The following is a 49,708-nucleotide window of genomic DNA, read 5'->3' as shown; positions in this document are numbered from 1 at the left end:
CGCAACCAACGCGCCAAACCCAAAACCGCATTCGCCACGGGATCCAAGATCCGCCACCCGGATTACCCGTTCAAGGCTGCATGACGGGGCACTAGAGTCCTTCTTTAGTCAGACGGCGAGCGCCGTGCTCGGCCCGCTGCCATCTTGATCACGGGGCGCATGGCGTCGAACTTCGCACGCTGGTGTCCATGTGGTGGCCGCTGCCCCGCTGAGAGGTGCGGCCTCACTTCAGGGTGTTCGGTGGGAGGTGCGGTTTTCCGCACTCCGGGCGGTTGAGGTAGGCCTGCTGAGGTCGGCGGTTGACCTCATGGTCCGGGCCGTGGTGAGTTCATAGCGTCTTCGGCATGATCCGTTTGTGTCAGGTGTCGATGCACATTGGCCTGTTGGCCCAGGAGTCTGATCCGTCCCAGGGCGGTCTGGTCGGGTTGGTGACCGATCTGATGGAGCGGCTCGGTGCCCCCGGGGCCGGCTTGGCGGTCGCGTTGGAGAATCTGTTTCCGCCGATCCCGAGCGAGGTGATCCTGCCGCTGGCGGGGTTCACCGCCAGTCAGGGCAAGATGAACCTGTTCGCCGCGATCATTTGGACCACCGTTGGTTCGGTGGTGGGCGCGGTGGCGCTGTACTTCGTCGGCGTCGCGCTCGGGCGGGACCGGGTCCGCGCAATCGCGGCGCGGCTGCCGCTGGTGAGGCTGAGCGACATTGACCGGACGGAGGCGTGGTTCGCCCGGCACGGGGTGAAGACGGTCTTCTTCGGTCGGATGATTCCGATTTTCCGCAGCCTGATCTCCATTCCAGCCGGTGTGGAGCGAATGCGGCTCGCCACGTTTCTGCTCTACACCACGCTGGGCAGTCTGATCTGGAACACCGTGTTCGTGATGGCTGGCTACCTGCTCGGGGAGAACTGGCATGCCGTCGAGTCGTATGTCGGGACGTTCCAGAACCTCGTCATCGCGGTCTGCGCGCTCGCTGTGGGGTACTTCGTCGTTTCCCGCGTGATCAATGTGCGCCGGCGGCGGTCGGCGACGGAGAACGACCTGGCACCGAACAAGCCCGAGCCGTACAGGTCGGGCACACGCGCCGAGCCGTACGGGCGCTCCGGGGCCGACAAGTCGGACCCGGCCGTACGCGGCACCGTGTACGGAACCCCGCGCCGATCGGCGGAGAGCCGATGACGCCGGGCCTCGATAACCGCGCACCGGCAGGGCGCCGCCGTCGGCATGCAGTTCGCGCGCCGTTTACCATGCGGGCCGGCCGATGGAGCGCCAACCATCCCTGGCTCGCGATCACGGTCTGGCTGTGTTTCGTGGCGGCCAGCCTGGTCGGCGGCAGCCTGGTCGGCACGGTGAAGGCCACCACGCAGGACAGCCTGCACGGAGAACTGGCCCGCGCGGACCGCATCGAGCAGGCCGGCGCGTTCCCGGAGGCCCCGGCGGCGGAGAGTGTCCTGATCACGGCGCGGACCGGCGATCTCGATCTCCAACAGGCTCAGGCTGTGGCGGCCGACCTGTTGGCGCGGATGCGCGCGCTGCCCGAGGTGGCGAAGGTCGCTGACCCGGTCACCTCGCCCAACCGCGACGCGGTGCTGGTCGAGGTCGAGATGACCGGCTTGGCGGACGACGCCGACGCGCGGGTCGGACCGCTGCTGGAGGCCACGACTCAGGTCCAGCAGCGGTACCCCGGCCTGCGGGTGGAGCAGGTGGGGTCGGCGTCCTTGGCGAAGGCGCTGACCGAGACGCTGGCGGCGGATTTCGTCAAGGCGGAGCTGATCAGCGTGCCGGTCGCGCTGGTGATCCTGCTGTTCAGCTTCGGCGCGTTGATCGCCGCCGGAGTGCCCGTCGTGCTGGCGTTGTCAGCCGTGGCCGGTGCCATGGGGCTGGCCCAGTTCGCCTCGCATATCTTCCCGGCCGGGGAACTGGTCAGCAGCATCATCCTGCTGATCGGCATGGCCGTCGGCGTCGACTATTCGCTGTTCTATTTGCGCCGCGAGCGGGAGGAACGAGCCCGCGGGCGCGACCATCGCAGCGCGATCAAGATCGCAGCTGCCACCTCGGGGCACGCGGTACTGGTCTCCGGCGTCGCCGTCATGGTCGCCATGGCCAGCCTGTTCCTGGTCAGCGACAACACGTTCAGCTCGATGGCAACCGGCGCCATCCTGGTCGTCGCGGTGGCGGTGATCGGATCCCTCACCGTCCTACCCGCGATCCTGGTCACCCTCGGGCGTTGGGTGGACCGGCCACGAGTGCCCTTCCTCGGTCGACGAATCCAGCGGGCGGAGCATAGCCGCTTCTGGGTGGCGGTCCTGCGACCAGCGCTACGCGCGCCGCTGGCGACGTTCGTACTCTCTGTCGGAGCACTGGTTATCGTCGCCGTCCCGGCATTGGAAATGAACCTCAAGCGGCCGACCGCCACCGACCTGCCCCGCTCGATCCCGATCCTGCGCACCTACGATCGTCTCGCCCTAGCGTTTCCGAGCAACAAGCTGGGTACCAGCCACCTCATCGCGATCCGCACTGATGTCGCCGACGGACCGGCGGTAGAGCGAGAACTCGCCAAGCTGTCCACGCAGATCAAGGGGGATAGCCGGTTCGCCCGAGATCGCCCCCCGACCGTGCGCAGGTCCGCCGACGGTACCGTCTTCCTGGCCACCGTCCACGTGGCGGGCGCCAGCGACAGCAGCGAGGCGACCCAGTCGCTGCGCCGGCTGCGCAGCGAACTGCTGCCGCAGACGGTCGGCACGGTCCCGGATACGCAGTGGGCGGTGGCCGGCCGTACCGCGAGCGATGCCGACTTCCGCGACCGAATGGCGGGGGCGCTGCCGCTGGTTGTCACGTTCGTGTTCGGCATGACCTTCCTGGTCATGCTCGTCACGTTCCGATCGCTGGTGGTGGCGTTGACCTCGATCCTGCTCAACACGATCTCCGTGGCCGCCTCGTACGGGCTGCTGGTACTGGTGTTTCAGCACACCTGGGCGGAGGACCTGCTCGGGTTCACCTCCAACGGCGCGATCGTGTCGTGGCTGCCGCTGATGTTGTTCGTCATCCTCTTCGGGCTCTCGATGGACTACCACGTGTTCGTCGTGAGCCGCATCCGCGAGGCGGTTCAGCGCGGCGTACCGACCCGGCAGGCAATCGAGCAGGGCATCGTCTCGTCAGCGTCCACGGTCAGCAGCGCCGCGATCATCATGGTCGCCGTCTTCGGCATCTTCGCCACCCTGTCGATCGTCGAGTTCAAACAACTCGGCGTGGGGCTGGCCGCTGCGATCCTGATCGACGCCACCATCATCCGCGCGGTCGTCCTGCCGTCCCTCATGCGGCTGCTCGGCGAAGCGAACTGGTGGGCCCCGCGAATCCTCGCCGACCGTCGTAAAACCGATGTCACACAGCGCGGCAGCGACGCCGACACGCAGGTCATCATGGCTGCCGGTGACCGGTAGCTAGGTTGGGTGGGCGGCGGGGCACGCGTGCTCGTGATCGGCCGCCATCGGTCCGAGACGTCATGAGCTGTGGAGGGACGGCCAGGTGGCAGAACGCGCGACGCACGGCCGGCGGTCGTGGATGGGCGCCATGGTCCGGTGGAGCCGACCGGTGGCGGGCGTGGCGGTCGGCGTCCTCACCGCTGCGGCCGAGTTGCTGTTCCTGCTCCTCGCCGGGCTCGTCGTGATCGCGGTCTCGCCAGCGCCAGCCGCTCGCCGACGCATCGGCACCACCACCGTCCGGTACGCCCGACGCATCGGCGAGTGGGAGCGGCAACGCCTGGCCGTCACCGCCTCGGAACCAACCCCGCCACCGGTTCGGGCGACCGGACCGCGTGTGCTCGGCTATCTCGCCGCCCGGCTCCTACCGGCGGCGCTCGGCGTGATCACCGCCGGCCTGCTCGTGGTCGGCGCGGTGCTTGCCGCCATCGTGGTGCGCTCCTTCGTGGCGGGCACCATGACCATGGCCGGCTTCCTGCTGCAGGGGCTCATCGGGGCAGCCCTGCTGGTCGTGAATCTGCAGGCGATAGCCAGCGTGGCCACGCTGGACCGGTGGCTGGCCCGCAGCCTGCTCGAATCCAACACGCGCCAGGCGTTGGAGCGGCGGATCAGCGAACTGGCCGTCAGCCGGGCCGGCGTCATCGCCGCGGTCGACGCGGAGCGCCAGCGCATCGAGCGCGACCTCCACGACGGGCTGCAGCAACACCTCGTCGCACTCGGCGTGCTGCTCGGGCGGGCGCGACGCAGCCGCGACCCCGACAAGGCGCGCGAACTTCTCGTGCAGGCGCACGAGGACGTCCAGCGCGCCGTCGACGACCTGCGGGACGTGGCCTGGCGGGTTTACCCCTCCGCGCTCGACCACACCAACCTGGATGAGGTGCTGAGCATGGTGGCGCAACGATCGGCGACACCCGTCAAAATCAGCTACAAAGTACCGGTCCGGCCCGCCCGACCGATCGAGACCGTGCTGTACTTCGTCGCCTGCGAAGCGATCACCAATGCCACCAAACACGCCCGAGCTACCCTGATCACCATCGAGATCGAGGCGCGGGGTACAAGAATCGAGATGCACGTGCGCGACGACGGCGTCGGCGGCGCCGACCCACACGGCAGCGGCCTACAGGGGCTCGCTCGCCGGGTCACCGCCCTCGACGGACAGTTCGACCTGCAGAGCCCAGCCGGCGGCCCCACGACAATCCGGGCGGAGCTGCCATGCGTGTAGTCCTCGCCGAAGACTCCACCCTGCTGCGCGAAGGGCTGGCCCGCCTCCTCGCCGACGAGGGACACCAGGTGGTGGCCGCCGTCGCGGACGCCGACCAGCTCGTCACCGCCGTCGACCAGCACCACCCCGACGTCGTCATCACCGACGTCCGCATGCCGCCCACCAACACCGACGACGGACTGCGGGCCGCGCTGGAGATCCGCGGCCGCTGGCCCCATATCGCCATACTCGTCCTCTCCCAGTACGTCGAAAAGCGCTACGCCGCCAAACTCCTCGCCGACCGGTCCGAAGGCGTCGGCTACGTCCTGAAGGACCGCGTCGCCCAGGTCGAAGACTTCCTCGACGCCCTCGACCGCGTCGCCGCCGGTGCAACGGCGCTCGACCCCGAGGTCGTCCGGCAACTCTTGTCCGCCACCAGTCACACCGACCCGCTCAACCGCCTCACCCCTCGCGAGCGCGACGTGCTGCACCACATGGCCCAGGGACACACCAACGCCGCGATCGCCGAACGCCTACATGTGTCGCAGAGCGCGGTCGAGAAACACATCAACACCATCTTCGACAAGCTCGACCTGTCCCACGTGACCGGTTACAGCCGCCGGGTCTTGGCGATCCTGCACTACCTCGGCTCCTAGCCGCTCAGGATCGCCTGCCGATACCGGAAGGCCGGAAGTAGAGAGAGGTCGTGGCTTACCTGTAGCAGCGTAATGGCCTCCGAGCCGGCGTCGGCTTCTCGGCAGTTTCGAACGGCAGCCCAGCGGCATCGAGTCACGCTGCGTGATGTGCGGATCGCGGCATGTGCGGACTGTCATGACCATGCTCGCTGGGTGCGGCGCCATCGCTGGGGGGTGATGCCGTAGCGGTCGCGGAAGCGGCGGACGAGATATGTGGCGTCGCGCAGGCCGGTTCGGGCGGCCACGGCGTCGAGCGACAGGTCGGTCTCGCGCAGCATTCGCCGGACCTCGGTCATGCGCCGTTCGGTGATCCATTCAAGCAGGGGGCGGCCAGTGCGCCGGCGGAGCACGGTCGTGAGGTGCCCCGGGGTGTAGCCGAGCGTGCGGGCGACATCGGCGGCGGAGACCGGTTCGCGGAACGTTGCCTCGATCTCGGCGAAGACCCGCTCGACGAGTGGGTCCGGCGTGGCCGGAGCGCTGGGTGCCAGTCGCGCGGCCGCGACCAGAAGCCGGGTGAGCAGTGCGGCGACGGCCTCGCGGGCGCCGAGACGGCCTGGGGCGGCGAGTTCCTCGGCCAGGTCCGCCAGCCACGCCGACCAGTTCGCCTGGTCGGGCTCTGCGATCCGACCGTGCCCCGCGCTGAAGGCGAACAGGGCGAGGAGGGGATGGTGTGCCCAGGCCAGTGGGGAGACCGAGGTCAGGGCGGGGACGGCGTCCGGTGTGAACGCGACCGACCAGGCACGGCCGCGGGCGAACTCGGCCGCGGCCGCGACGCCGATGACCTGCCCGGGCGATACAGCGTGGACCTCGCCAGCGCGCATCGGCCGTTCGGCGCCGTCGACGGTGAACGAGCCCATGCCCTCCTCGACATAGACCAGGACGAAGAAGTCGTGGGCGTGCCGGTGGTCCGGCGGGAGGCTGGGGTGGGCAGCTTCGGTGTCGAAGCGGGTCACCGAGACAGGAGGCAGGCCGGGGCGCTGCCGGTAGCGGTAGACCGGCGTCCCGTCGGGCCGTACCGTGCGCAGCCTCGACGGGACGCCAGGCGAGTCACTGACCGAAGAATGTCCCATGGTTCCCACGTTAAATCCTGCTTGGCAACCGCAGAATATCCAAGACTTGGAGGTGATGACACCGGGTCCGTCAGGGGCCCGCGAGGCAGACCCGCCACCGCGCGCACAGGAGGCATCCATGGCACCTTCGACCCACGTCCGCATCCTCGACCAGCGAACTCCGGAGGATCGGGACCGCCCGTTCCTGCCGGGCGCGGGAAAGACCTGGCTTCTCCCGTTCTACGACGCTTTCACCCGGGTGGCCGGCGTCCGCGCACTGCACGAACGTGCTGTCGAGCTCGCCGGCATCGAGCCCGGCCAGACGGTGGCCGACGTCGGCTGTGGCACGGGCAACCTGTCGTTCGCCGTGCTCGCGGCCCAGCCGAGCGCGCGGGTGACCGGCCTCGACCCCGACGCAGACGCCCTGCGCAGGGCAGCGCGCAAGGCGCGCCGCCGCAGCGTGGCCCTTACCCTCGTCCAGGGATATGCCGACCGGATCCCCGCCGAGGACGCCTCGCTCGACCATGTGGTCTCGTCGTTGGCCCTGCACCACGTCGATGACGACGGTCGGATCGCGTTCGCGCGCGACGCGCTGCGTGCTCTCCGGCCGGGAGGAAGGGTTACCGTTGTCGACTTCGGCGGCCCAGCATCCAACGTCGAGCACGCCGGGCACCCAACACACCGCCATGGCCACAGCCCTGTCCACGCCCTCCGGCACCTGACCCGCCTCATGCGTTCCCGGGTGGCGCACAGCCCGGTCGTGGCCCGCAACCACGGCGACGGCATCGTCAGGCTCCTGGCCGACGCCGGGTTCGGCGACGCCCGGGAGGTCGCGCACGCCGACCACAAGTTCGGCCGGGTCACCTTCGTACAGGCCACTCACCCTTGAACTGAACCTGACGGGGGTGTCGACAGACCCCACCACGCCACGCAACGGCAACAGTCCCAACGCCACAGGCCCGTACCGCCACCAGCATCCGCTCATCGGCTACGTCCGGGCGCCGCGGACGACTGTGACGCTGCGTAGGTCCGCTCTACGGCTATGAGCGTGCACCGGATCTGCGCGTCGCCCTCTCATGCAGCCCATGAGCTGGACCGACAGGTCCAACCTCGACCCGAACGGCAGGGACGTCCAGGTTGAGCGCGCCACGGAGGCCAAGCGTCGCCGCGGCAGTATCTAAGGATCCCGCCGGTCAGCTTTCTGGCGGCGCTCTCGCGCACGGTGGTTCAGGCTACGAGCAGGCGCAGACCGAGCTCTGCCGTGTCGAGGGCGACGATGTCGCGGTTGCGTTCGGCCCACCGGCCTGAGGAAAGATCTTCGCGGAGTGTGCTGACTGCCCGTTGCTCAGCCTGCGGTCCGACTCTGGTCCATACCGAAACCGCGCGGCGTACGTGTTCGTCCAGGTACGCCTCAGGCCGGCGCCAGTATGCCTCGAAGAAGCCGTCAGCGCAGTCCCACGGGACGAGCACCGGCTCTGCGCGTCCTCCGATCGCACGGGTTAGGTCGGCCAAGGACGGCCAGCCGACGAGGAGGTCTGCGAACTCAGGTAAGTAGTCGCGGGTGAGCCAGAACCGCTGACGCCAGTCGGTGCCAGCGGCGTCGTAGGTGAACACCACCACGCGGCGGGCCACACGCCGCATCTCACGCAGCCCGGCAACCGGGTCCGGCCAGTGATGGACGGTGCTGACCGCCATCGCGGCGTCAAAGGACTGGTCCTCGAACGGCAGGCTCTCCGCCGCTGCGGCCACGCACGGCGCCGCGCCCACGGGACGTTGCGCCCGCATGACCGCCGACGGTTCTACCGCCGTGACCTCGCGGTCGGGTGGTTCGTAGGAGCCAGTGCCAGCCCCGACGTTCAGCACCGTTCGTGCGTCCCCCAGCGCATCCCAGATGCGCGCGGCGATCCGTGGCTCGGTGCGCCGCGTCGCTGGGTAAGCGGATCCGATGGCGTCGTACAACTGCGCGCCGAACACTTTCAGTTGCTCCTCTGGCGTCGTCCTGATTCCCATTGCTCGTGCCTCCAGTTCCCTGTCTATGGCCGTCACCATGGCAGCAGCGCGGTCGCGCTGGTCCATCAGCAGGCCGCGCAGCCGGCACAGGTGCGCGACTGCGTCGGTGGCCGGGTCGTCAACCAGATCCGCGATCTCCCGCAATCCGAAGCCGAGCCGCCGGTAGGCGAGCACCTCCCGGAGTCGCTCCACATCGCCCGCGGAGTAGGCCCGGTGCCCAGCCACGGTCCGCGTGGACGGCTCCAGGAGGCCGATCTCGTCATAGTGATGCAGTGTGCGGACGCTGACGCCGGCCAACTCCGCCACACGCCCCACGGTCAGGTGCTCCTCCACGCCACCGACTATGTGGCATGACGCCGCGTGAGGAGCAAGCCATTCGCTGCCGGCTTGATCGAGTTTCCGCTCATCGGTAGTTCAGGTTGCCCGCTCGACCCAGTGGCCAGCTACGGACCGTGACCGCTCTTGGTCGATCAGCACGCACGGACTGCGGCAGATGAACGCACCGACGCCTTGCTTCCGGAATGCTTCGGAATAGGGTTACCCCATGAGGCCGAGCGAAGTCCGGGTCGCGGTCCGCAAATTCGACGGGAGCCTGCACAGGCATCACGCCATGCGTCGTCTCGGGGAGGACGAGCACGGGGTCTGGCTAGGAAGTCCAGTCGGAACGGTCTACCATCGCGGCGACGAAGGCCCTATCTATGCCACGGCCGAGCCTCGGGTCATGCTCATTCCGCCACAAGCATGGTGGACAGCGCTGTACTGCGCCGCGCCCGCGGAATGCGAGCTCTACTGCGACATCACCACACCGTCCACCTGGCCGAACCCGGCCGAGGTCACGATGGTCGACCTGGACCTCGACGTCTGGCGGACCCGGCCGAACGGAGTCGTCGAACTTCTCGACCAGGACGAATTCGCCGCGCGCCAACGGCAATACGGGTATCCTCCGCCTGTCGTTAGGCGGGCAGAAGAAACGGCTGACTGGCTAATGTGTGCTGTCGCGGATCGAGTGGAACCATTCGGCAATGCCTACGAGCATTGGCTCGGCAAAGTCTGAAGCCACTCGTCGAACTTGCGGTCTTCCGGTTGCTGCCAACGCTCAGCTAAACATGTGCTCATGGGCAGAGAACGCGCTCAACTCGACATGTCCGGACGTTCCTCCGGACGCAAGCGGTCACGATCCGTAACGCTCGGATCGCGGCTACCCGTGCGATGGAGCGACGGCGTGAAGCTCTTGGGCGGTGAGCTCACGCTCGCCTGTCGCCCCGACCGAGCCGCGTCTGCGTACGACGCCGCCACCGTGCGTCTACCGCCCGACCAATCAGCACGGCGGAGACCACGCCCGGTCCGCAGTGGACCAGCAGCACACCGGCCAGGGTGGGACCACCCCAGTCGGCGCGATAGCCGGCCGGATCGCTGAGGTCGATCACGAACGGCTCGGCGAGCGCCCGTGCGATGAGATAGAGACCGAACACCGTGCCGAGCACGACAAAAGCCTTCTTCATGAACGCGACGGTAGGAAAGCATGGTCCGGCACCGCGTCAACCCTCGGTAGCATCGCCCGATAGCTCCGAAGTACGACTCTTCGAAGTTAAGCGGGGTTGAGGTGCCCGCGGTGGCGTCGGGTGGTGGCAGTACGCGTGCATAGCCGCTGGCTCTCGGGTTTGCGGAAGCCGTAGGCGTCGCGGGCGATCGTCTTGATGACGCGGTTGGTGCCTTCTGAGCCGGCGTTGGTAATCCCCGTGCGCAGGAACGCGTGGATCTGCGGCCACCAGGCCTCGATCGTGGTGGCGAGGCGGTGGAGTTCGGGCAGGTCGGAGGCGGCGCAGCGGACGTAGAAGCGGTGCAGCAGCCGTGTTCGCGGTCGGGTTGGGTGCGGGCAGCGGCGAGCAGGTCGAGCAGGTCCTCTTTCGCGTTCCATGCGGTCAGGATCGGGGCGCCGATGGCCGTGGGCAGGGCGTCGAGGGTGTCGACCGGGCGGTCGACGTGACAGCCGTGCATGCGGGCGGCGGAGCGGGTCAGCCGGTTGCGGAGTCGCCATTCGGGACCGCCGCCTCGGCCGCGGCGTCCTCGTTCGGTGAGGGTGGTTTGGCGACGGACCTCGGTGACGGCCCGGTTGGCCAGTTGCGCGACGTGGAAGTGGTCGACCACCAGCACCGCGTGCGGCAGCGCGTGCCGGGATCGCTGACGACCGGCGTCCCGGAAAAGTTGTTAAAAGAAATCCGGGAGGCGGTGTCGGATCGGGGCGGTGGTGTTCGTAGCAGGGGTGAGGCCGCCCACGAGGGGCGGCGCCAAGGTAAGGAACCGAGATCATAAAGCTGACGACCATGACTCAGGTCACCATCGATGGAGTGATGCAGGGAAACGGCGGCGCGTCGGATGAGGACCGCAGGAACGGATTCGAGCGCGGCGGATGGGCCCTGGGCAAGGGCGACAACGAGACCCACGCGTTCATCAACCAGACCTACCAGCGCGCCGACGCGTTCCTGCTCGGCCGGCGGACCTACGAGCTGTTCGCCAGTTCGTGGGGGTCCGGGACGGAACAGGATGTCCCTGGCTGGGAGCCCGTCATGCGGGCGTTGAACACACGGCCCAAGTACGTGGCATCGACCACACTCGCCGATCCGGCGTGGTCGGGCACCACCGTCCTGTCCGACGACCTGGCGACCGCCATCGCGGACCTGAAGGCCAAGCCGGGGGGTGAGCTGCAGGTGCACGGCAGCGGCACCCTGATCCGGTGGCTGCTGGAGAACGATCTGGTCGACGAGATGACTCTGATTGTCGTTCCCGTGGTTCTCGGCCAGGGCACGCGGTTGTTCCCGGACGCCGGCCCGGATCTTGCGCTCGACCTGGTCGAGTCGCGCGTCGACTCGAAGGGCGTAACGATCCAGGTCTACCGGCCGGCCGGGCGCCCGCAGTACGCAACGGCTTGAAGTCCCTGACCGGTACACCACACTGCCTTCACGCCACAGGAGATGATCTTCAGATGCAGTACCTGATTTCCGTGATCGACGACGGCACCGGCCCGGCCACCCCGCAGGAGGACGCCGCCATCGACGCGTTCAACGACCGGCTCCAGGCCGAGGGGCACTGGGTCTTCGCCGGCGGCCTCGCCTCGCCCAACACGGCCACCGTCATCGACAACCGCGACGGGCAGGCGCTGTTCACCGACGGGCCCTTCCTGGAGTCCAAGGAGTACCTCGCCGGCTTCTGGATCATCGAGGCACCCGACCTGGACGTGGCGCTCAAGCTCGCCGCTGAGGGGTCGAAGGCCTGCAACCGGAAGATCGAGGTGCGGCCGTTCCTGTCCGCGTGATCGACGTCCGGGAGGCGATCACCCGGGCCCACCACGAGGAGTGGGCCCGGGTGGTCGCCGCCCTGACCAAGCGCTTCGGTGACCTCGACATCGCCGAGGAAGCGGCCGCCGAGGCGTTCGCGACCGCCGTCGAGCGATGGCCGGCCGACGGCGTACCCCCCAATCCCGGCGCCTGGCTGACCACCACCGCCAACCGCAAGGCCATCGACCGGATCCGGCGCGAGAACAAGCGCGACGACAAGCAGAAGGAGGCGCAGATGGTGTACGACGACGACCCGCCCGAGCCTCTCGGCACCATCGACGACGACCGGCTCCGGCTGATCTTCACCTGCTGTCACCCGGCGCTGGCGATGGAAGCCCGCGTGGCGTTGACGCTGCGCATGCTCGGCGGTCTGACCGTGCCCGAGATCGCCCGCGCCTTCCTGGTGGCCGAGAGTGCCATGGGGCAGCGGATCACCCGCGCGAAGGCCAAGATCAAAGCGGCTCGCATTCCCTATCGCGTGCCGTCCGCCGAGGATCTCCCAGCCCGGGTCTCCGGCGTGCTCGCCGTCCTCTACCTCGTGTTCAACGAGGGCTACCTGGCCAGCGGCCCCGACACCGATCCCCTACGTCACGACCTGACCGCCGAGGCGATCCGGCTCACCCGCCTGATCCGTGCCCTCCTGCCACACGACGGCGAGGTGGCCGGGCTGCTGGCGCTGATGCTCCTCATCGAGGCCCGCCGCCCCGCCCGGGTCTCGGCCAGCGGCGAACTGGTCGCCCTCGACGAGCAGGACCGCAGGGCCTGGGACGCGGCGCTGATCACCGAGGGTCACCGGCTGGTCCGCGAGCGCCTCGCCGCTGCCGCCGCCGGGGTCGCTCCGGGCAGCTACCAGATCCTCGCCGCGATCAACGCCGTACACACCTCCGCCCGCGACATGCGCGACACCGACTGGTCGCAGGTCCTCGCCCTCTACGACCAGCTCGTCCGCCTCGACCCCTCCCCGATCGTCACCCTCAACCGGGCCATCGCAGTCGCCGAGCTCGACGGCCCGCAGGTGGCACTGGCGGCCGTCGACCGGCTTGAGCACAAGTTGGCCGGCTACCACGCCTACCACGCCACCCGCGCCGACCTGCTGTGCCGGCTGGGTCGCAGCCAGGAGTCACGCGCGGCCTACGACAGAGCCATCGACCTGGCCGGCAACACCGCCGAGACCGCCTACCTGACGCGCCGCCGCAACCAGTTGGGGTAGCCGGGACCCCGATCGAAACCCCGCGCAGCGGCGGCCGAACCCGGGGTGCCCTGCCGACGCATTCGGCAACCTATCGCGCCAGCGGCGGGCCTCTCGCTTCGTCCGAGCTTCGAACGCCAGGTCGCGACTACACATTTCGCGACGCCGAGCGCGCCGACGATGCCCTGGTAACGGCCGACGGCACCGCCCAAAGAACGCTCGCGGCTAACCGGCCGGGCTCTGAACGGGATCAACGGTCCGTCGACATCGACGAAGATCAAGGGGCTGTTGGCAAGGCCGGCCATCACGCTGGAACCGTATCGTGGGCCCATCCGGGCTGAGCCAGCGTGCGCGCACTCTCCGGGGAAGGACCGGCTGTTCGCTGCACGCACCTCTCGCAACACACGGGGACGCCCGGTCAGCGGCAGATGCGGAGGTTGGATCTCCACAGACCGTCGGATGCTGTTGGTATGTTCCCCCACTGATGGATGCTGGATCAAGTTTGGGGGCGCTTGTGGCTGAGCCTGAGGTGGCGCTGCGACCGGTCAACGACTCCGACCTCGACGCGCTGTTCGAACAGATGCGGGATCCCGAGTCGGTCCGGATGGCGGCTTTTACCGCCAAGGATCCCGATGATCGCACCGCTTTCGATGCCCACATGGCGAAGGTGAGGACATCACCCGATGCCACAAACCGCGTTATCACGCTCGGTGGACGGCTCGTCGGCAGTATCGCCAGCTTCGTAATCGACGGCGACACCGAAGTTACCTACTGGATCGACAGATCGTTCTGGGGACAGCGCATCGCTTCCCGAGCGCTGGCCCTCCTCCTGCAATCGGTTCACGTCCGGCCCTTGTTCGCCCGCGTCGCGAGTGACAACGTGGGATCGCTGAAGGTGCTGCAGAGAGCAGGATTCGCGATCATAGGCACGGAGACATCCTTCGCCAACGGGCGAAACGCTGAGATCGAGGAAACGATCCTGCGCCTCGATGAGCCCGCAACCGCGCCATTCGATGCGCCGAGCGGGAAGAAGCAGACGCATTGATCTCGGCAGTTCAGGGTGCCCGCTCGACCCAGTGGCCAGCTACCGACCGTGACCGCTCTTGATCGATGAGCACGTACGGACTGCGGCAGATCAGGATGTCTGCAGTGGTCGGCGGTGACGGCAAGGCCCAAAGTCGGATCGGCACCCGCACTGCTGGCATGATCGTGGCCATGTGGTTGGAGACGCGGTGAAGGCTACGTCAACTCCTGGAGTCGTGCCGGCACACGGCTCGCTGGCTGTCTATCCCGGTACGTTCGATCCGTTCACCCCGGGGCACCGCGACCTGGTGGCCCGCGCCCGGGTGATGTTCGACCAGATCATCGTGTTGCTGGCGGTGAACGCCGACAAGCAACCAACCGCCGAGGCCACGACCAGGGCCGCACGCGTGCGCGACGCCATGCCGGCAGCCTGGGGCAATGTCGAGGTGGACACCTGGACCGGCCTGACCACCGCCTACTGCCTACGCCGCGGCGCCACGGTCATCGTCCGCGGCCTACGTACCGCCGCGGACTTTCGCCACGAGTACCAGCTCGCTGCGATGAACGAGCAACTCGGCATTCAGACTGTCTGGATGCCGACCCGTCCGCAGCTGGCCGCCACTTCGTCCACGGTCGCACGCGCATACCGCTCGGCACAGTCGGCCCGCCCGTCCCTGAACGCTGCAGAATGACCCCAAGGGGCAACTGGAACGGTCGCAACGCCTCAAGGTGGGATGCACCCTTCTCGGCAGTTCCGGGCGCCTGCCGGCGTGCCGTCCACGCTCACGCTACGTGACGCTCGGATCGCGGCAGATCAGTGCGTTTGTGCTACGAACGGCAACCCCACGGGCCCGCGCTGTTCGTGATCAGTAGGGGCGATAGACAAAAACCGCCCAGAGAAGTGGGGCGGCGGCCAACGGCGCCACGGATAAGGCGAGGATCCGCATCCAGGCCGGCAGGCTGACCCTGAAGGCCACGACAGCGGCCACCGCGGCGTAGCCGCCCGACAGCAACGCGGTCGGAAGCACGGCCAACGGCTCGGGCCCGCAGTCCGACTTGTCCTGCACGAACGGGGGCGCGCAGGCCTCCGACGGAGCCATCGACACGACAAGTTCAATGCCCGAGCAACACATGATCGGCAGTAGCGGGATCGCCAACAGCACGAGTGCGACGGTCGCGCCAACGCTGGTGCGACCCTGCGGCGTCGCCCCGCGCTCATGCCTGGCTGCTCCGCCCGTGCTCCTACGGTCGATCACCGTCATCCCCGTGGGCTATTTTCTTGTCACGCTGGACCACTGGGATCCAGCCTCGACGCCCGCCGTCACAGTGCGGTCAACATGACATGGAAGTTGAGTAACGACGACCAGGGATCGACGCTGCACAACGCGCGATCAGCGGAAAATGAGTATGCGATCAGCGGCGGCATCAGCTCTCGTCAGCGGCCGGTGGATAGACGAAGTGCTTATCGGAGTCCTTGACGAACAGTCGCCAGCATTCGATCGGCCCCGACACCGCAGGAAACACCTCGATCCGCAGGTCGTCAGCGGCGGCCAAGTGGAACGCGCCGTCGTCACGAAGGTGTGCCTCACGCACCGGCAGACCGTCGCCAAGCATTTCCGTCAATAGCCTGGCCGTTCGATCGAACTGCGTCTCGTACCGGTCAAACGCAAGAGTGCGGTCCAAGTGAGCCTTGAGCGGGTACAGGTAGTCGGTCGAGCCCAGCAGAACCTTCGAGTGCCGCACAACCCGAAACGGGCACTGCACGTGCAGCCGCACTTCGTCGTCGCCGCGTGTGAAGCCGACCTCGACCATGTTGAGCGTGCGCCCGACGTTCACGAACCGGGTCCCGCACAGGTCTGCGATCGCCGCCACCAGCTCAGTCTGTGAAACCATCACACTCCCTCATTCAGCCCGCCCATGCTCGCACCCATCGACTGAGCGCTGGCCCTTGCCAGCATGAAGAAACCACGATGATCCAACGTCCTCAATTCGGCAGTTCAGGATGCCCGCTCGACTCAACAGCCCCCTACCGACCGTGACCGCTCTTGATCGGTCAGCACGCACCGACGGCGGCAGAAGCGCGCACCCGCCCATAAGCGCGGGCTCAAAAGACGGCCGGAAAGTTAGGAACGAGTGGTCTGCGATGCGGTTCGGCTGAAACGGCGTCTACCGGGCGTTCGAGGGGCGCGACGCGGCGCCGTCAAGGTGGAGAGCCAGAGCCGTCACTCATATCCCATGGCCGGGATGACCTTGCCGAGTGCTTCTTCGATGAACTCGCGGGTTTCGTCGTCGAATTGGTTGTTGCGGTTCGTCAGCTTGTGCGACTGAAACGTTGAAGGGGTGGCGAAGTCGTCGACGTCGAGCCGTTCGAACAGGGCGCGGCGCTGCCCGGGCCAGTCGGCGGCGAGATCTTCTGCTTGCACCTCGATGTATCGCCTGCCCGTCAGGTCGGCCGTGTTCTTCCAGGTGAGCCATCGGTGGTAGACCGGCTTGAGGTAGGCGAGCGCGCCGTCGACGGTGGGCGGTGCCCATGGCTGGGCCAGGTGGGATGCGAGCACGGAGACCGGGTGACGCTTGATGTGCACGATGGTCGCTTCGGGGACCAGTTCCCAGAGGAACTCCATGTACAGCAGGTTGAACGGGGTCTTCTCGCACCAGGTCGGCTTGCCCGCGTCGGCGGCTGCTCCGCCGAACATGGTGTCGATCAGGCCCCGCAAGATTCCGAGCAGTTCGCCCCGGTCGCTGAAATACCTGGGAAGTACCCGCCGGCGGCTCAGCGGCTCGAACGGCCCGGCAGGCCGGTCGGCGTTCGCGAAGCCTTCCGCGGGCGCAGGTTCGTCGTATGTGTACGCGATCAACTGCGGCCAGAGCTGTTGCACCGCGTCCCGGTAGCGCCGCTCGTCGACCAGCTCGGGAACGGTTTTGCCGCGATCGTCGCGCCGGCCGGGCACTCGTACGGTGAGGAAGTCGCTCAGCCGGTGCAGGGCGTCCTCACCGACGGTGGGGTCGTATCGATCGGTGAGCGCGTCGGCCAGGTCCCGTAGGCCACCCGGGTCGATGAGGAACCGGGTCTCCATGGGAATCCGATGGATCAGCGGATGTTCGCCGATGATGTTGGCGATCCGTGACGTTCCCGAACGACCCGTACCCGCAACGAAGATCGGTGAGGGGAAAGGCATGGCGAGCATTCAAGCTCTCAGCCCGGCGCCTGTGCAAGTCATTTATTCCCTTCATCCGCTGCTACGGGCCGGACCCGCACCCGCCGCGCCGCGTGCGTGCCGGACGGCCGCCTCCAACAAGCGAGAAACGAATTATCGAAGCTTCCCAACGCGCCGCATCCCTCACCCACTGATGCCCTGGTCTCGGCAGATCCGGGAGCTGGGCGGAACTCGTCATGACGTTCCGTAGCGCGCTGATCGCGGCAGATCAGGATGTCGGCGGTGACGACGAGGCCAATCGGCCCGGCCTGCCTGGACCCTCGGTGTGCGGGAGGCCGTCCCCGCCTGCTCAGCCCTGATGACCCCGATGGTCACTGGCCGGCGCCGAAGCCGCCCTGAGACTCCGCGCCCTGCTCGCCAACGGCGACTTCGACCGTTACTGGACCTCCACCTCGACCAAGAACACCAGCGCAACCACCGGGCCCGCTACCGACTCGCTGCTTGATCTACGAGGTCAGTCCCAGCAATCTGCACCCACCGCGCACTGTCCCCAGTCGAGCGCGAGCCGCCCGCCGGTGCGCCTTTCGCCCTTGAACAGCAGGCCCGCAGCCTGCCCGCAGCCGCGCGATGTCCGCAACCCCGGGCCCACTGGCGCCCGCAGGAGCGCGCGCACAACCGACAGATGCGTCACAAGTGCGCGTTTTACGCGTTCGGGTCCCAGTCTGCGAGCTGCTCCATCGGCTCGGTGTCGCCGGTGGTCTCCAGGCCGTCGAGCGGGACGCGCTCGTAGAAGTAGAGGACCAGTTCGCTCGCTGCGCCTCGCATCGCCATGTCGCCCGGCTCCGCCTCGGCGGCGAGATCGTCGCAGCGGACGCCGTCGGCGTTGAGGGTCAGGCGCCAGGAGCGGCCCTCGGTCGCGTGCAGGTCGATGGTCGCCGGCTTGAACGGCCAGGGGGCGGTCGTCGCCGAGACGGTCGTCAGGAACTCGTCGACGCCCTCGACCGCGACGTCCGTCGGCAGCGGCTGTGCGGCCCCCTGGGTGAGCTGGGCGTCGTAGGTGTGGACGGCGATCTCCTGGATCTGGTGCCGGGCCACGGCTCCGCTCGTCTCCGGGGCCTGCGAGCGGCCCCACCAGGTCCAGCAGCCGCGGTCCGGGCCGGCCTCGCGCATCGCGTCGAGCATGAGCTCGGTCGACTCGGCGAGCCAGGCGTCCAGGGCTTCGCGGTCGCGGGGCGCGGTCGGGGCGCCCTTCGGATCCGTCCTCGCCGGGGGCTCAGCGCCCGGGCCCGCCGCGATGATGGCGGCCTGGCGGCGGCGACCGTCGCCGAGGTGCTGCGCCAGTTCGCGCAGCGTCCAGTCCGGGCAGGTCGGGACCTGGACGTCAAGGTCGGGGGCGGACGCGATCGCGGCGCGGAACGCGGCCGAGCGGTCCTCGATCAGCCGCAGGACCTCGGGGAACGCCAAAATGTTTTGCACCTCGGTTGTGTATCACTGCGCTCCGACGGCCGGGTAGCGAATTTGTCGGACGAACGCGTCGACGGCCGGGCGGAGCGCCGGCGCCCGGTCGGCGGCATGTGCGGGCGTTACCGCGCGGTGGCCGAGGGCGGGAGGTAGGAGTGTGACCTGCGGCCGCGCAGCTGCGTCTCCCGCCAGGCGGATACCAGCATGTCTGACGTGCTGCGATCAGGGGCCACCGAGCAGTTGCTGGCGAGCCGCAACGAACTCCTCGTCGGTCAACTCGCCGCGTTGATGCTGCCGGACCAGCACCGACAGTTGGGAGATCTGGTCGTCCGTCGGACGGGCTGCCCCAGCGACCGGCGCTGGCGCCGAGCCACCCAGGTAATGAGTAGCTGGCGGCGGTGCCAGCTGGCTGACCGGACGGAAGAAGCGGTTGGCTGAGGGTCGCGCAAGTAGCACGACGACGACGATCAAGGCGAGCATCGCGAAGAGGGCAAAGCCGCCGCTGAGGTACCGATAGGCCGGCGGGTACGCGGCCGGCAACCGCTGGACGAACGTGTTAGTTCCGGAGGCGTCACGGCTGAAGGCGGACACGTAGGCGATTCCGCTGAAAGCGGGCGTACCAGCTTGGCCCAGCCCGCAGAAGTTACACATCAGGGACAGACCGATCGCGGTCCAGGCGATGATGCGGCCCGCGAAGTGCCCCGCACGCACCGAGGCGGCGATACCCAGTAGGACCAGTGCTGCCACGGCGGTGATCAACGCCGCGACGTATGGCAATGCCGAGGCCACTGGCTTGAGAGCGTCAAAGGCACGTGGGTCGACCTCGGAGGCGTTCAGTGCCTCGCGCACACGGTCCGGGTATGCAGCTGCGCCAGCGGCGACCGCCACCGCGTCTGCGAGATACCCGACGGCCACGATGGTCATCAGAGTCGCTGCAATCGTTACCGACCGCGGCCGTCCACCGACCTCCGCCTGATCCACCATCGGCACTTCCTTCTCAAAAGGGTTGGCGGCGACGCTAGCAGCGGCCGTCAATGGGGCGCGATCGGTCGAACGCCTCGATCACACTCTCGTCGGCATGCCCGGACGTTCCTCCGGACGCAAGCGGTCACGATCCGTAACGTTCGGATCGCGGCATGAGCGTGCACCAGATAGGAACGGCCACTCGTTCGCCAGCTGGTTGGTATGTCGGGGAATTACCGAGCTTCACGGGTCAGGGTCTGGCCAGGATGGATTCTGCGGTTGGCATCAGGGCGGTGACAGCCATCCGATCACGGCGAGGAACCGCTCGACCAGACCTTGGGGATGCTGCATGCGTTGCTCGCCGGATCCTGATGTGCACCCGGACCCACCTCCACGCCGCGTCGCGTCGCGTCGGTGATCGGAGACACTTCACCGTGCGAAACGACCTTGACCAGATCGCAGCGGCGTTCGTCGGCACGCCACTGGCCGGCCTGCCGATCGGACACGGCCCGTCGGGCACTGTCCTCGTCTCTGACATCGACCCCAATCGCCTGCACGAGGCCTGGCAGACTGCCGACGCACTGGTGCCGGTCATCGGACGCCGGCCCGTCATGGTCACCGACGACTTCGACGACACGCTGAGGATCCGGCCCGAGCCCGAGCCGGGCCCGTCAGAGTCGGAGCTACGCGCGTTTGCCCAGGCCGCCGAATCTTCCGAACCCTGGCTGACCTACCGCCACTACAGCGAGGACGACGAGGTCGACGAGGGCGAGGTCGAGTACTACGCGCGTGGCAGGACCCGCGTCGACCTGACTGCCCTGGTGTCGGATGTGGCGCTGCCGACTCCGCGCCCGGCGCTGGAGCGGGCGCTGTACGATCGGCTGCTCGCCGACGCCGACCTGCACGCCCGAGTGCTTGGCAGAGTGCGGTTCGTGACGCAGACCGACTACTGGTACACGCCCAACAGCGTCCTGCTCATGTTGCTGCCCACCAGCGACATCCGCAGCTCGGGGTACTGGGTGGACTTCTTCGGTGCGCCCACCCGCGAGTACCGGCAGACGCTCGCCGAGGTGCTGGCCCAGTGGCGTCACCGGTGGGACGCCCGCCTGGTCGCGTCGTGGGGCACCATGCTGCAGTTCCAGGTGGGCCGTCGCCCGGCGCCGGGCGACGAGGCGTGGACCACAGCCGGCCAGCTCAAGGCGCTCGCCCCGAACCTCGAGCTGAGCCGGTGGGAGGTCGCCGTTGCCTTGCCCTCCGGTGACGCGTGGTTCGTGCACAACCGGCCGTGAGAAACTCGACCAGACCCTGACCCCCGAGCTGAGCCGTCGCCTGCGGACTGAGCCACTCCTTGAGGTTGTAGCCCGAGCTCGACCGAGCGGCCCCTCATCGGCACGAGCGGTCGGCTGACTTGCAGGTCGCGCAGGTGCGGCCCCTGACGCCCGTTCGGCGGCAAGAGCGGAGTCGACGGATGGAGCGAGGCGAGGCAAGTCGGTGGCGGCGTGAGCGATCGGCGCGAAGAGGACGTTCAGTACCCACGTCTGACGAAGTATTCCATCGACGAGCTTCCACGGTTCCGCGGACAGCCTAGGGTGGTGGTCACGCCGCCCGGGGTGGGGATTGTCGGGCCGTACCATCTGCCAGTGTTCTCCCTCCGCCGGCGCGTGGTCGCCGGGTTCTTCGCCGGGGCCTTCCTTGTGGTCGACGCGGTGGTGTGCGCCCTGTTGGTTACGGAGTCGTTGATGCGTGCGTTCATCGTCGTCGGCCTAGCATGCATGTCGCTGTGGGTGCACATCGTCTTGCACGAGTGCGGGCATCTCATCGTGGCGTTGCTGTTGCGTTTGCCGGTTGTCGCGGTTCGTATCGCGCCCTTTACTGGTTGGCGCAGTGCCGTGGTGGTGCGGCCGGTACCGTCGGCGACTGCGTTGCCGCTGCGGATGGTGTTGTTGCACCTTGGTGGTCCGATGACGAATCTGGTCACCGCGGGGGTGCTCGGTGCCGCAGCGGCGTGGACGGGCACCACGTCGGACACGGTGCTGATGCGTGTCGCGCTGGTCGCTGCCGCACTTGTCGCGGCCCTGCTCGGGGTGGTCAACCTCATCCCCGGGTTAGACCCCCACAGCGACGCCAGCAACGTTCGTCGCTGGCTGTTGGCCCCGACGGCCGCCCGCGCCGCGCTACGGGCCGGCTACCTCGTGGAGGAGGTGAGCGGGACGGTACGGACGATTGCAGGCGGGGAGGGTGACGGTCGTCTCGTAGATCCTCCTGGCGATCAAGGCGACCCGCGACGTGCTCCCGCTGCCTTCCGTCGGCGCTGGGTCATGGGACCCGCGCAGCCGGCGGCAGATCTTGTCGCCGACGCCGCTCAGGAAGAAGCCAGAATGCTCAACCACAACTACATCGGCACAGAGCACATCCTGCTCGGCCTCATGCACGAGGGCGAGGGTGTGGCCGCCAAGGTGCTGGAGAGCCTCGGCATCTCTCTCGAGTGTGTCCGCCAGCAGGTTGACGAGATCGTTGGCCGGGGCCAGCAGGCGCCGAGCGGGCCCATCCCCTTCACCCCATGCGCCAAGAAGGTCCTCGAGCTGTCGCTGCGCGAGGCGCAGCAGCTCGGCCACAACCACATCGGCACCGAGCACATCCTGTTGGGCCTGATCCGCGAGGGCGAAGGCGTCGCGACTCAGTTGTTGGTCAAACTCGGTGCCGACCTCGATCGGGCACGGCAGCAGGTCGTCCAGCTCCTGCCTGCCCCGTGATCCTGCGAGATTCCCAAATGAAGGCGCCGTCGACAGCGAAGTAGCCGCAGTTGTGTGCCTACCTCAACACGGCCATGAGAGTGCCCGGTGCCGGCCCTCGACGCAGCGAAGCCCAGCACCCGGATGCCGGGCGACGTCGCGCGAGCGAGCGAGGACTCAGCGGGCGGGCACCGGCTCGGACGACGGCCGCCACTCCCGCCTGATCAGCCCGTAGACCCACGAGTCAGAGACCTCGCCGTTCACGACGCAGTCTTCCCGCAACGTCCCTTCACGCACGAACCCGAGCTTCTCCAGCACCCGGGCAGAGGCCACGTTGCGCGTATCGGCTTCAGCCTGGACGCGATTCAGGTCCAGCGTGTCGAATGCCCACCCCAGCAAAGCACGCGCGGCCTCCGTCGCGTAGCCGTGGCCCCACGCTGCATCGTCGAAGCAGTAGCCCAGCGACGCACTGCGGTAGTCCGGATTCCACCGGGTCAGGCTGCACCAGCCGATGAACGCCCCGTCGGAGACACGATCCACGGCCAGCCGCGCCCCGGTGCCCTCCTCTGCCATCTGCCGGCAAGCCGAGATGAACCGCTCGGCGCGCACGCGTTCGCTCCACGGTGGCGCGTCCCAGTAGCGCAGCACGTAGGCGCTGCTGTGCAGCGCGAAGAGGTCGTTCGCATCCGCGTCGTCGAAGGGACGCATTCGAAGGCGAGGGGTGTGCAGCGTGGGGGTGGGCAGCGACATGCGCGTCATGTTCCCTCCTGTGATTGGTGGCCGATCAACCAGACATCCGGTGCCGGCCACTCGCAATGGGTTTTCTCGGCGGGGCGGGCGGAACGACGTGCTCGCTCGTCGGCAGTTCAGGGTGCCCGCTCGACCCAGTGGCCAGCTACGGACCGTGACTGCTGTTGATCGATCAGCACGCCGGAGCATCTCTGGATGCCCGGTCTGGACTACCCCGGCTCAGTCCTGCCGGCAAGGCTCTCGCGAGGCTCGTCGCGGCGACATCCGAACGGCACAGGACCGAATTGGTACGGTCTTGCGGTGGAGTGGGCGGTGTTCTGGCGCATCGTCGAGGGTGCCCGGGCTGAGGGGGGCAGTGACAGCGAATGCGTCGCCCAGGTGCTCCTCCGTCGCCTTCGCGCCTTGGCACCGAAGGAGATTGAACAGTTTGAGGAGTTCTGGTTTCAGGCACAGGACGAGCTCTACCGCTGGCCAATCCGGGATGCTGCGACACTGCTGCTGGGTCCCTTCGACGATGATGACTTCCTCGCCGTGCAGGACTGGATCGTGTCGCACGGGCGGCGAACCATGCAGCGCGTCCAAGCCGACCCTGACAGCCTTGTCGAGTTGGCGCCCGACCGGCACAACGCTCGGATCGATTGGTTCTGCGGCCTCCCGATCGAGGCGCACATCGCGGCAACCGGGGCTCCCCTCGCAGCCGATGGGCCCTCCGGACCGGACACACCCGGCGGCACTCCGGCCGACCTCACTGACGAGAGCCGCACGAGGCAGCAGTTCCCAAGACTCACGGCATACCTCGACAACAATCCGTGGATCGAGCGCCCGTGGGAGTGTGCAGCCAGCTGATCACCACACTCCTCAGCGGCAGGTGCGGATGTCTGATCGTGGTTGGTTGATCGCGTCGGGCGGGCCTCGCTCGAGGTGTTTCTCAGGGGTGCGCGAAGGCCCGTAGGCGGGCCCTAAACTTGCGGGTCGTGACGACACCCCTCAGTCCGGTCGAGGTGGCCTTCGCGCTGTTGCGGGAGGGCCGGATGGGCGACGCGGAGAACCTCATGACGCGCGAGCTGCAGACCGCCACGGACAAGCACGGTCACGGCAGCCCGGAATGGGCGTCGGCCCAGTGCGACCTCGGCGATGTGCTGCTCAACGCCGATCAACGCGACCGCGCGATCGAGTGCTACCGCCGCGCCGTCTCCGCGCCGCCGCGGGATCACGAGTCCCGCAAGGACCAGTTGACCTACCGACTCAACCTGGGCCTGGCGCTGCGCATGGCCGGACGACTCGACGAGGCCGAGACGGAGTTACGCCATGGTGTTCAGGAGCGGCTCGCCTTCTACGGTCGCGAGCATGCCGGGTACGCGTTCGGCCTCGAACCGCTGGCGGACCTGCTGCGGCAGCGCGGTGACGTGACAGGTGCCCGGCAGGTCGTCGAGGAGGCGGTGGCCAACCTGTGGCGCAACGGGCACGAGCGGGTGGCCTCCGCGTTGGCGCTGCGAGCAGCGATTGTGCACGCCGGGGACACCCGCGAGCCGCTGTTCGTGGGCCTGCACCAACTGCCGGACGAGGTCGTCGAGCAGGTCGGGCGAGTCGTCACCCAGATGCTGGACCACGGCGATCCGGCATCCAAGCCCCTGCTCACCTCCCTGGTTACCGCGTTGGAGGAGCGGCTCGGCATTGACCACCAGGCGACGCTCAACGCCCTGTCCGCGCTGGCGAACCTCGGCCGCGATCTCGGTGACCAGGCGGGGCGGGTTGATGCGATCGAGCGCGTGCTCGCTTCGTACGACCGCCAGGGCCGGCAGGAGGAGGCGCTGATGGCAGCGCTCGGCTTGGCAATGGCCCAGGACGAAGCCGGCGATGCCGAGGCTGCGCTGCGCACGTACGCGTCGGCGTACACAAGGGCGGAGCGCATCGGTCGTCCGGAGCTGCGGAGTCAGGTGCTGCGCAACTGGGGTCTCGCGTTGAAGGAGGCCGGCCAGGTGGGTCCGGCGGAGCAACGGCTGACCGAGGCAGTGAACCAGGCGCGCCGCGGCGCCGACCATGACACGGTCGGGCGGGCCTGCATCGCCCTCGGTCTGTTCCTTCAGCATGAGGCACGGCTGTCGGAGGCCCGCATGGTCCTGGAGGAGGGCCTGACCGTCATGGATCCCGTACACCCGGACGCGATCATCGGCCGCAGTCACCTCGGTGCGGTCCTGGATGGCCGCACCTGCCGGTGCGGCGACATGGCGGGCACGATCGCCGACGCGTTCCGCGAGTTCGTCATCACCAGGCTTCCTGCGGACCTGCTCGACCGCTTGGAGGTGGCGATCATCGACGGCGACCTCAAGATCGATGTCGGGCTGCGGCGAGAGCCGACCGAGTCTGAGCTCGAGCGGCTCAACGACGTCTTCCAGACCGCTCACGCGGAATTCCGCCGCCGGATCAGCGAGCCCCGCTACGCCGGCTGACCGCCGGCTTTGTCACTGGCCCTGACGCCCGGTCGGCGGCAGATACCTGCAACTTTCTTGTCTGGTTGATGCGTCAGCTGCGACTGCCGTCTTGCTCAGCGGTTCCGCTCGTCGTGGTGCCGCAAGCGGGCTTTAGGCCGTTGGCGGCCGGTCAGGTCGGCGTGGACTGGAGGGCGTCCGCGACCGGGCGGCGGGTGGCGGCCAGGGTGGGGATGGCGGTGAGTGCGGCGACGGCGAGCAGGACCGTGAGTGCCCCGGTGAGCATCCAGGAGGCGGGTGCGTACTGCTGGTCGCCTGGGCTGGCGACCAGGTACAGCCCGATGCCGGCCGGGAGCCCGAGGGCGACGCCGGGTATCGCGGGAAGAAGCTGCGCCACTGCCATGCCCGCGGTTACCTGTGCGGGTGTGGCGCCGAGTGTGCGGGCGACGGCCAGGGGGTGGCGGGCGTCGAGGACCGCGGTCCAGGTGCTCACGGTGGCGTTGATGAGCGCGAGGACGCACAGCACAACGATGACGAGGAGCATGGCCTCGAGGGTTCGCGTGCTCTGGGGATTGGCCAGCTTGGATTCGCCGAGCTTGACCCGCGGGTCCTGCGCCAGGCCCATGAGCAAGGCGGCGAGCCCGGTCGTGGTGATCAGGGTGTTCACCATGACGAGGCGGGCGCGGCGGGGGCGGCGGGCGTTGATGCGTACCCCGATCAGCAGGGCGGTGGGCATCCGGCGGGACAGCCAGACGCGCCACCCGCGTCGGCGCGGTGGTGTGGCGGCGTCGGCCAGCGCGTGGACGGTGTCGGTGGTGGCGGCGCGTAGCACGGGTGCCAGCGTCGCCGCGGCGGCGATGGCGAGGGCGAGGACGGTGGCGGCGAGCACGGTGCGTAGCGCGGGCGGGTGGGTGCCGGTGGAGCCGAGGAGTCCGGCGCCGGGGTTGGTCAGCGCCGGTGCGGCGAGCCAGCCGGCGGTCAGGCCGGTGCCGGCGGCGGCGAGCCCGATGACGAGGTATTCGGCGAGGTGGACGGCGGCGATCATGGCTGGTCCGGCGCCGACGGCCTTGAGTAGTCCTACCCGGCGGCGTTGGTCGACGACGCGGCCGGCGACGATGTTGGCGACGCTGGCCACCGCGAGGGCGGTGAGCAGCCAGCTGCCGACCAGTAGGGCCAGGCGCGCCTGTTTGACGAGCTTGCCGTTCGCGTCGGCGATCCCTGTCCAGCTGGTGTATTCGATCCCGCCTTCGCGCTTGTGGGTGAACGAGGTGCTGGCCCGCGGGTCCGCGTATCTCAGGTTCAGGGTGTATGACAGCGGCCGCGCGCCGGCCAGCGCGCCGATCTGGCTACGGTCGACCCAGGCCAGGCCGGCGCTTTCGGTCAGGGGGCTGCCCGCATCAGCGCGCCAGTCGGCGCGCGGGTAGACGGCTCTGGCGGCGGTGACCGCGGTCCCGACGACCCGCAGCGGGTGGCCGTTGATGTCGACGGTGTCGCCGATGTGCACGCCGAGGGCGTTGGCGAAGGTGGGCTCGATGACCACGCCGCCGGGGCGTACCCAGGCGCCGGCGGTCACCGCGGGCCGGTCGAGCGCCGCCGGGGAGTTGTCCCGGCCCTGGACGACCGCGGGCACGGTCGTGCCGCGGGCGGTCAGCATCAGATAGGCGATCGGGTACGGCCCGCTGTGTGCGGTGACACCGGGCGCGGTGGCCAGCGGCGCGAGTGCGGCCAGAGCCTCCGGGCCCGTCGCTCCCGGCATCGCCACCACGTCGGGGCCCGCGGTCGCGGCCCGGGTCCGCTCGTACGGCTGGGCGAGAGCATTGGTCAGGGCGAGGCCGAGGGTCAGCGTGCCGGTCGCGGCGCTGATGGCGAGCAGCAGCAGTACGGTCTCGGTGCGTCGCCGGCGCACGTCCCGCACCATCAGCCGGCACACGAGTAGCAGACGGCCGGCCATCTCAGCGCCACCCGCCGTAGACCGTGCCCGTGCCGGAGGTGGTGGTGCCGGCGAGGCGGCTGTCGTCGGCGAACGACCCGTCCCGCATGGAGATCACCCGGTCGGCGACCGCGGCGATGCGCGCGTCGTGGGTGACCACCACCAGCGTCTGCCCCGCCGTACGCAGCTCCTCGAACAGCCGCAGCACCTCCAGGGTGGCCGCGCTGTCCAGGTTCCCGGTGGGCTCGTCGGCCAACACGACCAGCGGCTCGTTGCTCAACGCGCGGGCGATGGCGACCCGCTGCCGCTGGCCGCCGGACAATGCCGACGGCAGGTGCCTGGCGCGGTCGGCGAGCCCGACCCGGTCCAACAGATGCAGGGCACGTTGCCGGGCCCGGCGGGGAGGCTGCCCGGCCAGCAACGCGGCCAGCTCGACGTTCTCCACGGCGGTGAGTTCGTCCATGAGGTGGAACGACTGGAAGACGTAGCCGACGTGATGCCGCCGCAGCCGGGCCAAGCCGCGCTCGCTCATGGTGTCGATCCGGTGCTCGGCCAGCCAGATCTCGCCGTCGGTGGGGCGTTGCAGCCCGCCGAGCAGGTGCAACAGGGTCGACTTGCCGCAGCCGCTGGGACCCATGATCGCCAGCGTCTGCCCGGCGGGCACCTCCAGGTCGATCTCGTCGACCGCGCGCACCAGGGCGCTTCCCCAGCCGTACCGCCTGCTCACCCCTCGTGCCTTCAGCAGCGTCGATCCGGTCATGCTGCACCACCTGGCACGGCCTCGTGGCCCTCGCTTCGCTCGGTGCGCTCGCTCATGGGTTCGCCGTCCCTCCGGTCCGGTCGCGTTCGGTCCACATGCGCTCGCACGCCTCCAGCCACTCCAGGTCGGCCCGCAACCGCAGCACGACCCCTTCCAACAACAACCCGACGACCGGATCCACCGACCGCTCCAACGCAGCCCGCTGGGCATCCCGCAGCCGGCGCAGCACCTCACGCCGCTGCGCGTCGACCAGAGCCACCGGATCGGCCAACCGGGCGGCAGCGGCGGCCACCAGCTTGAGGTGGAACTCGGTGAGGTCGGGCCTCGGCCAGCTCACCTCGGTCAGCCAGGCGGCGACCCGCTGCTGCCCGGCCGGGGTCAACGCGTAGACCCGGCGGTCGGGCCGGTCCGGCAAACCCTCGGCGTGCTGCGAGGTCACCAGCCCCGCCTTGGCCAGCCGGGCCAGCGTCACGTAGATCTGCCCGGCGTTCATCGCCTCGCCGAGCGGGCCGAGCGCGCCACGCAAACGGCTGCGCAGGTCGTACCCGTACGCCGGCTCCTTCGCCAGCATGGCCAGCACCACGTCCTGCACCCAACACACCCCCCGTAGATCGACAATAGATAACCGCTAGCCATAGCAATGTCAAATCGAAGGGTGCAGCAGACAGAGTCAGCCGCCTACTGGATGGCGCTCAGCGCGGATGCGCCAGAGCGGTCGCCGGTACCAACGCGCCAAGGAAGGCCGACAAGGAACTGAAGGAACTGGTCGCCTCCACCGGCACCACCTTGATGGACCTAAACAGGACCTGAGCGAGGATCGGCGCCGGGGCCTGGAGTACGAGTTGGCACGGCGCGGCCAGGCGGCCGGGGAGCGCCGGGACACCGAGGTCCCAGATGAGCGGGCGATCGTGCCGAGGGTGAGGGGTCGGCCTGGTTGGCCGGAGCCAGGCCGTCTCTGGTTTCATCCCGTGTCGCGCTGACACAGCACGCGGTCGGGCGTGAGGATGTGGGCATGAGTTCATCGCAGCCCATCGTCGACCCCGGGCCCGAGCCGGGCACAACCGCGGGCGGGCCGGTGGATACTGCTGGCGCACGGTCCAGGCCCCGATCGCCGGACTCCCCCGAGTCTTCCCCGGATCACCGCTACCTGCTCGACAACGCCCGGGTGGAGGCGGGCGAGCGGTTCACCTGGCTGGCCGAGCTGTTCGACGGTGTCACGCGTGGGCACTTCGACCGGCTCGGAGTGAGGGCGGGTTGGCGCTGCTGGGAAGTTGGTGCCGGAGGCCCCAGCATTCCCGAGGCACTCGCCACGACCGTCGGACCAACCGGTTACGTGCTGGCCACGGACATCAATCCGGCCTGGTTGGACCCGCACGGCGGGTACGAGGTGCTCCGGCACGACATCGTCGGGGACCCGCCGCCGCAGCCAGGCACGTTTGACCTGGTACACGCACGGCTCGTGCTCGTTCACGTGCCCGACCGTGCCCGGGCGTTGGCGACGATGGTGGCGGCGCTGCGGCCCGGCGGTTGGCTATTGGTAGAGGATGCCGACACCGAGCTGCAGCCGCTGGCCTGCCTCGATGAGGTTGGCCCCGCGCAGCGGCGCGCCAACCGGCTGCGGCGCGCCGTCCGGGAGCTGATGACCCGCCGCGGCGCCGACCTGCGCTACGGCCGTACGCTGCCGCGGGCGTTGCGTGCGGCGGGCCTGGTCGATGTCACGGCGGCCGGCTACTTCCCGGTCGGCGGGGTAGCCTGCGACCGGCTGGAGACCGCGACGGTGCGCATGGTCCGCGCCGAGTTGCTCGCCGCAGGGCTGGCCAACGACGTCGAGATCGACGCGCACCTGGCCGCCGTCGATGCCGGCGAACTCGACCTCACCCTCGCGCCGCTGATCTCGGCATGGGGACGCCGCCCGGGCTAAGCAGAAGTTCTGCATATAACTGGGTGGCAGCATGGAGCGGCCGACCGGCCGGCCTCCACACCACCGTGATCACAACTCCAGACGTGGCCTAACCCCACGGAAGGGCGCGCCTACTTCGACCGGAAGAAGCGTCCCTGATCAGCTTAGCGATCCTGAGTCGGATTGAGTTTCCGGGATCGTTTCCCACCGTGGTGGAGATGCATGGGCGTGGAGATGGAATCCCGCGCCCAGTGCTGCTCCTCGTGGCCGGTGGCCGGCGGTGGGTGTGCTGGTCGTGTTCATCACGTCCTGGTGTCGGTGGGCTGCGCGGGGCAACCTCGGCCGGTCCGTTGGTGCGTGTCCCTCCGGACGCTTGCCCGCCCGGCCGTGAGGTCGGGTGGGGGAGGGTGCCCCGCGTCGCCTGGGCGCGGGGCGTGAGGTGCGGGGCCGGGTGGGGCCGGTCTTCGACCGATCCCACCGACTGGTCTTGGAGGTGCTGGGGGTGACGACGGCTGCGGCTTCGAGCGTGTCCACGACCGAGCGGATCACCATCTGCCCGCTGGTCTTGTCGATGACGGTCTTGCCCTGATGGGTGAGGCCACGGGCGGCGATACGCCGCCAGGCGCCGTGGTCGCGATCGCCCTGCCAACCGCAGCTGCCGGTGTTGGGGCAGATGGCCCACTTCCATCCCGACGTAGTAGGGCGGTCGGGGGCTTTACGGTGCCGCAGCGGGGTCAAACATTGCGGGCAATGCTTGGAGGTGTTGCGGGCGGGGACGGTGACCACGGCGATCCCGTGCTCGGCGGCGAGGTGCCGCATCCGGTCGGTGATCTTTCCGCGGACCTGCTGGGACAGGCGCGTGTTCAGGCTGTGCCCCATGCCCTTGGCTTCCATCGACCGCAGGTCTTCCAGGTAGATGACGGACGCCCGGGCGGCGATCGCCTGGTCCACCGTCCAGCGGGCGGCGGCCCAGGCGAGCGCGTCGTTCAAGTTTTGGCGGCGGGCGGACACGTGGCGGATCTCGCCGGCCAGCACCTCACGTTTCGCTGTCAGCTGCTCGTCGGGGCGGCCGCCGAGCAGCCGCGCGTACTGGTCGGCCTTCGCATGCAGCCGCTCACTGTGGCGGCGCAGCCGGTGCTGCTTGGCCAGGACCCCGGCAGCCCGGAACTGTCCACCAGCCCCCAACGCCGTGATCCGCCCGTCCGCCTGCAGTCGTAGGGCTCCGGCGCTGAGGAGGGTGTTGAGGCCCCAGTCCACGCCAAGCGCCACGGAGTGACCGGTGGCCCGCGCTTTCTGCACCGGGTGCGTGTATGCCATATCGGCACGCATCGTCCCGTCGGTGAGGCGGAGGGTGGGCAGGTGCAGCACCGCCGAGGCGGGAACCGTGGACGGCAGGCTGATCGGGCACTCGACCCACGTCCAGTCCCGATACCCTCGCGGATCCGGACGGGTGGGCAGTTGCAGCCGCAGCAGGGCCCTGCCCGAGTCAGTGTCGCTGCGCTCGATGCTGGCCTGCTGCCGATCACACGCGGCCAGCAGCAACATCCGCCCGATTCTCGGGACCCCTTCGAGTTCGAACACGTCCACCGGCAGCCGGCCGTTGGCCTTCGCGAACGTGACAACCTGCCGGGTCCGGGACTTGATGACATTCGACGGCAAATGCCCCCCGCCGGGGATCGCGGCCCGCACCTGATCCCACTCGCCGGGGGTGCGCTTGCGCGGATCGGCCGGCCACGCCGCCACGACCCCGGCGGCCACGTCAGCGCGCCATTTCACCGAACGAAGCGCACGCCCCGCCTGCTCCTGGACCATCCGCACGACCCGATCATTGACCCTCACACCCCCAGGCGGGGCGACCGTCCACCCCAGCCGCCGCAGCGCCATCCACGCGTGCGACGGCAACCGCCGCCCACCCGCATCCACCCCGCCAGCCAACACCCCCACATCCACGCGGTTCCAATGCTCACCGACCAGGACGCCCACCATGCCCGCCACCAGATCGGCACACCAACCGACACGCTGCGCAAGCACCGCCCGGGACAGCACCTCGCCGGTTGCCTCGTCCACCCCCGCGCGCAGCACAGCTCGGGCACACGCGGTCCGGGAGGCCTCGCCCTCGGCCAGTCGCAGCTTCCCGCTCACCGACTCAACGCCTCAACACCGATCCACAAAAACCGGCCCTCACCGCCGACTCACGTTGCCGGAGCCCTCCCGAGCCAACCCAAACGTGATGCGTCGCGGGGTGAACACCGACACGCTTCCCGGCCTTGGAAAGCCGAAAACGTTCCACACAGGCCAACCTATGATCACTGATCATCGATAATCAAATCGGTTAGCCTTGCTGCGGGCGTTGCGGCAGCGGTTGGCCGCCGTGGTGGTTGATCGATACTGTGCCTCGATGGCTCGTGCACAGCTCACCGCCCAGTTGGTGGTTGATGGTCGTGTTCCGCAGGCATTGGCGCTGTCTCCGGACGGCAAGTGGGTCGCCTACGTGGTCGCCCCGGTCGGGCGAGCTGGTGTTCACCCGGTCAGCGAACTCTGGGTCGCCGCCGTTGACGGGGCCGGGTCTCCGCGACGATTGACTTCGGGTGCGGCGTACGATTCGGCGCCGCGGTGGGCCGGGGATTCGCTGTTGATCTACTTTCTCTCCGACCGGGCTGAGCGTGGCAGGGCGCAACTGTGCCGGGTGGGGTTGGTCGACGGTGTCGTGCGGGCGGTCACGTCCTGGGCCGGTGGGGTGTCCGGTCACCTCCCGCTGGCCGATCCGGACGTTGTCGTGGTGATCGCAGCCGATGAACCGTCCGATGAGGATGAGCGCCGGGTGAGGGAGCGTGACGACGCTCGGGTGTGGGGTGAACGCGTGCGCCCGGACCGGCTGCGGCTGCTCGACCTACGGAGCCGGGAGGTTCGGACGCCGGCTGCGTTCGGCGATCGCCATGTCGTCGAGGTGGCCCAGCGGCCCGACGATGGAGTGCTGGCGGTATTGACCTGGTCGACCCCCGACGTGGACCCAGGAATGGTCGAGCCCGGTCTCCACCTGCTCGACCCGGACAGCGGCGCGACGCGGGACCTCGGCCCGGCTGCGGCGGACGCGTCGTCGCTCGTCTGGTGGCCCGCCGACGACGGCTGGCACCTGGCATACGTCGCGACGACTCCGCCCGCGCTGGTGGGCGGGCACGCGGTTCTCGATGTCGCCGTGCCGATGACCGGGCCGGTGGGCGTGCACCGAAACCTGACAGCCGGCACGACCGTCTGCCCGAGCAACCTGGTTCAGGTCGACACCGGTCCGCCGCTGCTGCTGGTCGCCGACGGGCTCGATACCGGGATCCACCGGCTCGATCCGGCCGGGCCCAACCTCGTCGAGATGTCCCGGGTCGACGGCCTCGCGACGTCGTTGACCACGAGCCGGCACGGTGACGCCGTCGCGGTGGTCGTCAGCACGTCCTACGAGCCCGGGAACGTCCACGCCGGCCCCACCAGCGGGCCGCTGACGCGGCTGACCGACCTCAGGCCCGAACTCGGCAACATCCGGTGGGGTGTCCAGGAACGCCTGTCGTACGAGGCATCCGACGGACTGACCCTCGACGGCCTGCTGATCCTGCCGGCCGGCCGGTCCCACAAGGACGGGCCTTTTCCACTGGTGACACTGGTCCACGGCGGCCCGTACCACCGGCACGCCGACCGGCTCCAGCTTGGCTGGGATCCGTCCGGTCAGTGGCTGGCAACCGCGGGCTACGCCGTGTTTCTGCCGAACCCGCGCGGCGGCCAAGGGCACGGCCACGACTTCGCGGTGCACGTCGCCGGTGCGGTCGGCCTCGACGAGTGGACCGACATCTGCGCCGGCATCGACCTGCTCATCGCCGGCGGCGTCGCCGACCCCGACCGGCTGGGTATCGGCGGCTGGAGCCACGGCGGTTTCATGGCCGCCTGGGCGGTCGGGCAGACCGACCGGTTCAAGGCCGCCGTGGTGGGCGCCGGCATCAGCGACTGGGGAATGCTCGCCGCAACCGGAGAACAGGGGCCGTTCGAGGCTGCCCTCGGCGGCAGCAGCGGCTGGGAAGGAACAGGTCCACACCGCCACGACCAGCTCAGCCCGATCTCGTACGCCTCCAAGGTCCGCACGCCGGTGCTGATCATGCACGGCGAGAACGACACCAACGTTCCGGTATCACAGGCGGAGTTCTTCCACCGCGCGCTACGCAGGTTCGGAGTGGAGCACCAGTACGTCGTCTATCCCCGAGAGACCCACTCGATCCGCGAACGCAACCACCAACTCGACGTGCTCCGCCGCACCCGCGAATGGTGCGATCGGTGGCTCGGATGACCCAACGTCCGACCGCCACGGCCGAACTCCGTGCGAGCGGGTGGCTCCGTCCGCATTCGCGCCCTAAGGACGTACCCGTGTTGCATAAGTTTGGTGATCGCCGATGTAGGCCATAGATAGGCGTCACATATGCTCCCGGAGGAGGCCCCTCATGCCTCGAACCACCCCCGTCCTGATCGCCGGCGTCCTTGCCGCCGCGCTCGTCGCGCCGGTCGCGCCGGTCGCGCCGGCGCAGGCGAACAACCCACTCGCCCCGATATCCAGTTCCCTGGCGCGGACGCTGACGACAGCCTCCGGCACGATCCCGGTGTTTGTGCACGGTACGAGCATCGGCGCCGCCCGGCAGGCGGCCGCCGACACCGGCCTCACACTCATCACCACCTGGAACAAGATCGGCGTCGCGGTTGCGCGCGGCACCGCCGAGCAGATCGCGGCCGTTCGCGGTCATGCCGGTGTCACCTACGTCGAAGGTGACCAGCCGCTGCGGCTGCACCTGTCGACCTCGAACGTCGCCACCCGAGGCGAGCAGGCGCGCGCTGAGCTGCGCGACGGACAGGGACGGCCGGTCGACGGCCGCGGTGTGTCGGCGGCGATCATCGACACGGGCGTGGACGGCACGCACCCGTTCTTCCGCAACGCCGACGGTTCCAGCGCAGTGAAGCTCAATCTGAAGAACATCTGCGGCCCGCTCACCGATCTGGGTCTGCCGCTCCCGCTCCCCAACGACTCATGCTTCCTCGACCTGACCGCGGCCAACGACACCGACACGCTGTCGGCCGGCGGGCACGGCACACACGTCGCGGGGATCGTCGCCGGGCGGGACACGACGCTCACCGACGGCACCCATCTGCACGGGGCTGCCCCTGACGCCACGCTGATCAGCCTGTCGGTCGGCGCGGGACTGAGCATCTTCGGTGCGGACAGCGCGCTGAACTGGGTGCTCGAGCATCACCTGAACCCGTGCGCGGGCTGCCCGCCGATCAAGGTGAGCAACAACTCGTACGGCCCCACTGGCGGTGGGGCGTTCGATCCGAACTCGGCGACCACCAAGCTACAGCGGGCGCTGGCCGCCGAGGGTGTCGTCACCGTCTGGGCGGCCGGCAACGACGGCCCGGACAACAGTGCCACCAACCCTCCGGGTCAGGACCCCACTCCGGGCATCATCATGGTCGCCTCCTACGACGACCACGGCACCGGCACCCGCGACGGTAGCGTGTCGACGTTCTCCAGCCGCGGGGCGGCGGGACACCCGGAGACCTACCCGGACGTCTCAGCACCCGGATCGAACATCACCTCGGCCTGCCGGCCGTACCTGCTGATCTGCTCGACCGGCCTGGACCCGCGCAACGGCCCCGGGCCGCTGGACCTCGGCACGTTCAACACGATCAGCGGCACCTCGATGGCAACCCCGCATGTCGTGGGCATCGTCACCCAACTGTTCCAGGTCGCACCCGACGCGACCCCGGCCCAGATCGAGGACGCGCTCAAGGCCACGGCGTACAAGTTCACGGACGGCGCGGCCTACCAGACCGTCGGGCCCTACACCACCGCAGTCGACAAGGGAACGGGCCTCGTCGACGTGTACGCCTCGGCGGTACGGCTGGGCGCGGCACCTGCCTGACGGCCGATCAGCTCAACGCACAGTAGCTCGTTCAGCCGGCACCGTCATCGACAACAAACAGCGCCACGGAGCGCACGATCACCGGCTGCCAACATGCCACGATGACCGTGTTTGCTCTGGCACAGCTCACGATCCACGACCAGGACCGCCACGAAACGTACGCCGCGGCGTTCACGAAGTAGTACCGGGGACCGGGCGTCCGCGACGGACAGCCCGGTCCTCCGGGTCAGGGCGGCCCGGCTGCCCTCTACACCGAGCGGCGCGTCAGCACCTGCCCACCATCGGCGGGGTGCACGCTTCATCGCCACCGCGGTCCTGGTGTCGGGCGCGCCGAGGGGCACTGCCTTGGTTCAGCCGGGTGGACCGCCTCGGTTACCACCATCCAAACAGCAGCGGAATTCGGAGTTAGCCTGCCGGCGCCGGCGCGGGGCGCGGCTGGTCCGATGGCACCTCCGCCGTAGTGCGCCACCAGTGGCGTGACGCCAGCCCGGCCAGCACCGCGCCGGCGGCGTTGACCAGTACGTCATCCACGGAGGAAACCCGGTCCAGCCGCAGGACGTACTGTGCGGTTTCGACCAGGGCCGAGCAGCCCGCCCCGAGTGCCAGGATCCGCGGCACGGACGCAAGCGCCGCGAACCGCATCGGGGCGAAGAACCCGAGCGCGGCGAAGATCAGCAGGTTGCCGCCGATCCCGATCGGCCCCATCGTGACCAGGTCCCGCAGCGGGACCAGGCTCACCCGGCCCGGGACGATGCCGGCGCCCGGGCCCGGCATCATGGTCAGCCACACCAGCGGCACCGTCCCGTAGACCATGCCCACCTCGGCCAGCGACATCCGCCGTGCGGACGGGACGCCGGCAGCACGCCGAAGGCGCGCCAGAGCCCACACCACCAGAGCGGCCAACGGCAGGCCGACCAGCGTCATGAGCAGCACACCGTTGAACGTATCGAAGCAGCCGTGCCACCGCCCGGCCATGCACCTCGGAGCGGACATCATGAGCGGCCGCCGCACGACGAACGCCGCGCTCGCCAGACCGAGGATCGCCAGGCTCACGAGCCCGATGCTGCGCGTGCGGCGGGGCGCTGCTGACAGGGATGCACTGTGCTTCATGCCCCCATTAGAAATGGAGGGCCGTTGCAGTGGCGTATGAAATTTTCCATACCTCCGCGATACACGGAATGCCTGGCGTCGTCGCCGGGCACCTCGGCCACGACCAAGGCCCGCAGCCGGCTGTCGACGTCAACGGGCAACCGGCCGGTCCCAGTGGGGCCGGCTCCTCGCAGTGTGGCGGAGGTTTGAGCGGATCGAGCGGCGGTCGCGGCGGCGGCGATCGACCGCATTGACACGTGGCTTCAACAGCACGCGCCCCGGGCCCGCGCGGCTCTACGACCGCCGGCGTCTGAGCCCGACCTCGTGGCGGCGCCGGAGGCGGTCGGCCAGCCACTGCCGCCGGATCTGGGAGCCGGGTGGTTGTACGCCGACGGGGCGCATTTTGGCCTTCAGGCCAACGGCGGGTGGCTTATCCCGCCGGGCTTCGTGCCTTACCGATCATGCCGGCGTCGCCACGACGGCACCCAAAGCCATGCGTCGATGCAGCACGGCCCCGTGATTGGTGCCAGCGGGCCCCGGGACGACAGCCGGCACCATCCAGGCGGGGAGCAGCGAACCCTGACCACTTCGATTTTCGGCTTGTCTGCGAGGTCGTGGTCACCCGGCGACGACGATGGTGGCCTTCTCGATTCCGGCTCGGCCCCGGGCCTGCTCATCTGCCTCGTCGATCCGATCGGCGATGGCCAGAGCTGCCCGGTGGTGGCGCAGGGCCGTCTCGTGGTCGCCGGCGAGAAAATACGCCTCGCCGAGGGTGTTCAGCACGTTCGACTGGATGTCGGGGCCGAGTCCGCGGGCGAGATCGAGCGCGGCCAGACCAGCCCGGATGGCTGCCTTGTGCCGACCCAGTCGGGCGTAGCTGAAGGCAAGGTTGGCCAGGGCGTTTGCCTGGCCCGGGCGACTGCCCGTGCGGTGTTGCAACGCGAGCGCCCGTTGGGCGTACCGGACCGCCTCGGGGTGCCGGCCCAGCCGGGCATGGAGCAGGCCGACGTTGTTCTCCAGGCTCGCCACGCCGGGGCCGCCGAGCTTCCGCTGCAGCGCCAGGGCCCGTTTGGCCTGGTCGAGCGCCTCCCGGTCCCGACCGAGCAGGTGCAGGTCGATGCTGAGGTTGCTCAGCACGGCGGCTTCCCACTGTCTGTCGCCGGTGGATCGGAAGAGCGTGACGGCCCGCTGGTATTCAGCAATCGCCTCATGGTGTCGGCCGAGCCGGCGGTACACCAGGGCGAGGTTGTTGCGGGTGATCGCTTCGCCGTCGGGCTGTCCGAGCGTGTGATGCAGGGGCAGTGCCTGTCGGAGCTGCGTCAGCGCGGGATCTGTCCGGCCTGCGGTGTTGTATGCCTGGCCCAGTTCGGTCAGGGTGTGCGCTTCGGCGCGGGGGTCGTCGAGCTGGCGGGCTGCGGTCGAGGCACGCAGCAGAATCTCGATCGAGTCATCGGTGTGGCCGCGCCGGATCTGGTAGGGCTGCAGCAGATGGGCGAGCAGCAACACTTGCCGCTGACAGGGGCCGCTGCTAGCGGTCCGGGCGGCGGCGATCAGGTTCGCGTACTCCGCGTCGAGCCAGGTGAGTGCGTGCTGCTCGTCGGCGAACTCGACCGGAGGTGTCTCCGGTGCCGGAGGCTGCCCGACCGGTGGGAGCGAAAACCTGCGGATCAGCCGGGTCGCGGCGTCGGTCGTCGCCACGTACCAGTCGAGCAGCCGTCTTTTGGCGGCCGCGATGCTGTCTTCGGTGTCCTCGGTGAGGCACCGCCGCGTGGCGTATTCGCGCAGCAGGTCGTGCATCTGGTACCGGTCCGGTTCCGCCTGCTGCACGAGGTGCTCGTCGAGCAACGATTCGAGCGCGAGCTGCGCGGCCGCCGGTTCGCAGCCGACCAGTGCCGCCATCGACGCCGCGGTCACGTCGTTGCCGGGGTGGACGCCGAGCAGCCGGAACAGCCTTCGGCGGTCCGGAGCCAGGGCCCGATACGACAGGGCCAAGACGCCCTGAACCGCTCGCCCGCCGAGGGACAGTTCGTCCAGCCGGCGATTCTCGTCGGTCAGCCGGGACAGCAGATGGCTGATGGGCCAGGCCGGTCGCGCTCGCAGTCGTCGCGCGGCGAGTGCGACGGCCAACGGCAGATGACCGCAGCGCGCCAGCAGCGCGTCGGCCGCGGACGGCTCGGCGGTCACCCGGTCGCGGCCGACGATCATCGTGAGCAGGTCCAACGATTCCTCCCGGTGCAGCACGTCCAACCGGACGGTGTGAGCACCGTCCACGGCGAGGCTGCGCCGGCTCGTCACGATCACCAGGCAGCCCGGGTTGGCCGGCAGTAACGGGTGAACCTGTGACTCTTCGGCTGCGTTGTCCACGACGAGAAGCACTCGCTGCTCGGACAATCGGTCCCGGAACACCGCCGCGCGGGCCTCGATCTTCTCGGGAATTCCGGACGGTGGGACGCCCAGCAGCCGGAGCAGGGACTCCAGCACCTCACCGGGGTCGGCCGGCGCCGAATCCTCGGTGAATCCGTGCAGGTCGACATAGAACTGCCCGTCCGGGTAGGTGGCGGAGAGCCGGTGGGCGGCATGTACCGCCAGGCGGGTTTTGCCCACACCGGCCATGCCCTCCACCGTGACGATGGGCACGGCTGTGTCCGGTGGGCTGGTCGCCGCGCCCATCAGCGCCGCCAGTTCGCGTCGCCTGCCGACGAATTCCGCGATGTCGGGTGGCAGGTGCCGGTACGCGCTCTCCAGCGCCTGGCCGGCGTTGTGCGGGGTGGGCGGCTGCGGATCCCCCGTCAGAATCCGCCGGTGCAGCTCTTGCGACTGCGTTGACGGTTCGATACCCAGCTCCGCGACCGTCCGGCGGTGCAGCTCGCGATAGACCGCCAGTGCGTCGGAGCGCCGTCCCAGCCGGCTGTGCACCGTCATCAGGTGCCGGGAGAAGCGCTCGTCCAAGGGGCGCTCAGCGATCAGCCGGACCAGTTCGGGAGTCAGGCCGTCGAGTTGCCCGTCGGTGATTCGCGCATCGGCGTACTCGGCAGCGGCATCGACCCGGGCCTCGTCCATGGCGGCCGCGCTGTGCTCGATCACCCGGCCTGTCAGGCCGCTGAAGGCCGGTCCACGCCAGAGCGCGAGTGCGGTGCGCAGCAGTCGTACCGCGGTCGCGTTGTCACCGGCGGTCCGTGCCTTGCCTGCCGCCGTTGCCCCGGCCTGGAACTGCTCGAGGTCGTATCGGTCGGCAGCCACCTCGAGCAGGTAGGCGGAGGATCGGGTAACGATGGGGGCGGCGGCGCGGCTGCCGCCGGGTGCCAACCGGCGCCGCAGGTCGGAGACAAGCCCCTGCAGCTGCACCCGGTACGACCGCGGCGGCGCGTCCCGCCACAGCTCGTCGACGAGGATGTCCATGGAGACGGGCTGGTTGGCGTGGGACAGGAGAAGTGCGAGTACCAGGGTGCGTTGCGGCCCGCCCAGGTCCATCGGTTGGCCGCGCCACTCGACGGTCAGCGGGCCGAGTGCGCGAAAGTACAGATCCTCATCAGCTTCCAAGGTCAACTGCCACCTCGGTATCGCGGTCACTTCGTATGGGTTCGTCACCCGGGCGCTTTCGGCCCTCGCGTCGCACCGCAACCTAGTCACGGTGAGTACTCGCAAAACCTACCAGCGGTTCCGCAACCCGACTTGGCATCAAAACCGGCATACTTCCATATGTCGGGGCTTCGAATTGCAGGATGGATGTCAACTTTCCTGCTGGCTCAGCATGTCGCAGCGTCAGCGGGGCCGACGGCCGACCCTGCCCCGGCGGCATTGCCCTGGTAGCCCGCCGCTTGAAGGGTGAACAACTCGGCATACCGGCCACCGGCGATCATGAGCTCGTCGTGGTTGCCGCTCTCGGCCAGAGCGCCGTCGTGCAGGACGAAGATCCGGTCGGCGTGGCGGACGTTGGCCAGCCGGTGGGTGATGAGGATGGTGGTGGCCCGCCCCTGCCGGTCCCGGATCGCCTGGAACAGCGCGTCCTCAGCCCGCGGATCGAGGGCGGAGGACGGCTCGTCCATGATCAGCAGGTCGGCGTCGCGGAGGAAGCCGCGGGCGGCGGTGATGCGCTGCCACTGCCCGCCGGAGAGGTCCTGGCCGTGGGCGAAGGTGCGGTCGAGCAACGTCTCGTACCCGTACGGAAGATTCTCGATCATCTCGTGTGCGACGGCCCGGGCAGCGGCGGCCTGTATCCGGTCCAGGCTCGCTTCGCTGTGGACGTCCCCGATGGCGATGTTGGTCGCCGCAGTGAACGGCCACTTGTGGTACTCCTGAGTGACCACGGCGATCCGGGCTCGCAACCCGTCGGTGTTCCAGTCGGCCAGCGGCCGACCATTCCAACGGATGACACCCGAGGTGGGCGCGCGCAGGTTGGCGATCAACGCGGCGAGGCTGCTCTTGCCGGAGCCGTTCTCCCCCACGAAGGCCACGGTCTGGCCCGTCTCGATGGTCAGCGTCACGCCGTCCACGGCAGCGGTATCCCGGTCGGGGTAGCGCAGGCTGACCTGATGGACGGTCAGCTCACGCAGCGGCTCCAGCGATTCCCCGCCCGACTGGTCGGGCAGGTAGGCGGCGGCTCGGGTCATGAACCCCGTGTAGTCGCCGAAGTGCAGGCCATCGGTGTAGACCTTGTCGACCTGGGTGGTGGCGACGGCCAACGAGCGTTGCGCGGCCTGCAAGGCGATCACGCAGGTCGCCGCAGCGGCCAGTGGGATCTGCCCGTCCACGAGCAGCAGCCCGAGCAGCACGTACACCGCCCCGGTCGCCAGTCCGCCGATCATGGACCCCAGTGTGGTGGTGGTGGTGACCCGACGAGCGAGCGCGAGTTGGATGCCGGTCTCCACCGCCATGACCCGGTCGTACTGATCGAGCAGGAACCGGCGCAGCCCGTACGAGCGGAGCTCCGGGGCCGACACTCGCTCGGCCATGAGCCGGTGCAGCAGCCAGATACGGCGTCGGCGTACCGAGCCCGCCGTGTAGGTCCGATACTGCAGGTGTCCCGCCCGCAGGGAGGCCCACGCCTTGGGCAGCGTGGCGACCAGCAGCGCCACCAACAGCAGCGGGTGGATGACCACCACGGCGACCGCGACGGCGACCAGACCGGCCAGGCCGGCGAGGAAGCTCATCGACGCCTGCACCAGCGAGATCGCCGAGTCGGTCCCCCGCGAGGCCCGTTCCATGTCGTCGGCGAAGGCGTCCGCGTCGAACGCCTCCAGTCGCACGGCCGTACTCGTCTCGAACAGGCCGCGCTCGACCTCCCGGCTCACCCGCGGGGTGAGTCCGTTCTGTGCGTACCCGCTGGCGATACCCATGCCGGCGCGCAGCGCCGTCGCCCCCGCCAGCGCGGCGAGGGCGGGCAGTGCCGATTCGACCTTGTCCGCGGTCGGCCCTCCGGCGAACAGCTCGACCAGCACCCGCTGGGTGGCCAGCAGCCCGAAAGCGGCCAGCACCCCGGCACCGACCGTCGTGGCGGCCACCACGCCAGTGCGGATGCGGTCAGCGCGCCAACTGATTCGCAACGCCACCCAGACCAGTCGGGGCAGCTCGGCGAAGACGGCGAACAACCCGGCCTCAGCCCGCGCCCGCAGGCCCGTCTCCCACCACATCTCCCGCAGCTCGGGCAGTACCGGCTCTGCCGAGGGCAGCGGGGCGGCGGTGCGGGGGGCAGTGCGCTGGTCGCCCGGGATGGCGGTTTCGGTCATGGGCATGCCTCCTCACGCTCCGCCGCCCGGGTCGCGACGGCCCCCAGTGCGCGACGGCACCTCTGCGAGCGTCGAGCGTAGAACATCGATCCGTTCCTGGCGGGCGTCGTGAGCGCCGACGCGGGGCGGTTGCGGGGTCGCTCGATCGCCGCACCAGTCAGCGGAGCTTCGCAGCACCGATCACCGCCCGCAGCCGCGCCTTGATTGTTAGTGATTAGTTAGCGGCCGACGCTAGCGTCCGCGCCAGTCCAGGGCGGACCGGCGACCACGCCGTCGCGCTCAGCTACCTCGACGGAGGCGAACATGACCCAGAGACTGCAGGCGGCCCTGCTCGAACTCGCGCCACGCAACGGCGGACCGGCGGCCGTGGAACCGCGGGTCCACTTCGAGGACGTGCAGCAGTCGCTGCACTCCGCCAACCGCTGCCCGTACACCTGCGGTCCGTGCACCGACCGGATCAGCGACCGCTGCATCGCCACCGGCCGCACCGTCTGACCCATCCCTGACGATCTCCGCTGCCGAGGAGGTAGGTGTCCGTGTCCGACTGGGAATCTGGACCGTTCGTCAAACGGCTCGTCGATGAACGGTACGGCGGCCGGTACACGGTGCGCCTCGGGCCGCAGTGGACCTACGTGGACCGCGACGACGTGCAGCTTCCGGACCATGGCTGGAAGCTGCACGTCTCGTCACGGGCCGAAGACTTCGCGGCCACGGCGGCCCGGACGGTCCCGTTCCTGCTCGAAGTGGGGTGCAGCTTCAAGCTCGCCAGCACAAGCGGCGTGCTCACCGCGATGAACTACGGCATCGAGACGCCCGCCGGGGTGGGCAAGGCGATCACCGTCTACCCCCAGCAGGACCGCGTACGCGACCTCGGCCTCGCGCTCGTCGACCTGCTACGCGGGCATCCCGGACCGCGGGTGCTCAGCGACCGCCGGATCGACGGCGACGCGCCGGTCTACTACCGCTACGGCCCGTTCGTGGCTCGCTGGTTCCGGGGCCAGCGCGGTCTCATGTCGATCCAGATCCCCGGCCCGCACGGGGAGACGTTCGACGCGGTCGCCGACCTGGACTACCGCCAGCCGGACTGGGTGACCGACCCATTCCGGCCCGAGAGCGACGACGAAACACCGGAGCTGCTCGGTGGGCGGTACCGGCCCGAGGACGGGGTGCAGCGCACCGCGCAGGGCAGCGTCTTCCGCGCCCGCGACACCACCACCGACCGGGTGGTCATCGTCAAGCAGGCCAGGGCGCACGTCGGCGACTCGGGCAACGGCCTCGACGCCCGCTCCCGCCTCCGCAACGAGCGACGGGTGCTCACCGCTTGCGAGGGCGTGCCCGGCGTGCCCGCCTTCATCGACCACTTCGCCCACGGCGACGACGAATTCCTGGTCACCACCGACGTCGGCGACCAGGATCTGGCGTACCGGGTCGGTAACCAGGGCGCCATGCTCCGCGCCGGCACACCCGTGTCGCCGGGGTTCACCCAGCTGGTGGCCCAACTCGCCCGTACCCTGCTGGCGCTGCACACCCGCGGCGTCGTCATGCGCGACATCACCCCGCGCAACGTCGTCATCGGCGCCGACCGGGCACACCTCGTCGACTTCGGCATCTCCGCCCTCGACGGCCTGCACGTGCCCGGCGGCACGCACGGCTACGCCTCCTGGGACCAGATGCGCAACGGCCCGGCCACCCCGTCGAACGACCACTACTCGCTGGGGATGACCCTCGCCTTCGCAGCCACCAGCCTGTCCCCCGTGGTGGACGAGACCGAGGCCGACGTGCCCGCACAGCGGGCACTGCAATCGCTGACCAGCATCCTCGGTCCCAGACACGCGCCGTTCACCGACCTGGTGGCCGAGCTGCTGCAGGGTACGCCGGAACAGGCCACGGCGGCGCTGCGGACGCTGGCCAACGAAGACTGGGCGGCCCGTACCGGCGCAACGCCCCGCCGCCAGAGCATGCCGACCGCCGATCCCATCGTCCTCGAACAGCAGGTGCTCGATCAGCTGCTGTGGGAGGTCGAGCATCGACAGCTGCGGCAGCCGGCGTCCGCATTCGCCAACGTGGACGGCAGCATCTACACCGGCAGCGCCGGAGTCGGCCTGGAGCTGCTGCACCACCGCCACCAGCCCGGTGTACCGGAGCTGCTGCACCAGCTGGCGGAGCACACCGTCCGAGCCAACACACGGATCGACGTGCCGCCCGGCCTGTTCCTCGGCTCCACCGGCAGCCACCTCTTCCTGGCACAGCTCAGGAAGGCCGGTTTCGACGTGGCGCTCCCCGCGATCCCCGCCGTCCCGTACAACGTCGACGACGAGCATGACGACATCATGACGGGCACCGCCGGCGTCGGACTCGGCCATCTGTACCTCGCCGATGTCCTCGGCGACCCGACGCACCTCGACGCCGCCCGCGCCTGCGTGGACAACCTGCTGGCCAAAACCGAGATGACCCTGTCGGTGGCCCTCGACGCCGGCCTGCCCGAAGAGATCGACACCGATCCGTCAGCCAGCTACTCCCACGGCCGCGCCGGCGTCATCGACCTGCTCATCGCCTACACCGCCCGCACCGGCGACCCAGACGTACGGGCGGCCGCCCACGAACGGTCCCAGGAGCTACGAAACCGCGCCGAGGTGCTGATCGGGCGGGCCCGCGATCCCCGGGCGATCCCACTGTCTGTGTCCTGGTGCCAGGGACTCGCCGGCATCGGTCGCACCCTGCTGCACGCCGCCGAACTCTTCGACGCCTCCGAGTTCACCGCGGCCGCCGTGTCAGCGGCTGAGGCCTGCACCGCCTGGATCCCCCGCCTTGGCGGCCTGAGCCAGTGCTGCGGCTTGACCGGGGTCGGCGGATTCCTCATTGACTGTGCCCGCCACACCGGCGACGACCGACACCAGCGGGCCGCCCACGCGGTCGTCCCGCAACTCCTCGCCCGCAGCCACGGCCCGGACGGCTCGCCCTTGTTCGTCAACTCGAACCGGCAGGACGCGCCCTGGTCGTGGGCGACAGGGAACGCGGGCATCCTCGCCTTCCTCCGCCGGCTCAACCGGCCGGACACGCCGGAGGTCGTGCCCTACAGCCACCTTCCGCTACGGACGGCGGCGGCTCGCTCGGCTCTCGTCCGCAGTTGATCTCCGGTCACCGCACCGATGATCCGACCGGCGCCCGCAGTCGCCGGCACCCGCTCGCCTCCCGTGTACGTGATGAACCGCCAGATATCTGTGCCGCCTCAGTGTGTACGCGCTGAGTGTTTCCACGCCCGGCAGAAGGAAGTGTCATTGGATGCGTGAACGGTCAAGTAACGGTAGGTCAAGCGCACAGAAATGGGTGCGGTTCCAGCCGCGCAGCGGCGAGCCGCCGGCAATGATTATCGTCTGTTTTCCACCGGCCGGGGGTGGCGCTGGATCCTTCGCGAAACTTCGCGAAGTCGCCGCGGCGAATGCCGAATGCGTGACCGTGGAATTACCCGGACGCATGTCCCGGCTCGCCGAACCACCGGTGCAAAGCATGAGCGCGCTGGCCGACCATGTGGCGCAGTCGGTCCTCGAGGCGGTCGAACCACGAGGCATTCCCTATGCCTTTCTCGGCCTCTGCCTGGGCGCGGTCATGGCCTACGAAACGGCCGTGCGCGTCGAGGCGGCCAGCGGGAACGGTCTCCGCAGCATCGTTGCCGCCGGCAGCAACGCCCCGCAGAAGGGCCCACCCTCGGTGGACGACCCCGTTGACTTCCTGCGCCGGATGGGCAGCCCGGAGGACGTCTTCGCGAATCCTGCCCTGCTCGAGATGACCCTGGAGATCCTGCGCTCGGATCTGCATCTGTTCCACTCCTACACCTGCTCCGGCCAGCGGCTGAAGACCCCGGTCAGCATCCTGTACGGCCGGGACGACACGCTGGTGGAGAGGACCGCGATCGCACCGTGGAAAGACCTCGCCACCAGCATCTCCGTTGACGAACTCCCGGGGGGTCACTTCTTCCTCGACCAAAACTACGATCGCCTGCTCAGCAGGCTGCACGGCGATTTGCTCGACACACCCCGGTAGAGCAAGGATTCCGCATGTCTTATCGCTACACCCCGGCCGGTTCCTCTCATCCCTCACCCACGGAAGCGAAGATACCCAAACTGAGGATTCTCGGCTCGCTCAGCCTGACCGCCAAGAACGGGAAGTCGTGCAGCCCCCGCGCCCTGAAGCTTCGCATTCTGCTGGCGAACCTGCTGTGCGGCCACAATCGCGCCATCCCGATCGAGCACCTCATTCGTGAACTGTGGAATGAATCGCCGCCGAAGACCGCGAAGACGGCACTCCAGGTATACGTATCGAACATCCGGAAAGTCCTCGACACCACGGATCTGGCGCCGGGCTATGCGCGAATCGTCACCCAGCCACCCGGTTACATGCTCGAGGTGGACGACAACGTGCTGGATCTCGCACTCTTCGAGCAATACTGGCAAGAGGCCCGGAACGCACAGGACACCGGCCGCACGAAGATGGCCTCGCAACTCCTGTCCGATGCGCTCGCGCTCTGGCGCGGGCCGGCCCTGTCGGACGTCTGCACCACCCCGGACCTGCAAGCGGAGGCACGCCGGCTGAATGAGATGCGCCAGGCCGCGCGGGAACGGAAAATCCTGCTGGACCTGGAACTGGGCCGGCACACCGAGGTGATCAGCGAACTGTACGCGCTGACCTCGCGCCATCCGTTTCACGAAAATCTGTGTGCCTACCTGATGATCGCCCTGCAGCGGCAGGGCCGGCCGGCCGACGCCCTCGACGTGTACAGCGAACTCGCCCGAGCCCTGCGCAATGAACTCGGCCTCGATCCCGGCACCCAGTTGCAGCGACTTCACCAGCTGATTCTGCTGCGCGAACCGATTCCGATCGACTCGACCTTCGAGCTGCTCCAGCTTGATAGAACCGCCTGAACCGGCGACAGCACCAGCGCCATTACCGGCCCCGCTTAAGCACGCTTTAAGATGACCTTTAAAGCCGCCTGCTAGATTTACACTTATTCCATATCGCACGCGCAGAGGGGCGAATATGGTACGCGGTCCTGGAATGACGTTGGCGCACGTCTTGAACGACAAGGCCGAACGCCACCCCGAGCGAGAGGCCCTCGCATTCATTCCGGATATGAACGAAGGAAAAATAGCGGACCGGCTCACCTTCGGGCAGCTGGCCGAGAGATCGCGCCGGCTGGCGGCACGGCTGGCCACCGCGGGGTTCGAGCCGGGCGCGCGGGCGCTACTGCTCTTCCCCAGCGGCCTGGACTTCGCCGTCGCGTTCTTCGCATGCTCGTACGCGCGCCTCATCGCGGTGCCCGCACCGCTGCCGGAACGGTCGCCTACGAGCATTCAACGGCTGGCGGGGATGGTCGCCGACGCGGAGCCGGCGCTCATCCTCACCGTCGAGGAGTCGCGGGAAACCATCCGCGAGTGGGCGGCGGGCAACGGCTACCGCACGCTGCCCTGCATCACCGTGGCGGACACCGCGGACCCGTCGCCGGACGACGTGCCACTGGAACTGCCGACCCCGGACGACCTCGCCCTGCTGCAATACACCTCCGGCTCCACCAGCGACCCGAAGGGTGTCATGGTCAGCCAGGGCAACCTGCTGAGCAACCTCGATCTCATCGACTCGTTCGTGGGCCGGAAGCCGGAGATAAGGGTGTGCGGCTGGCTGCCGCACATCCACGACATGGGCCTGATCGGGCAGCTGCTGTACCCGGTGTACGCCGGCGGGTGGCTCCTCCAGCTGCCCCCGCTGGAGTTCCTGAAGCGACCGTCCAGGTGGCTGGCGCTCATCGCCCGCCACCGGATCCAGTGCGCCGCGGCCCCCAACTTCGCATACGACCTGTGCGCCCGGGTAACCAGCGAGGATCAGGCGGCGGAGCTGGACCTCAGCCACTGGGAGACCGCGCTCAACGGCGCCGAGCCGATCAACGACCGGACGCTGGAGCGATTCGCCAAGCGGTTCGCGCCCGCCGGCTTTCGTATGGAGTCGTTCCTGCCCTGCTATGGCCTGGCCGAGGCCACCCTGATCGTGACCGGCAGGCCGGCCGGTCGGCCGGTCGGGAAGGCGACAGTCGATCCCGAGCAGCTGGCGCACGGCCGATTGGCCCCGATGACCGGAGCGGGCGGCAAGATCCTCATCAGCAGCGGGACGATTCTGCACGACAACGTGCTGATCGTGGACCCGGAGAGCCGGATGCCGCTGGCGGACGGCCGGGTCGGTGAGATCTGGGTGACCGGCGCCAGCGTGAGCCGGGGTTACTGGCGCAAGGACGAGGTCAATGAGGAGATCTTCGGCGCGACGACCACCGACGGGCGAGGGCCCTATCTGCGTACGGGTGATCTCGGGGTGCGCGACGGGGCGGAGCTCTACGTCACCGGGCGGATCAAGGACCTGATCATCTCCAACGGCCGCAACCTGCACCCCCACGACCTTGAATGTGCGCTGCAGGAGATGGCGGGAGATCTGCCCTTCGGCTCCTCCGCGGTCTTCGCGATCGAGGACCACCAGGTGGTGGCCGTGCAGGAGATACGCGGACGCCAGCACGACGACCTCGCCCAGGCGGCGGCGCGGCTCGGGCGCGGGCTGGCGCAGCAGTTCGGGATCGGCCGAACCAGCGTGGTGTTCGTCCGGCCGGGCGCCGTGCGCAAGACGACGAGTGGAAAGACGCGGAGATCCGCGATGCGCCAGCTCTTTCTGGAGTCAGGGCTGGACCCGATCTACGTGAGCCTGGCTCCAGGTATGAGTGAGCGTCTGGGGAAAACGCCGTCATGACTTATCCAGCTTCGTACGCGCAGCGCCGGTTGTGGTTCCTGGCTCAGCTCGAGGGGCCCAGTGCCACCTACAACCTGCCGAACGCGCTGCGGTTCGACGGGCCGGTCGACC

At 69.0% G+C, this 49,708-nt stretch carries 39 protein-coding genes and 3 pseudogenes; 24 read left to right on the top strand and 18 right to left on the bottom strand.

Annotation, left to right across the window (positions count from 1 at the left end; all coding sequences use genetic code 11):
• From ACFYML_RS33985 to ACFYML_RS33965, 5 genes and pseudogenes are all read left to right on the top strand, one after another.
• A pseudogene (locus ACFYML_RS33985) lies at positions 1-84 on the top strand (transposase); the annotation flags it as partial.
• Between the two features lie 260 nt (positions 85-344).
• Entirely contained in the window at positions 345-1,172 is an 828-nt protein-coding gene (locus ACFYML_RS33980) for a DedA family protein (RefSeq protein WP_387424539.1), read from the top strand.
• Entirely contained in the window at positions 1,169-3,433 is a 2,265-nt protein-coding gene (locus ACFYML_RS33975) for an MMPL family transporter (RefSeq protein ID WP_387424538.1), read from the top strand. The genes ACFYML_RS33980 and ACFYML_RS33975 overlap by 4 nt, the downstream gene beginning before the upstream one ends.
• Positions 3,434-3,518: 85 nt before the next feature.
• Positions 3,519-4,694, top strand: a complete 1,176-nt coding sequence (locus ACFYML_RS33970) for a sensor histidine kinase (protein ID WP_387424537.1) — start codon at positions 3,519-3,521, stop codon at positions 4,692-4,694.
• The gene (locus ACFYML_RS33965) at positions 4,685-5,329 is read left to right on the top strand and encodes a response regulator (RefSeq protein ID WP_387424536.1); all 645 of its coding nucleotides are present in this window, start codon (positions 4,685-4,687) and stop codon (positions 5,327-5,329) included. The genes ACFYML_RS33970 and ACFYML_RS33965 overlap by 10 nt, the downstream gene beginning before the upstream one ends.
• A gap of 173 nt (positions 5,330-5,502) precedes the next feature.
• Here ACFYML_RS33965 and ACFYML_RS33960 read toward each other — a convergent pair whose 3' ends face one another.
• Positions 5,503-6,438 (bottom strand): helix-turn-helix domain-containing protein, encoded by a 936-nt coding sequence (locus ACFYML_RS33960; protein WP_387424535.1) that lies wholly within the window; start codon positions 6,436-6,438, stop codon positions 5,503-5,505.
• A 118-nt stretch (positions 6,439-6,556) separates the two neighbouring features.
• Between ACFYML_RS33960 and ACFYML_RS33955 the strand changes: the two genes are divergently transcribed.
• On the top strand, positions 6,557-7,306 hold the full coding sequence (locus tag ACFYML_RS33955) for a class I SAM-dependent methyltransferase (RefSeq protein WP_387424534.1): 750 nt from the start codon (positions 6,557-6,559) through the stop codon (positions 7,304-7,306).
• 338 nt (positions 7,307-7,644) lie between these two features.
• Here ACFYML_RS33955 and ACFYML_RS33950 read toward each other — a convergent pair whose 3' ends face one another.
• Positions 7,645-8,760 carry a MerR family transcriptional regulator gene (locus ACFYML_RS33950; RefSeq protein ID WP_387424533.1) on the bottom strand — a complete coding sequence of 372 codons (1,116 nt, stop codon included), beginning with the start codon at positions 8,758-8,760 and terminating at the stop codon, positions 7,645-7,647.
• Between the two features lie 211 nt (positions 8,761-8,971).
• On the opposite strand from ACFYML_RS33950, the gene ACFYML_RS33945 reads away from it, so the two are divergent.
• Positions 8,972-9,481, top strand: a complete 510-nt coding sequence (locus tag ACFYML_RS33945) for a DUF402 domain-containing protein (protein WP_387424532.1) — start codon at positions 8,972-8,974, stop codon at positions 9,479-9,481.
• Positions 9,482-9,671: 190 nt separating this feature from the next.
• Here the strand turns inward: ACFYML_RS33945 and ACFYML_RS33940 are convergent, their stop codons facing one another.
• The 3 genes and pseudogenes from ACFYML_RS33940 to ACFYML_RS33930 form a co-directional block, all read right to left on the bottom strand.
• The gene (locus ACFYML_RS33940; protein ID WP_387424531.1) at positions 9,672-9,929 is read right to left on the bottom strand and encodes a hypothetical protein; all 258 of its coding nucleotides are present in this window, start codon (positions 9,927-9,929) and stop codon (positions 9,672-9,674) included.
• 86 nt (positions 9,930-10,015) lie between these two features.
• Entirely contained in the window at positions 10,016-10,345 is a 330-nt protein-coding gene (locus ACFYML_RS33935; RefSeq protein ID WP_387424530.1) for a transposase, read from the bottom strand.
• Positions 10,346-10,362: 17 nt separating this feature from the next.
• Positions 10,363-10,575 (bottom strand): annotated as a pseudogene (locus ACFYML_RS33930) (ISL3 family transposase); the annotation flags it as partial.
• Between the two features lie 176 nt (positions 10,576-10,751).
• On the opposite strand from ACFYML_RS33930, the gene ACFYML_RS33925 reads away from it, so the two are divergent.
• The 5 genes from ACFYML_RS33925 to coaD all read left to right on the top strand — a co-directional run bounded on the left by ACFYML_RS33925 (position 10,752) and on the right by coaD (position 14,666).
• Entirely contained in the window at positions 10,752-11,357 is a 606-nt protein-coding gene (locus ACFYML_RS33925) for a dihydrofolate reductase family protein (RefSeq protein ID WP_387424529.1), read from the top strand.
• A gap of 53 nt (positions 11,358-11,410) precedes the next feature.
• Positions 11,411-11,740: a YciI family protein gene (locus tag ACFYML_RS33920; RefSeq protein ID WP_387424528.1), complete on the top strand. Its 330-nt coding sequence runs from the start codon at positions 11,411-11,413 to the stop codon at positions 11,738-11,740.
• Positions 11,737-12,972 carry an RNA polymerase sigma factor gene (locus tag ACFYML_RS33915; protein ID WP_387424527.1) on the top strand — a complete coding sequence of 412 codons (1,236 nt, stop codon included), beginning with the start codon at positions 11,737-11,739 and terminating at the stop codon, positions 12,970-12,972. The genes ACFYML_RS33920 and ACFYML_RS33915 overlap by 4 nt, the downstream gene beginning before the upstream one ends.
• Before the next feature lie 493 nt (positions 12,973-13,465).
• Positions 13,466-13,996 (top strand): GNAT family N-acetyltransferase, encoded by a 531-nt coding sequence (locus ACFYML_RS33910; RefSeq protein WP_387424526.1) that lies wholly within the window; start codon positions 13,466-13,468, stop codon positions 13,994-13,996.
• Between the two features lie 214 nt (positions 13,997-14,210).
• Positions 14,211-14,666 (top strand): pantetheine-phosphate adenylyltransferase, encoded by a 456-nt coding sequence (coaD, locus tag ACFYML_RS33905; protein ID WP_387424524.1) that lies wholly within the window; start codon positions 14,211-14,213, stop codon positions 14,664-14,666.
• Positions 14,667-14,840: 174 nt separating this feature from the next.
• On the opposite strand, the gene ACFYML_RS33900 is transcribed toward coaD, so the two are convergent.
• The 5 genes from ACFYML_RS33900 to ACFYML_RS33880 all read right to left on the bottom strand — a co-directional run bounded on the left by ACFYML_RS33900 (position 14,841) and on the right by ACFYML_RS33880 (position 19,577).
• Positions 14,841-15,236 carry a hypothetical protein gene (locus ACFYML_RS33900; protein WP_387424523.1) on the bottom strand — a complete coding sequence of 132 codons (396 nt, stop codon included), beginning with the start codon at positions 15,234-15,236 and terminating at the stop codon, positions 14,841-14,843.
• Positions 15,237-15,399: 163 nt separating this feature from the next.
• Positions 15,400-15,846, bottom strand: a complete 447-nt coding sequence (locus ACFYML_RS33895; protein WP_387424522.1) for a hypothetical protein — start codon at positions 15,844-15,846, stop codon at positions 15,400-15,402.
• A gap of 350 nt (positions 15,847-16,196) precedes the next feature.
• Positions 16,197-17,153 (bottom strand): sulfotransferase family protein, encoded by a 957-nt coding sequence (locus tag ACFYML_RS33890; RefSeq protein ID WP_387424521.1) that lies wholly within the window; start codon positions 17,151-17,153, stop codon positions 16,197-16,199.
• Between the two features lie 681 nt (positions 17,154-17,834).
• Positions 17,835-18,608 carry a maleylpyruvate isomerase N-terminal domain-containing protein gene (locus ACFYML_RS33885; RefSeq protein WP_387424520.1) on the bottom strand — a complete coding sequence of 258 codons (774 nt, stop codon included), beginning with the start codon at positions 18,606-18,608 and terminating at the stop codon, positions 17,835-17,837.
• Between the two features lie 207 nt (positions 18,609-18,815).
• The gene (locus ACFYML_RS33880; RefSeq protein ID WP_387424519.1) at positions 18,816-19,577 is read right to left on the bottom strand and encodes an SHOCT domain-containing protein; all 762 of its coding nucleotides are present in this window, start codon (positions 19,575-19,577) and stop codon (positions 18,816-18,818) included.
• A 413-nt stretch (positions 19,578-19,990) separates the two neighbouring features.
• Between ACFYML_RS33880 and ACFYML_RS33875 the strand changes: the two genes are divergently transcribed.
• Positions 19,991-20,845 carry a DUF4253 domain-containing protein gene (locus ACFYML_RS33875; protein WP_387424518.1) on the top strand — a complete coding sequence of 285 codons (855 nt, stop codon included), beginning with the start codon at positions 19,991-19,993 and terminating at the stop codon, positions 20,843-20,845.
• 1,029 nt (positions 20,846-21,874) lie between these two features.
• Positions 21,875-22,297 (top strand): annotated as a pseudogene (locus tag ACFYML_RS33870) (Clp protease N-terminal domain-containing protein); the annotation flags it as partial.
• Between the two features lie 168 nt (positions 22,298-22,465).
• Here the strand turns inward: ACFYML_RS33870 and ACFYML_RS33865 are convergent.
• Positions 22,466-23,047 carry a GNAT family N-acetyltransferase gene (locus ACFYML_RS33865; RefSeq protein ID WP_387424517.1) on the bottom strand — a complete coding sequence of 194 codons (582 nt, stop codon included), beginning with the start codon at positions 23,045-23,047 and terminating at the stop codon, positions 22,466-22,468.
• Between the two features lie 291 nt (positions 23,048-23,338).
• Between ACFYML_RS33865 and ACFYML_RS33860 the strand changes: the two genes are divergently transcribed.
• Both ACFYML_RS33860 and ACFYML_RS33855 read left to right on the top strand, forming a co-directional pair.
• Positions 23,339-23,884, top strand: coding sequence for a DUF4240 domain-containing protein (locus ACFYML_RS33860; RefSeq protein ID WP_387424515.1), 546 nt, complete (start codon positions 23,339-23,341; stop codon positions 23,882-23,884).
• Between the two features lie 128 nt (positions 23,885-24,012).
• The gene (locus tag ACFYML_RS33855) at positions 24,013-25,488 is read left to right on the top strand and encodes a hypothetical protein (protein ID WP_387424514.1); all 1,476 of its coding nucleotides are present in this window, start codon (positions 24,013-24,015) and stop codon (positions 25,486-25,488) included.
• Between the two features lie 151 nt (positions 25,489-25,639).
• Here ACFYML_RS33855 and ACFYML_RS33850 read toward each other — a convergent pair whose 3' ends face one another.
• From ACFYML_RS33850 to ACFYML_RS33840, 3 genes are read right to left on the bottom strand one after another with little or no spacing between them, the layout of a single operon-like run.
• The gene (locus ACFYML_RS33850; RefSeq protein ID WP_387424513.1) at positions 25,640-27,418 is read right to left on the bottom strand and encodes an FtsX-like permease family protein; all 1,779 of its coding nucleotides are present in this window, start codon (positions 27,416-27,418) and stop codon (positions 25,640-25,642) included.
• Position 27,419: 1 nt separating this feature from the next.
• The gene (locus ACFYML_RS33845) at positions 27,420-28,157 is read right to left on the bottom strand and encodes an ABC transporter ATP-binding protein (protein ID WP_387424512.1); all 738 of its coding nucleotides are present in this window, start codon (positions 28,155-28,157) and stop codon (positions 27,420-27,422) included.
• 52 nt (positions 28,158-28,209) lie between these two features.
• Positions 28,210-28,749 carry a PadR family transcriptional regulator gene (locus ACFYML_RS33840; protein ID WP_387281700.1) on the bottom strand — a complete coding sequence of 180 codons (540 nt, stop codon included), beginning with the start codon at positions 28,747-28,749 and terminating at the stop codon, positions 28,210-28,212.
• Positions 28,750-29,169: 420 nt separating this feature from the next.
• Between ACFYML_RS33840 and ACFYML_RS33835 the strand changes: the two genes are divergently transcribed.
• The gene (locus ACFYML_RS33835; protein WP_387424510.1) at positions 29,170-30,078 is read left to right on the top strand and encodes a methyltransferase domain-containing protein; all 909 of its coding nucleotides are present in this window, start codon (positions 29,170-29,172) and stop codon (positions 30,076-30,078) included.
• Between the two features lie 138 nt (positions 30,079-30,216).
• On the opposite strand, the gene ACFYML_RS33830 is transcribed toward ACFYML_RS33835, so the two are convergent.
• Positions 30,217-32,199, bottom strand: coding sequence for a zinc ribbon domain-containing protein (locus ACFYML_RS33830; RefSeq protein ID WP_387424509.1), 1,983 nt, complete (start codon positions 32,197-32,199; stop codon positions 30,217-30,219).
• Positions 32,200-32,455: 256 nt separating this feature from the next.
• On the opposite strand from ACFYML_RS33830, the gene ACFYML_RS33825 reads away from it, so the two are divergent.
• Both ACFYML_RS33825 and ACFYML_RS33820 read left to right on the top strand, forming a co-directional pair.
• Entirely contained in the window at positions 32,456-34,381 is a 1,926-nt protein-coding gene (locus tag ACFYML_RS33825) for a S9 family peptidase (RefSeq protein ID WP_387424508.1), read from the top strand.
• Positions 34,382-34,532: 151 nt separating this feature from the next.
• Positions 34,533-36,002 carry a S8 family serine peptidase gene (locus ACFYML_RS33820; protein ID WP_387424507.1) on the top strand — a complete coding sequence of 490 codons (1,470 nt, stop codon included), beginning with the start codon at positions 34,533-34,535 and terminating at the stop codon, positions 36,000-36,002.
• Positions 36,003-36,407: 405 nt separating this feature from the next.
• On the opposite strand, the gene ACFYML_RS33815 is transcribed toward ACFYML_RS33820, so the two are convergent.
• From ACFYML_RS33815 to ACFYML_RS33805, 3 genes are all read right to left on the bottom strand, one after another.
• On the bottom strand, positions 36,408-37,055 hold the full coding sequence (locus ACFYML_RS33815) for a VanZ family protein (protein ID WP_387424506.1): 648 nt from the start codon (positions 37,053-37,055) through the stop codon (positions 36,408-36,410).
• A gap of 654 nt (positions 37,056-37,709) precedes the next feature.
• Entirely contained in the window at positions 37,710-40,637 is a 2,928-nt protein-coding gene (locus tag ACFYML_RS33810) for a tetratricopeptide repeat protein (RefSeq protein ID WP_387424505.1), read from the bottom strand.
• Positions 40,638-40,837: 200 nt separating this feature from the next.
• Positions 40,838-42,817, bottom strand: a complete 1,980-nt coding sequence (locus tag ACFYML_RS33805) for an ABC transporter ATP-binding protein (protein WP_387424504.1) — start codon at positions 42,815-42,817, stop codon at positions 40,838-40,840.
• Positions 42,818-43,120: 303 nt separating this feature from the next.
• On the opposite strand from ACFYML_RS33805, the gene ACFYML_RS33800 reads away from it, so the two are divergent.
• The 5 genes from ACFYML_RS33800 (at position 43,121) to ACFYML_RS33780 (ending at position 49,597) form a co-directional block, all read left to right on the top strand.
• Positions 43,121-43,312: a hypothetical protein gene (locus tag ACFYML_RS33800; protein WP_073837521.1), complete on the top strand. Its 192-nt coding sequence runs from the start codon at positions 43,121-43,123 to the stop codon at positions 43,310-43,312.
• 35 nt (positions 43,313-43,347) lie between these two features.
• Complete coding sequence (lanL, locus tag ACFYML_RS33795; RefSeq protein ID WP_387424502.1) at positions 43,348-45,948, top strand: class IV lanthionine synthetase LanL; 2,601 nt, start codon at positions 43,348-43,350, stop codon at positions 45,946-45,948.
• 151 nt (positions 45,949-46,099) lie between these two features.
• Positions 46,100-46,858 carry a thioesterase II family protein gene (locus tag ACFYML_RS33790; RefSeq protein WP_387424501.1) on the top strand — a complete coding sequence of 253 codons (759 nt, stop codon included), beginning with the start codon at positions 46,100-46,102 and terminating at the stop codon, positions 46,856-46,858.
• Positions 46,859-46,872: 14 nt separating this feature from the next.
• On the top strand, positions 46,873-47,736 hold the full coding sequence (locus ACFYML_RS33785) for a BTAD domain-containing putative transcriptional regulator (protein WP_387424500.1): 864 nt from the start codon (positions 46,873-46,875) through the stop codon (positions 47,734-47,736).
• A gap of 115 nt (positions 47,737-47,851) precedes the next feature.
• Positions 47,852-49,597, top strand: coding sequence for a fatty acyl-AMP ligase (locus tag ACFYML_RS33780; RefSeq protein ID WP_387424499.1), 1,746 nt, complete (start codon positions 47,852-47,854; stop codon positions 49,595-49,597).
• Positions 49,598-49,708 lie beyond the last annotated feature (111 nt).

It is taken from the genome of Micromonospora sp. NPDC007230 (assembly GCF_042869115.1).
Taxonomy (GTDB): Bacteria; Actinomycetota; Actinomycetes; order Mycobacteriales; family Micromonosporaceae; genus Micromonospora.
The sequence above is the reverse complement of the archived record's forward strand: the minus strand, read 5'-3'. Positions and strand labels throughout refer to the sequence as shown.

Coding starts and splice junctions, on each gene's coding strand:
- ACFYML_RS33980 (WP_387424539.1), top strand. CDS start 345: ATGATCCGTTTGTGTCAGGTGTCGATGCACATTGGCCTGTTGGCCCAG.
- ACFYML_RS33975 (WP_387424538.1), top strand. CDS start 1,169: ATGACGCCGGGCCTCGATAACCGCGCACCGGCAGGGCGCCGCCGTCGG.
- ACFYML_RS33965 (WP_387424536.1), top strand. CDS start 4,685: ATGCGTGTAGTCCTCGCCGAAGACTCCACCCTGCTGCGCGAAGGGCTG.
- ACFYML_RS33960 (WP_387424535.1), bottom strand. CDS start 6,438: ATGGGACATTCTTCGGTCAGTGACTCGCCTGGCGTCCCGTCGAGGCTG.
- ACFYML_RS33955 (WP_387424534.1), top strand. CDS start 6,557: ATGGCACCTTCGACCCACGTCCGCATCCTCGACCAGCGAACTCCGGAG.
- ACFYML_RS33945 (WP_387424532.1), top strand. CDS start 8,972: ATGAGGCCGAGCGAAGTCCGGGTCGCGGTCCGCAAATTCGACGGGAGC.
- ACFYML_RS33940 (WP_387424531.1), bottom strand. CDS start 9,929: ATGAAGAAGGCTTTTGTCGTGCTCGGCACGGTGTTCGGTCTCTATCTC.
- ACFYML_RS33935 (WP_387424530.1), bottom strand. CDS start 10,345: ATGGAACGCGAAAGAGGACCTGCTCGACCTGCTCGCCGCTGCCCGCAC.
- ACFYML_RS33925 (WP_387424529.1), top strand. CDS start 10,752: ATGACTCAGGTCACCATCGATGGAGTGATGCAGGGAAACGGCGGCGCG.
- ACFYML_RS33920 (WP_387424528.1), top strand. CDS start 11,411: ATGCAGTACCTGATTTCCGTGATCGACGACGGCACCGGCCCGGCCACC.
- ACFYML_RS33900 (WP_387424523.1), bottom strand. CDS start 15,236: ATGACGGTGATCGACCGTAGGAGCACGGGCGGAGCAGCCAGGCATGAG.
- ACFYML_RS33890 (WP_387424521.1), bottom strand. CDS start 17,153: ATGCCTTTCCCCTCACCGATCTTCGTTGCGGGTACGGGTCGTTCGGGA.
- ACFYML_RS33880 (WP_387424519.1), bottom strand. CDS start 19,577: ATGGTGGATCAGGCGGAGGTCGGTGGACGGCCGCGGTCGGTAACGATT.
- ACFYML_RS33865 (WP_387424517.1), bottom strand. CDS start 23,047: ATGACGCGCATGTCGCTGCCCACCCCCACGCTGCACACCCCTCGCCTT.
- ACFYML_RS33850 (WP_387424513.1), bottom strand. CDS start 27,418: ATGGCCGGCCGTCTGCTACTCGTGTGCCGGCTGATGGTGCGGGACGTG.
- ACFYML_RS33845 (WP_387424512.1), bottom strand. CDS start 28,157: ATGACCGGATCGACGCTGCTGAAGGCACGAGGGGTGAGCAGGCGGTAC.
- ACFYML_RS33835 (WP_387424510.1), top strand. CDS start 29,170: ATGAGTTCATCGCAGCCCATCGTCGACCCCGGGCCCGAGCCGGGCACA.
- ACFYML_RS33825 (WP_387424508.1), top strand. CDS start 32,456: ATGGCTCGTGCACAGCTCACCGCCCAGTTGGTGGTTGATGGTCGTGTT.
- ACFYML_RS33820 (WP_387424507.1), top strand. CDS start 34,533: ATGCCTCGAACCACCCCCGTCCTGATCGCCGGCGTCCTTGCCGCCGCG.
- ACFYML_RS33805 (WP_387424504.1), bottom strand. CDS start 42,817: ATGACCGAAACCGCCATCCCGGGCGACCAGCGCACTGCCCCCCGCACC.
- ACFYML_RS33800 (WP_073837521.1), top strand. CDS start 43,121: ATGACCCAGAGACTGCAGGCGGCCCTGCTCGAACTCGCGCCACGCAAC.
- ACFYML_RS33790 (WP_387424501.1), top strand. CDS start 46,100: ATGCGTGAACGGTCAAGTAACGGTAGGTCAAGCGCACAGAAATGGGTG.
- ACFYML_RS33785 (WP_387424500.1), top strand. CDS start 46,873: ATGTCTTATCGCTACACCCCGGCCGGTTCCTCTCATCCCTCACCCACG.
- ACFYML_RS33780 (WP_387424499.1), top strand. CDS start 47,852: ATGGTACGCGGTCCTGGAATGACGTTGGCGCACGTCTTGAACGACAAG.